The organism is Phascolarctobacterium succinatutens CAG:287 (assembly GCF_000434895.1).
GTDB classification, from domain to species: domain Bacteria; phylum Bacillota; class Negativicutes; order Acidaminococcales; family Acidaminococcaceae; genus Phascolarctobacterium_A; species Phascolarctobacterium_A succinatutens_A.
On record NZ_FR892756.1, the window covers coordinates 1734 to 44794 of the forward strand.

Genomic DNA, 43061 nt, shown 5'->3' on the forward strand with positions numbered 1-43061 from the left:
TCGGCTGGCATTCTACCTTTGGTCCCAAGGTGTTGCGTACAACCGATTTTTGGCATAAGCGCGGAGTTAATACCTTTATCGCACGCTCGTCTATAGGTGACGGAAAACCGCGTACTCTGCAAAACGAATACAAGGATATTCTTGACTTAGGCAAAATTTTTGACAAAAACGAAAGGGCGCAGCAGCTTGTCGGTCAGATGCAGCAGGAGGTTAATTTTGCCATCAGTCAGACTGCAGGCTACCAAAAGCGTCCGCGTGCTCTGGTATTGGAGTTTATGGGCAAGGAGCCGACGGTGTATGGCGAAAAATCTTTGGCCGGCAATATTGTCAAAGAGCTGCACGGTGAACTGCTGGCAGAAAAGCAGCGTGCTATTGGCCTGGAGCAGGTCGTTGAGCTTGATCCGGATGTTATTTTTGTGGTTGTCATTGAATCACATTACGGATATGAGCAGGATATGATTGACCGCGTTACCCAGCACAAGGCGCTGAAAAATTTGCGCTGCGTGAAGGAAGGACGTGTTGTAGCCTTGCCGCTGTACGCTATTTACAGCTCAGGCGTGCGCACCTATGATGGCATAAAAATTATTGCGGCCGGAATGTACCCGGATTTGTATAAGGAGAAATAATGATGGTTGATTTTTTGAAGAAGCAGGGGTACCTGTTCATCTGCCTGGGATTGCTTGCTTTACTGATAATTGCCTTGTTTTGGGCACTGTCCATTGGTACAGTCAAGCTGCCGTTGGTAAATATTTACAATACTGTTATAGAGCAGCTGTTTAGCGGACAGCCTATTGAAGGTGTTGACCGCGGACCGGTGCATGATATTATCTGGCTGCTGCGCTTGCCGCGCCTGGTATTGGCTGCCTTAGTAGGCATGGGGCTTTCGGTCTGCGGCGTTATCATGCAGGCTGTAGTAAAGAACCCGTTGGCGGACCCGTATATCCTGGGCATTTCCTCCGGTGCTTCGCTGGGTGCAACGGCAGCAATTCTGCTAGGTATCGGTGTGGCGCTGGGTGAAAACTTTGTCGGCATTGCAGCCTTTATCGGTGCCTTCGCTATGTCGCTGGGTGTACTGTTTATCTCTAACCTGGGCGGACGCAGCAATTCCGTTAAGCTACTTTTGGCAGGCATGGCGCTGAGCGCAGTCTGCGGTGCGTTTTCCAGCTTTATCGTTTACTTTGCCAATAATAAGGAGGGCATGCAGACCATAGCTTACTGGATGATGGGCAGCTTTGCCGGTGCCAAGTGGGAAACACTGGCAGTTATCGGACCAATCGTAGTGTTGGCAGTAATGTTCTTCTGGACGCAGAGCCGTATGCTCAACCTGATGCTTTTAGGTGATGAATCTGCGTTGACTTTGGGAACTGATTTACATATTTACAGACAGATTTATTTGCTGGTAAGCTCTCTTATAGTCGGCTTTGTAGTTTATGCTGCAGGTATGGTTGGCTTTGTCGGCCTGGTAGTACCGCACGTTATCCGTATGCTGGTAGGCACCGACCATAAAAAACTGATACCTGTTTCCGCTTTAACCGGTGCAGTATTTTTGGTAATTGCGGACGGTCTGTGCCGTGTAATTATTCCGCGCACCGAGCTGCCAATCGGTATTTTGATTTCGCTTATCGGCGCGCCCTGCTTCGTTTACCTGATGATTAAGAAAACCTATGGCTTTGGAGGTAACTGATAATGGAGATTTTAGCAGAAGCAGTAAAAATGGCCTTCGGACCAAAGGAAATTCTTAAGGGAATAGATTTCAGCCTGCATAATAAGGAATTTGTGGGCATTATCGGGCCTAACGGCAGCGGTAAGAGTACCTTTCTGAAATGTGTTTACCGTGTGCAGAAGCCTACAGATGGCAAAATTACCTTTAACGGAACGCCGCTGGACGAGCTTTCCTACCGTGAATCGGCGCTGCAGCTGGCGGTAGTAGCACAGCATAATGTTTACAGCTTTGATTTTTCGGTGTTGGAGGTTGTGCTGATGGGACGTTCGCCGCACAAGAAAATGCTGGAGCGTGATAATCTCAACGATTATCGTATCGCGCGCAAAGCGTTGGCGACTGTAGGTCTGGCGGACTTCGAAGAACGCAGCTTTGCTACCTTGAGCGGCGGCGAGCAGCAGCGTGTAATTTTGGCGCGTGCGCTGACGCAGCAGACGGAATGCCTGGTGCTGGATGAGCCGACAAACCATCTGGATATCAAGTACCAGCTGCAGATTATGGATATTGTAAAATCACTTGATTTGACTGTTGTAGCAGCGGTACATGATTTAAATATTGCAGCGATGTATTGCGACCGTCTTGTAGCAATTAAGGACGGACAGATTGTTGGCATGGGAACTCCGCGTGAGCTGCTGACGGAAAAGTTTATTTATGATATGTATGAGGTGCGCTGCAGAGTGGATGAAGAAAAGTCTACGGGACGTATAAATATTGTGTATCTGCCTCAACATTGGCAGTAGGACGGCAGCGGATAAGGCACCATCTGCGGCTTCACCGCTCCTCGACGTACTAAAAGTACGCCGTCGTCGCGCTTCAACCACATCTGCCACCTTCTACGCCGCCTTGCGTGAAAATAAGGGTTGTAGTAGGACGACGGCGGATAAGGCACCATCTGCGGCTTCAATTATCCTAATATAAGTTTTCTTGACATACTATATTTTTTCAGTTCAAGGAGGGTTAAAATGAAAAAGCTTTTATTGATTCCGGCATTCATGGCCATGTTCTTCGCCGGCAGCGTAGCAGTTCCTGCTGCCTTCGCTGCTCAGCCTGCACCGCCGCAGGAAAACAAAATGATGCTGCCGCCGCCCAAGGATGGCAAGCGTCCGCCGATGCCGCCGCGCATGCGCCGGCCACAGCTTTCCAATGCAGAGGTTGCGGAAAAACTGCAGTCAGCATATGGTTACCGTTATTCTGATATGCTGCGACTGTTGAATATCGGTCATAGCTATGGCGATATGAACACAGCCTGCTTGTATGCTTATCTGTCCGGTGAGCCGGTAGAAAAGGTGCTGCAGCTGCGTCAGCCTGCAACCTGGGGCAGGGTGCGTGCGCAGTTAGGGTTGACGCCTAAGCTGTATGCCGAAAAATATATGGAATATCAGGCAAGCTATCTGCCTGCAGACAGCCTGATAGACAGAGAAACGGCGCTGAAATATCTGCGACAGGGTTATCCGCTGGGCGATATTCAGCAGGCTGCCAAGCTGGCCAAGGAGAGCGGCAAAACTTTGGCACAGGTATTGCCAATGCGCACAGTTACCTGTGATTGGCAGCAGGTTAAGGAAAAGCTGGGCTTGCAGCAGGAACAAAAACAGGGTCAGCCTTTCGCTTTCAGAGGACGCGGCCAGCGTAGCGGTGCAGGCTTTGCCGGCTTGCATACGCGCAACATGACGGCAGAAAGAGCTGTAAAGATTTTCCACGCTGATTATCTTTTTGATGAAGCAGAGCTGCTGCCGCTATATGAAAAATATGGCTTTGAAGGCTTGGAGGATATCTGCCTGCATGCCTACATGAGTAAAAAGACACTGCAGGAAATCATTGACCTGCGCGATAAATATTCTTGGGAGCGTATGAAATATGTGCTTGGCTTAACACCGCAGGTATATTTTGACCGCTGTGTGGATTTTCAGGCACGCCGTCTGGCAGAACGCATGGATATCCCGCAGAAGGTAACGAAAAAATATATGCATATGGGTTACGCAATGCATCATATCAACAGTGCTTATCTGCTGGCACAAAAGGCCGGTCTGGATATTAAGGATATTATTGATTTGAAGACGCCGAAGAATTCCTGGCAGGATGTGGCGCTGAAAATCGGTCTGACTGTTGAAGATTGCCGAGAGGTTAAGAACAAAATCAGTAAGGACTTTGGTAGGCACGAATGAAACGTATAGTAATTTTACGTTGCCTGCGTTCCAATAATGTATGTACCGGTGCAGCCTGCATGCGTGCTTTCAATACAAAAAGCGGTGCCTTTGCCAGATATGGCGAAGAACCGCTGGAGCTGGAGGCTTATTGGAGCTGCAACGGTTGTGGTGACTGCCACTTTAAATACCAAGAGGGTATCGAAGAAAAGCTGGAACGTATTATCGGCCTGAAGCCTGATGCTGTGCATGTTGGCGTTTGTGTTAAGCACCGCACACAGGATGGCCAGGTTGTTACTTGCAAAACTATTGCGGAAATTTGCGAGCGCTTGGAGGCTGCGGGACTAACGATAGTGGAAGGTACGCATTGATGAATATACTTAGATTTGCAGAATACAAGACCTACAATGAAGCCGAAATTATGGCGTTATATAGTAGTGTTGGCTGGAGTAATTATACAAATAACCCGGCAATGCTAAGAAAAGCTTATAAGAATTCACTTTATGTTTTAGCTGCTTATGCTGATGGAAAGCTTGTGGGGATACTCCGTGCTGTCGGTGATGGTGCTTCTGTGGTTTTTCTGCAGGATTTAATAGTGCTGCCGGAATTTCAGCGTCATGGCATTGGTTCACAGCTTATGCGGAAGGTTATGGAAAAGTATGCCGATGTCTATCAACTGCAGCTCCTTACAGAAGCAAGTGAAAAAAATATTGCTTTTTATGAATTCCTTGGGTTCAAAAGAGTCGAAAAGTATGGTTGCTGCGCTTTTATAAGATGAGGATGTTAACATCGCTTATAAGCTGTAATCAATGTAACACTATCGTGATAAATCTAAGAAAATCAGATATTTTTTGCAAACCTAAGCAGGAGTTTTTGTTCCTATAGCGAAATATAGAAGCAAAGGGATAAAGCCCGAGCCCTTGATAGAAAAATGGTAGCACCGAAGCAATTTGGCGACATACCAAAGGAGGCATTGATTATGAGTGTAAACGTAAAAGGCAGAAACATTGATGTGACCCCGGCTCTGAAAGAGTATGTGGAGAAAAAAATTACTAAGGTTACTAAGCAGTTTAAGACTGTTGGTGACATTTCTGCAGTACTGAAGGTTGAGAAAGGTAACCATATTGTAGAAATTACGGTTCCAGCAAGCGGCATCCTGCTGAGAGCTCAGGAAACCACGAAAGATATGTATTCCTCCATTGATTTGGTTGTAGAGAAAATTGAACGTCAGATTCACAAATATAAAACTCGTCTGATGAAGAGAAAATATAGCAACTTTGCTGATACCGCTGTTCCTGCTCCGGCATCGGCTGCAGAAGCTGCTGATGAAGGCGAATTCGAAATCATCAAGAATAAACGCTTCATCATGCATCCGATGACTCCGGAAGAAGCAATTCTGCAAATGAATCTGTTGAACCACGATTTCTTCGTATTCTACGATCCTGATCTGGGTGCTACCAATGTGGTTTATCGCCGCAAGGATGGTAAATATGGCTTGCTGAGCCCGGAACTGAAATAAAGCAAATATTTTAACCTAAACTTCACAAAAAAGCACAGGATTTGCTCCTGTGCTTTTTGCTTTTTAAGAGAGATTCTGTTATAATTTAAAATTAGGTGTATAGTCTTTTTAGACACCATAATTTTAAGGAGTGATCGTGTTGCTCGAAAGCATTTTAAAGAAAATTTTTGGTGACCCCAACGAAAAAGAAATCAAAAACATTCGTGTAATCGTAGATAAGATTAATAGTCTGGAAAAGGATATGGAAAGTCTTAGCTCTGCCAATCTGGCAGCCAAGACCGGTGAGTTTAAGGTACGTCTGCAAAAGGGCGAAACTCTGGACGATATCCTTCCGGAAGCATTTGCCGTTGTCCGTGAAGCGTCCAGACGTGTTACCGGCATGCGTCATTTTGATGTACAGTTAATCGGTGGTGTAGTGCTGCATCGCGGCAAAATTGCCGAGATGCGTACCGGCGAAGGTAAAACTCTGGTAGCTACTGCGCCTGTATATCTGAACGCACTGACCGGCAAGGGCGTGCATGTTGTAACTGTCAATGATTATCTGGCACGCCGCGACAGCGAGGATATGGGCCGTATTTACAAGTTCCTCGGTCTGTCTGTAGGTCTGATTGTGCATGATATGGACTTCCCCGACCGTAAGGCTGCTTATGCTGCAGATATTACTTACGGTACAAATAATGAATTCGGCTTTGACTATCTGCGTGATAACATGGTAGTTGATGAAAATCAGATGGTTCAGCGTGAGCTGAATTACTGTATTGTCGATGAGGTCGACAGTATCCTGATTGACGAAGCGCGTACCCCGCTGATTATCTCCGGCCCCGGTGAAAAATCCACCGAGCTGTATCAGGTTCTGGCCCGTGTTGTTGCCAACATGGAAGAAGGCGAGGACTATACTGTTGATGAAAAACAAAAACAGGTAGCACCCACCGAAAAGGGTATTGCCAAGGCAGAAAAAATGCTGGGCATCGGTAACTTGTATGACAATGAGCATGGCGTGGACTACTCCCACCAGATTATGTGCGCTCTGAAGGCTAAGGCTTTGATGCACCGCGACCGCGATTATGTGGTTAAGGATGGTCAGGTTATCATCGTCGATGAGTTTACCGGCCGTCTGATGTTCGGCCGTCGTTTCTCCGAAGGTCTGCATCAGGCTATCGAAGCTAAGGAAGGCGTAAAGGTAGAACGCGAAAGCCAGACACTGGCAACTATTACCTTCCAGAACTACTTCCGTATGTACAAAAAGCTCGCCGGCATGACCGGTACCGCTAAGACCGAGGAGCAGGAGTTCCAGAAGATTTATAATCTGCCGGTTGTTGTTGTACCTACCAATAAGCCGATGATCCGTATTGACTATCCTGATGTTATCTATAAAACACGTATTGCCAAATACAAGGCAGCAGTCAACGAGATTGAAGAATGCCATAAGTCCGGCCGTCCGGTACTGGTTGGTACTACTTCCATTGCTCAATCCGAAGAGCTGAGCGCAATGCTCAAACGCCGCAACATTCCGCATAACGTGCTGAATGCGAAGTACCATGAAAAAGAGGCTGAGATTATTTCTCATGCAGGCCAATACGGTGCTGTAACCATTGCTACCAACATGGCAGGCCGTGGTACCGATATTACCTTGGGTGAAGGCGTTCCTGAATTAGGCGGTCTGCATATCATCGGTACCGAGCGTCATGAAAGCCGTCGTATCGATAACCAGCTGCGTGGCCGTTGCGCCCGTCAGGGTGACCCCGGTTCTTCCAAGTTCTTCCTGAGCCTGGAGGATGATCTGATGCGTCTGTTCGGCAGCGATAATATTGCCGGCATTATGGATAAGCTGGGCATGGAGGACGATGAGCCGATTGAACACAGCCTGGTTACCAAGTCCATTGAAAATGCGCAGAAGAAGGTTGAAGCACGTAACTTCAGCATTCGTAAGCACGTTCTCGAATATGACGATGTTATGAACCAGCAGCGTGAGGTTATTTACTCTCAGCGTCATAAAATCCTGCATCAGGAAAATCTTAAGGATACCATCAAAGAGATGGTTGATGAAACCGTTGAACGTACTATGACAATGTACGCACCGCCTGAGGTTTACTCTGAGGACTGGGATCTGCAGGCTCTGATTAACTACGCTGAGGACTTCTATGCTCCGCGCGGTCTGCTGACTGTAGATTATCTGCAAAACCTCAGCCGTGAAGAGTTGGCTGAATATCTGCAGAAGGTTGCTGATGACAACTACCAGGCACGTGAGGACGCAATCGGTCCTGAGCTGATGCGCGAGCTGGAAAACCTGGTTATGCTGAAGGTTGTAGACAACCACTGGATGGAGCATCTGGATGCTATGGATATGCTGCGTGAAGGCGTTGGCCTGCGTGCATATGGTCAGAAGGATCCGCTGGTTGAGTACAAATTTGAAGCTTATGATATGTTTGAAGCTATGATGGAGGCTATCAAGGAAGACGTTGTCCGCTACATCTACCGCGTCAATGTTATTACCCAGCCGCAGGTTGAAGACCCGCTGGAAAATGCTTCCACCAATAACCCGACTCCTGAGGGTGACGAGGGTAATTTGAAAGCTGAACCCAAGAAATAATTTTAAGTCAGCAGCCTTGGCTGCTGACTTACTTTCGCCTTGTTTGCAAGAACTCGGCAAAACGGCTGAGGCCGTAAATAACTAATATTTGCTACACGAAAGGTTGTGAGGAATTTTGTTGATTGAAGAATATAAGCCTGAAATTACAAATCTGCAAGCAAAATTAGAGGAAATGAGGGGATCTCTTTGACATCGCTGTCAAAGAAGATCGTATTGCAGAATTAGAACATAAAATGGGTGATCCTACTTTTTGGGATGATCCGGAAAAGGCACAAAAAACTGCGCAGGACGTTAACAGCTTAAAGGAAGAGGTAGACGGTTTCCATAAATTAAGCGCAGGTGTTGACGATTTGGAAGCTTTGCAGGAAATGGCTGCCGAAGAAAATGATGAAAGCCTGCTTCCTGAAATGGATGAGCTGCTGGCAAAATGCCGCAGCGAGCTGGAGCACTTGGAGCTGGGTATGCTGCTCAGCGGTGAATATGATGCCAATAATGCTATCCTGACACTGCATGCAGGTGCCGGCGGTACCGAAGCGCAGGACTGGACCAGCATGTTGCTGCGTATGTTTACCCGTTTTGCTGAGCAAAACGGCTTTGCGTTGGAAATGCTCGACTATCAGCCGGGTGATGAGGCTGGTGTAAAAAGTGCTACCATTCAGGTTAACGGCCACAATGCTTATGGCTTCTTACGCTCTGAAAAGGGTGTACACCGTCTGGTGCGCATTTCTCCGTTTGATGCCAATGCCCGTCGTCACACCTCCTTTGCTGCGGTAGACGTAATGCCGGAGCTGGATGATACTGTTGATGTAAATATTAATATGGATGAGGTGCGCGTCGATGTTTACCGTTCCAGCGGTGCCGGCGGTCAGCACGTCAACAAAACCTCCTCTGCTGTACGTATGACACATGAACCGACGGGTATCGTCGTTCAATGTCAGAATGAGCGTTCCCAAATTCAGAACCGTGAGCGCTGCCTGCAGATGCTGCGTGCAAAATTATATGAATATGAAAAGGCTAAGCAGGATGCTCTTGTCAGCGATATTGCCGGTGATTACCAGAATATCGAATGGGGCAGCCAGATCCGTTCCTATGTGTTCCAGCCCTATACTATGGTTAAGGACCATCGTACCGGCTGCGAAACCGGTAACATTCAGGCTGTTATGGATGGCGATCTGATGCCGTTCGTAGAAGCATATCTGCGCAGTCAGCAGAAAAAGGTTTAATAAAGCGAGGTCTGGACAGGTGAATTTTATGAAAAGCCGATATAATCCTTTGCTTTTGGCAGTAATCGTAATCGGTCTTGTTTCTGCCTTATGGCTGAACGTTGTCCGTCACGATGTTGAACAAAAAAACAATACTGTAGAAATGGCTATGGAGTACGAGGGCTTACGTAAGCTGGCTGCTTTGCAGGGCCTGCCGGAGGAGGATGTACTGCGTCAGTTTAAGGATGCAGGCATAAACTCGCTGATGATTTTCGATACTACGCTGGAGCGCCTGACTAAAAACGGCGAAATCCAGACGGTAACAGGCGGTGAGCTGCGTCAGGCAGCTGCGCTTGGTTCCGGCATGGGTGTTTTCGCTAATGTAGGCGTCGGCGATGTTGAAGAAAATGCTGCTTACGTTGCTGCTACTGACAAGCAGTCTGTCTTAGATGATGTAGAGCAGGATTTGTGCCTGCGCTACGGTGCTGAACGTGTGAAGGTTGTAAGTGAAAATCCGCGTATTATCAAAATCAAGGGCAGCACTACACTTCTGCCTGATGGCAAATACGATGAGCCTCAGGGACTGCTGCAGGCTCCGTTAGGCTTGCCGGTGCAGGATATGCGTAAGGTTGCTGCGTTGGGCTTCAAAATTATCGTACGTCCGCAAAATTATGTAGATGTAACGGATGAGCAGATTGACAGCATTTTTGCCCGCATTAAAGAAGCAGGTGTACCGGTTGATGCTCTGATGCCCTGCGGCACCGAGGTTGTGGGTTATCCTAACAAAATGCAGCATTTGGGCGAGCGTATGCAGGAAAACAACATGACGCTGGTAATGCTGGAGCATTACACCCAGCTGCAGTTTGCCAAAATCGACGGTCTGTTGCCTTTGGCTGAGTTCAATGACTATAAGGCTGCCCGTTCCTATGTTATCGACCCGACCGAGCAGAAGAAAATCAGCGTGGGCGAGGCTTTGCGCCGTTGGGCGCTGACGGACGAGGAGCGCAATATCCGTGTGAACTATATCCGTCCCTTCCTGATGCCTGAGGGTGGTCAGGATATTATGAAGACTAACCTGAAATATGTGCGTGATATTAAGGCCAGCGTTGAAGCGCGTGGCTATACTATCGGCGAAGCAGGCGTTTTCAGCGCCGAAAACAAAGATGGCTTTGCACCGTATTTCCCCGCTAAGGTAAGCTTTATTCCTATTGTATTGGCGATTGCCGCCGGTGTAGTGCTGTATCTTGCGTTGCTCTTTAACTTGGGCGGTAAGCAGCAAATAGCACTGTGGGCAATTTTTTCTGCCGGTGCTCTGGCACTGCTGTTTATCGGCCGCGGCCTGTTTACACGTCAGCTGCTGGCTTTGGCGGCAGCAAGTGTTTTCCCGGTGCTTTCGATGAATGTTATCTTTAACATTTGGGATAAAAATACGAGTGATAAGCACAACCTGCTTGCTATTTGCTGGAACGGTATCTGGCAGCTGGCGTTGGCTATTGCTTTGTCTTTGGTGGGCGCAGCCTTCCTGTCTGCGATATTGACGGACAGCCGCTTCCTGCTGGAAATTGATATCTACCGTGGCGTAAAGCTGACCTTTATTCTGCCGGTTATGCTGACAGCAGTTCTCTTTATGAAACGCTATGATTTGCTGCAGGTTGTGGGCAAGGGATTGAAAACTCTGTGGGAGCGCCTGAACGGTCTGCTTGATACAGAGATTACCTTCCGCCATGTAGCAGTGCTTGCGGTACTGCTGTTTATTGCTTATTATTTTGTCGGCCGCAGCGGTCACACCGGCGGTGTGCCTGTGCCGGCAATTGAATTGAAGATGCGTGCTTTCTTAGAGCAACTGATGTATGCACGTCCGCGCGAAAAAGAATTTATGATCGGTCATCCGGCATTTTTCGTGGCAGTGCTTGCTGTTTACCGTTGCGCACCACGTTGGTGGCAGTTTGTACTTACCTGTGCTGCCGTTATCGGACAGGGGAGTTTGGTGCAGACCTTCTGTCATATGCGTACACCGGTTGTTATGAGCTTTGTACGTGCTCTCGACGGCTATGCTGTTGGCGTTGTATTCGGCGTAATCGCTGTACTGGTGCTTGGCATGCTGTTGCCTTTAGTTGTTAAGTTTAGAAGGAGATACCTTGAAGAATGAGTAAGATCGTGATTTCCGGATACTATGGATTTGCTAATGCCGGAGATGAAGCTATGCTGACCGCGATCATTAAGGCTTTGCGCAGTACGGAAAAGACCGTGGAACTGACGGTTATCTCAGGCAATCCGCCCGCTACTGCCGCAAGACACAAGGTGAATTCTCTTCATCGTTTCAGCTTTTGCAAAATTTTTGCTGCCCTCATGGACTGCGACCTGCTGCTCAGCGGCGGTGGCAGTCTGCTGCAGGATGTTACCAGCAAGCGCAGTCTGTTATATTATCTGTTTATCCTGGCTTTGGGCCTGTTGCTCAAAAAAAAGGTCATGCTTTTCGGTCAGGGTATAGGACCTATCCATAACAGACTTATGCGCAGGCTGACTAAATTTATCTGCAGCCGGGTGGATTTAATTACCGTGCGTGATCAAGATTCTTTGTATGAACTGCGTCGCATCGGTGTGCCGGCGGAAAAGGTGCAGCTGACAGCCGATTCTGTGCTGACTTTGCCGCAGGAAAGTAAGGAAAAAGGACTCGAGCTGTTGCAGCAGTTTGGGGTGCCGCAAGATAAAATGCTGATAGCTATAAGTGTACGTAAATGGCAGGAGGATGATAAGTACCTGCTGGAGCTGGCTAAGGCTGCGGATATTCTGGCTAGTGAATATAAGGCACATATTGTGCTGCTGCCGCTGCAATATCCTGTGGATGTGGCTGCCTGCAACAGATTACAGCACTTTATGAGGAGCAAGGCAGACAGTACTGTTTTGGAAACCGGATGTGATACCGAGCAGTTTTTGTCGCTGATGGGTAACTTTAATCTGCTTATCGGTATGCGTCTGCATGCACTGATTTTTGCTGCAGTTATGGAGCTGCCTTTTGTGGCTGTATCCTATGACCCTAAAATTGACGGCTTTGTTAAAGACATTAACGGCATCAGCGCAGGAGCTGTGGAAACACTGCAGGCTGCGCAGGTAGTTGCGTCTGCACGCAAGGCGCTGGCATCTGCCAATGCTGCTCATGGACTTTTGAATACATTGAGAGCGAAAGCTTTTTTAAATGCAAAGGAAGCCTTTGATTTATTAAATTGAGAGGAGATTGAAGGTAGTGCTGAAAATGACTGATGTAAGCAAGGTATATCCCGGTGGGTCTGTTGCCTTGCAGAACGTCGATATTCATATTGAACCAGGCGAATTCGTCTTTGTTGTAGGACCTAGCGGCGCTGGTAAGTCTACCTTTATCAAAATGCTGTTCCGTGAGGTTCTGCCGACCACGGGCAGCATTTTTGTTAATGGCGTGGATATTTTATCGCTGACACCCAATGAGATTCCGTATATGAGGCGTCAGCTGGGCATAATTTTCCAGGATTACCGTCTGCTTCCGGACCGTACTGTTTATGAAAACGTAGCTTTTGCTATGGAGGTAATAGAAACACCGCGCCGCAAGATTAAGCGCAGAGTGTTGAACGTATTGGATCTTGTCGGCCTGCGTCACCGTGCTGATGCTTATCCTAATGAGCTGAGCGGCGGCGAGCAGCAGCGTATCGCTATTGCCCGTGCTATTGTCAACGATCCTATTATGGTAATTGCTGACGAACCTACAGGTAACCTGGACCCGGAAACAAGCTGGGATATTATGGAAATCTTTAAGGAAATTAATGCTGAAGGAACTACGATTGTCATGGCAACTCACGATAAAGAAATAGTTGATGCCATGGGCAAGCGCGTTATAGCCATAGAGAACGGGCATATCGTACGTGATGAAGCAAGCGGGGTATATGGCTATGAGCTTTAGTACAAAAGAATATTTTGTTAAGGAAACCTATAAATCTATCAGACGTAACGGCTTTATGAGCTTTGCTTCTATTTCGACTGTAGCGGTTTCGCTGTTAGTGCTGGGAATGTTTCTGCTGATTTTTCTCAACACCAACAATTTGGCACAGTATCTGGAAAGTCAGGTACAGGTGTCGGTCTATATGCAGGATAATGCCTCTGCGGAGGAGCTGAAAGCAGTAGAGGCGAAGCTGAAGAAGATGCCCGGCGTAGTCAAGGTAACGCCGGTAAGCAAGCAGCAGGCTCTGGCACGCTTCAAGGAGCGTCTTGGCGATCAGGAGCAGCTGCTCAACAGCTTGGGCAAGGATAATCCGTTCCCAAATTCCTTTGAGGTGCAGGTGGATAGTCCAGAGCGCATCAAGGTTATCATGCCTTCTATCGGACAGCTGCCTAAGGTAGAAACAGCTAAATTCGGTCAGGAGGTTGTGGAGCACCTGTTTTCTCTGACAAAAATATTGCGCTTCGGCGGCATTGTGCTGGTTATATTTTTAGCTATGGCAACGCTGTTTATTATCTCCAATACTATCCGTCTGACGGTTTTTGCCCGCCGTAAGGAAGTTGTCATTATGAAATATGTAGGTGCAACCGACTGGTTTATCCGCTGGCCGTTTTTGCTGGAAGGAATGACCTTAGGCTTTTTCGGAGCTGTGATTGCATCTGTCTGCATTAACAGTCTTTACGCCGGCCTGTTGGAAAGAATCCATGCTACTCTGGCCTTTCTGCCGTTACTGCCCACATCTCCCTTATTGTTTTATGTAACAATATTTTTACTGGCGGCAGGTACCGGTATCGGCGCTTTGGGCAGTTATATCTCCTTGCGTAAGTTCTTGCGCGTTTAAGGGAGGCAGAAGTGATGGAGAAAAAGAAGCTGGGCGGTCTGCTGCTGGCATTATGGCTGGCGGTGCTACCGCTTTACGGAGCCATGTGCTTTGCCGATACTGCTGACGACAAGCGTGCGGAGCTTAACGATGTACGTCAGCGTATGGAGCGGATGCAGACCCGCAAGGAGCAGGCGCGCAGGAAGGCTGAAAGCGCCAGCGCGGAGCTTAGCGAGGTTATGAGCAGTCTTAACGAGCTGCAATCACAGGCTAATAATCTGCAGAAAAAAAGCGATACTCTGCAGGGAAAAATAAATGATAACCAGGCTAAGCTGGAGAAAAAGCAACAGGAAATGCAGGCGCGGATGTTGATTTACCGCAAGCGTCTGCGTGATATTTATATCAACGGCCAGATAAATTATCTGGATGTGCTTTTGGGTGCCAAGGATTTCAGTGATTTTTCCTCGCGCATGTATTTGCTGCAAAAAATCATCAGCCGCGACCTGGAGCTGTTGGAAAAGCTGAAGCAGGATGCTGCGGAAATCAACAGCCGCAAAGAGCAGCTGGCAGCTGAAATGAAGGAAATCAAGGCTACCCAGACAGAGCTGGAAGCAAAAAAGGCTAAAGTAAATAAGCTGCGTGAGCAGCGTGCCTATATGCTTTACAAGGCACAGGAGGAAGAGCAGTCCAGCCAGGAGGAATATGAGCGTCTGCTGGCTATTTCGGAAAATATCGCCTCTATGTTGCGTAATATGGAAAATGCAGGCGGCGGTGCTCCTGCAGGACAAGGCGGTACAGGTCAGTTTATGTGGCCTTGTAACGGTCCGATTACCTCCTACTATGGTTGGAGAACGCATCCGATTTTCGGTACAACCAAGTACCATAGCGGTATGGATATTGCTGTTGATTCAGGAACGCCGATTCATGCTGCTGACAGCGGCACTGTAGTTTACAGCGGCTGGCTCGGAGGCTACGGCAACTGCATAATGATTGACCATGGCGGCGGTCTTGTAACTCTGTATGCACATAATTCGGCGTTAAATGTTGGTGAGGGGCAATATGTAAGCAAGGGCACAGTTGTTGCTTATGCAGGCAGTACCGGTTATTCTACCGGTCCGCACTGTCATTTTGAGGTGCGTCTGCATGGAGAGCTTACAGAGCCGTTAAATTATTTGCCATGATAGACAGAAAACGGAGGCAATAGAATTGTTTGGAAAAAGAAGATGGCAGCTTACAGCCTGCTGCCTGCTGACAGCGGTGTTGACTACTGCAGCAATCGTAGGGACTGAAGCTGTGCTGTTAAACAGGTTGACTGGCAGTGTTTCGGAATCAGTGCGCTTTTTACGCACTATGAAGCTTTTGAAGCGCAATTATAACGGCGAGGTTGACAATCACCAACTGTTCGATGGTGCACTTAAAGGCATGGTAGAGTCTGTTGGTGATCCTTATACAGTTTATCTGAACAAGAAGGATTTTCAGCAGCTGAGCGAAATGACAGTTGGCAGTTTTGGCGGCATTGGTATTGTTTTTGGTAAGCGCGGTAATGACTATGTGGTTATTTCTGCTTTGGAGGATAACCCTGGTGCGAAGGCAGGCATTAAGAGCGGTGATATTATTACTGCTATTGATGACAAGTCTACGCGTGAGATGAATATGGAGCAGGTAGCCAATAAAATCCGCGGAAAATACGGAACAACAGTTACGCTGGAGCTCAAGGATAAAGAGGGAAAGCTGCGTAAGGTAAATGTAGTACGAGCTGAAATCAAAAATCCTTCTGTTGCAGGACAAATGCTGGCGAATACCAAAATCGGTTATATAAGAATTGCTATATTTAATGAAAACACTGGTGATGACTTTGCCAAAAAATATGCTGAGCTGGAAAAGCAGGGTATGCAGGCCTTAGTGCTTGATTTGCGCGAAAATCCTGGCGGTATTTTGGATGCAGGTGTTGATGTTGCCAAAATGCTAGTTCCTAAAGGGCCTATTGTTTCTGTTATAGATAAAAACGGCAACAAATTTGAAGAAACATCAAGTCTGGAAAAGGTGAAATATCCTTTGGCTGTGCTTGTCGACCATGGCAGTGCCAGCGCGTCCGAAATTGTTGCCGGTGCTATTAAGGATACCAAGAGTGGGAAACTGTTTGGTGTAAAAACCTTTGGCAAGGGCAGTGTACAGTCTGTATATCGCCTGGACAATAATACTGCAGTAAAAATTACGGTGGCTAAATATTATACTCCGTCCGGCGTTTCTATTCATAATGTAGGCATTGAGCCTGATGTGAAGGTGGAGTTGCCAGATGACGCTACCGTTGATGTTCAGCTGAAGGCGGCAGAGGATTACCTGCTGCAGCAGCTACAGTAAGGAGGTATAAAGATGTTATTTGTTTGCTATCCTAAGTGCTCTACCTGCAAAAAGGCAGAGCAGTATCTGCAGGCTAAAGGCCTGAGCTTTACTGTGCGTGATATCAAGACTGATAATCCGACGGTTGACGAGCTGCGTACCTGGCACGAAGCCAGCGGCCTGCCGCTGAAACGCTTCTTCAATACCAGCGGCATTTTGTATAAGCAGCTGGGACTTAAGGACAAGCTGCCGACAATGAGCGAGGACGAGCAGCTGGAGCTGCTTGCAAGCGATGGTATGCTTGTAAAACGTCCGCTGGTAATTTATGACGGCGGCGTGTTGGTTGGCTTTAAACAGGCTGAATATGACGAGAAGCTTTGATATATTAATTTAAAATAACTTTGGAAAAACAGGCAGAACTTATGTGACAGGTCTGTCTGTTTTTTCTGTTTCGGAAGTACAGCTTACTTTACCTTCACGGAAACGGCAAATGTGCTAAAATATATTTAGAATTATTTTTGGGAGGGATTTAATGAAGAAGTCATTTTGCATATGGATATTATGCAGTTTATTGATAGTGCTGTTTGCAGCAACAAGCTTTGCGGCAGCCGGGGAAAAAAGAGTTGTATTAGGTATTGAACGCATTGATGAGCCTTTTGCTAAGCAGCTGCTTGCCGGAAAAAGACTGGGACTGTTTACCAATCAGTCCGGCGTGGACAGTAAGCTTCGCAGCAGCACAGAGCTGCTGCAGAAGAGCTACAATCTGACGGCACTGTTTGTGCCTGAGCATGGTCTGTTTGGCGCTGTGGCGGCAGGCGAAACCTTTGAGAGTAACACCTATAAGGATATACCTGTACACAGCCTGTATGGAGAAAATCGCAGGCCTACGGCAAAAATGCTGGATGAGATTGACACTATGGTGGTTGATATTCAGGATGTCGGCATTCGTCACTATACATATTTTTCTTCGCTTGCGTATATAATGGAAGAATGCGCCAAAGACAAGAAACGGGTTATCGTTTTGGACCGCCCCAATCCTTTAGGTGGAACAATTCAGGGACCGGTTCTCAAGCCGGAATATAAAAGCTTTATAGGTCTTTATGAGCTACCGCTGCGCCATGGCTTGACGATTGGTGAATTTGCCCGCTTTATCAATAGTACGCAGCATATTGAATGCGATTTGAAAGTTATACCTATGAAGGGCTGGCATCGCAGCCAGCTGTGGCAGGATACAGGCCTGCCGTGGGTGCAGACATCACCATTGATTCCTACGGCGGCGACCGCTTTCCTGTATGGCACTACCGGTGTAAGCGGTGACAGTAATCTTTCCGTGGGTGTCGGGACAGCTAAACCGTTTTATTTTCTGGGAGCACCCTTTGCTGATGCAGATGCCGTAAAGGCAGCCTTCGATGAAAAGCAGCTTGCAGGCGTGGCTTTTAGAGCAGCGCGCTTTACACCGCGCTATGGTGCTTATCAGGGTGAGCTGGTACAAGGTGTAGAAATTTATCTTACTGATGCGCGTAGGGTTAATCTGCCTGAGCTGGATTATATTTTGTTTTCTACATTTAAAAGCTTATATCCTGAGCAGATTAAAACACCGGAGCGTGGCTATGGTAGTAAGGGCTATAAGCTTGATATAGCTTTGGGTGAAAGCAGCCTGCGTGAAGGTGAAGCACCAAAAACAGCTTTTGCGCGCTGGCATCAGGAGTGCTCAGCTTTCGCGCAGCAGGTAAAGCCTTATCTGCTGTACAAGTAAAGTTGCAGAGAAATTAACAGTTTTGTTGCATTCTCAAGCAGGATAATAATGCCGCAGGCAAGAATAAAAATAATATAGCGTAATATCAAAAAATAATTGATGATAAGGAGCTGACATATAATGAATGCAGAATTACAGGCTTTAAAGGAACGCAGAAGCGTCCGCAAATATAAGGCAGACATGGTGCCGCAGGAGTTGATTGACCAGGTTATTGAAGCCGGCCTTTATGCTGCCAGTGGTCATGGCGAGCAGGATTCGATTATTGTTGCGGTTACGAATAAAGAGGTGCGCGACAAGCTGTCGCAGATGAACCGTGCTATCATGGGTACGAAGAGTGATACGTTTTATGGTGCGCCTGTTGTTTTGATTGTGCTGGCGCCGAAGAGCAACAAGAATGCTATTTATGACGCAAGCCTTATCATGGGCAACCTGATGCAGGCAGCTCATGCTGTAGGCCTTGGCAGCTGTTGGATTAACCGTGCTAAGGAAGAGTTTGCTTCCGAAGAAGGCAAACAGCTGCTGAAGGAATGGGGCGTTGAGGGAGAGTATGAAGGCGTAGGCCACTGCATCCTCGGTTATACTGACGGATCTGTGCCTCAGGCTGCTCCGCGTAAAGCAAACCGTGTATTTTACGTAAAATAAAAGCGTCCTTAACGAAAGGGGGAAGAGGAATGCTGAAAAAAACTGCTCTTTGCTTAAGTCTGCTGCTGGTTGCTGCATTCCCCTGTATTGCAGGAGCTGCCACTCCTATCAACAGCGCAGGCTACTACAAAAATATCAAGCTGTGCGGCAAAGTGAAAATTGTTGACAGCTTTCCCGATATTAAGGTAAAGGTTGTCGACAGTTTCCCGGATCTTAAGGTAAAGGTTGTCCAAAGTTTTCCCAATAATATAGGCGAGTGGGAATTTGTTGAGTACGGTGAAGATTTCAGAGTTCAGTTTGTTGATAGTTTTCCGGATATAAAAATCAAATACGTTTCTTCCTTCCCGGGCGTGGCAAAATAATATACATATGAGCTGTCAGAAGTGTTGACAGCTCTTTTTTTATGCGATATTTAAGGTGAATGCTCTGTTGAAAAAGTACTCCTTGGGTGTACTTTATGTATGAAGAAACAGTCAACGAAACACTTGGCCACGTGTAAAGAAAGAAGCGCATTAACACGGCAGAAAGCGCTACTAATTTTTTAAAAAAAGTTGCTAAAAAGTGTTGACAGGCTGTGCATGAGATGTTACAATATACAAGTATCGCGGGAGAGCTATGCGCTCGATGAAGGAGGTAACATGATGGCACTTGAAGCTTTAAAGCAAGCTGAAAAGCATACTGTAGGCGTTAAGCAGACAGAAAAAGCTGTAGCAAGACAAGTTGCCGCTGTCGTCTATATCGCAAGTGATGCGGACGAGAGAGTTACCGGCAGGCTGATGCAACTGTGTCGGGAAAATTCAGTACCGGTTGAAAACACAGAAACGATGCTGGAAATCGGCAGAGCCTGCGGCATAAACGTCAAAGCAGCAGCGGCTGCGATACTTAAAGCCGATAAGGGCTTGGCGTGAGCCGAGTTTTTATAATCATTAAAATCTAATTGTTTGGAAAGGAGGTGCCGATATGCCTACAATTAACCAATTGGTTCGCAAAGGTAGAGAGGTTCTGAAAAGCAAATCTACTGCACCGGCATTGAAAGAATGCCCGCAAAAACGTGGCGTCTGCACTCGTGTTTACACCACTACCCCGAAGAAACCTAACTCTGCACTTCGTAAAGTAGCTCGTGTACGTTTGACCAACGGCATCGAAGTTACTGCTTATATCCCGGGTATCGGCCATAATCTTCAGGAACACAGTGTTGTTCTGATCAGAGGCGGAAGAGTCAAGGACCTTCCTGGTGTGCGTTACCATATCATTCGTGGTGCTCTTGATACTGCAGGCGTTGCTAACCGCAACCAATCTCGCTCCAAGTACGGTGCAAAACGTGCTAAAGCAAAGAAATAATTTCAAGAAAACATTAAGAATGATTTAATCCTAAGGAGGGAAACACATGCCGAGAAAAGGCCCTGTAACTAAAAGAGACGTACTGCCGGATCCGGTGTACGGTTCTAAGCTTTTAACTAGATTTATCAATAAAATTATGCTCGACGGCAAAAAAGGCGTTGCAGAACGTATTGTATACGATGCATTCGACCTGGTTCGTGCAAAGACTGGCAAAGATCCTTTGGAAGTGTTCGATGCTGCTATGCAGAACGTAATGCCGCTGCTGGAAGTTCGTGCCCGTCGTGTTGGTGGTGCAAACTACCAAGTACCTGTTGAAGTACGTGCTGACCGCAAAACCACCCTGGGTATCCGTTGGCTGGTAAACTACTCTCGTCTGCGTGGTGAGCGCACCATGTACGAGCGTGTAGCTGGTGAGATCATGGACGCTTCCAATGGCACTGGCGCAGCTGTTAAGAAACGCGAAGATACCCACAAGATGGCAGAAGCAAACAAAGCATTTGCTCATTACCGCTGGTAATGACCTGTCTCAGTTAATTTGAGGAGGATAAAGAAGTGGGCAGATTAATTCCGCTTGAGAGAACTAGAAATATCGGCATCATGGCTCACATCGATGCTGGTAAAACCACCACCACCGAACGTATTCTGTTCTATACCGGCAGAGTACATAAGATTGGTGAAACCCATGAAGGTGCTGCTACCATGGACTGGATGGTTCAGGAACAAGAGCGTGGTATTACCATCACCTCTGCTGCAACCACCTGCTACTGGGAAGGTTCCGAGCACCAATTCGATAAACATCGTATCAACATCATTGATACCCCGGGCCACGTTGACTTCACTGTAGAAGTTGAACGTTCCCTGCGCGTACTTGATGGTTCCGTTGCAGTTTTCTGTGCTAAGGGCGGTGTTGAGCCTCAGTCTGAAACCGTATGGCGTCAGGCTGACAAATACCATGTACCCCGTATGGCATATGTAAATAAAATGGATATTACCGGTGCAGACTTCTATCGTGTAATTGACATGATGAAGACTCGTCTGAATGCCAATGCAGTACCTATTCAACTGCCTATCGGCTTTGAAGATACTTTCCAAGGCATGATCGACCTGATCAAAATGAGAGCAATCGTTTATGATGATGCACTCGGTAAAGAAGAAGAGTTCGTAGAAATCCCGGCTGACATGAAAGAGAAAGCTGACGAATACCGTGCAGCATTGGTTGAAGCTGTTGCTGAATCCGATGACGAGCTGATGATGAAATATCTGGAAGGCGAAGAGCTGACCGAAGAAGAAATCCTGGCTGGTATCCGTAAAGCAACTATCGCTTGCAAAATGACTCCGGTTTGCTGCGGTTCTTCATACAAAAACAAAGGCGTTCAACCGATGCTGGACGCTGTAATCCAATTCATGCCTGCACCGACCGATGTTCCTAACATCAAAGGTGTAAACCCTGAAACCGGCGAAGAAGACGAGCGTCCGTCCAGCGACGAAGCTCCGTTCTCCGCACTGGCATTCAAGATTGCTACCGACCCGTTTGTTGGTAAGCTGGCATTCTTCCGTGTATACTCCGGTACCTTGACTGCTGGTTCTTATGTATATAACTCCACTAAAGGTAAACGCGAGCGTATCGGTCGTATCCTGCAAATGCATGCTAACCACCGCGAAGAAATTGAACAAGTTTACTCCGGTGATATCGCAGCTGCTGTAGGTCTGAAAGACACCACTACCGGTGATACTCTCTGCGATGAGAAAAACGAGATCATCCTCGAATCTATGGTATTCCCTGATCCTGTAATCTCCGTTGCAGTTGAACCTAAAACTAAAGCTGACCAGGAAAAAATGGGCATCGCCCTGCAAAAACTGGCAGAAGAAGATCCGACCTTCCGTGTTCACACTGATCCTGAAACCTCCCAAACCATTATTTCCGGTATGGGCGAGCTTCACCTGGACATCATTGTTGACCGTCTGCTGCGCGAATTCAAAGTAGGCTGCACTGTTGGTAACCCGCAGGTTGCTTACCGCGAAACCATTCGCAAAGCTGTTAAATCCGAAGGTAAATTTGTTCGTCAGTCCGGTGGTAAAGGCCAATATGGTCATTGCTGGCTGGAAATCGCTCCGCGTGAACCTGGCGAAGGCTTCCTGTTTGAAAACAAAGTTGTTGGCGGCGCTATTCCTAAAGAATACATCGCTCCTATAGAAGCAGGCGTTAAAGAAGCTATGGAGAACGGCGTAGTTGCCGGTTATCCGATGGTTGATATCGCAGTTACTGTTTATGATGGTTCTTACCATGAAGTCGACTCTTCTGAAATGGCATTTAAGATTGCCGGTTCTATGGGCTTCAAGTCTGGTGCTGAAAAAGCTAACCCGGTTATCCTTGAGCCTTACATGAAAGTAGAAATTACTGTTCCTGAAGAATACATGGGCGACGTAATCGGCGACGTTAACTCCCGCCGTGGCCGCATCGAAGGCATGGAAGCTCGTAACGGTGCACAAGTAATCAATGCATTCGTTCCGCTGGCTGAGATGTTCGGTTATGCTACCGACCTGCGCAGCAAAACCCAAGGCCGTGGTAACTACTCCATGGAAGTAGACCACTACGAAGACGTTCCCAAAAACATTGCTGAGGCAATTATTGCTAAAAACAAAGGCACCAACTAAGCCTAGTTTTAACAAACAACCTTAAGGAGGAAATTCACAATGGCAAAAGCTAAATATGAAAGAACTAAACCGCATCTGAATATCGGCACCATCGGTCACGTTGACCATGGCAAGACTACTCTGACTGCTGCTATCACCAAAGTACTGGCTGAAAAAGGCGGCGCTGAATTCATGGACTACTCCATGATCGATAAAGCTCCGGAAGAACGTGAACGTGGTATTACCATCAACACCTCTCACGTTGAATATGAAACCGCAACCCGTCACTATGCACACGTTGACTGCCCGGGCCATGCTGACTATGTAAAGAACATGATCACCGGCGCTGCTCAGATGGACGGCGCAATCCTGGTAGTATCCGCTGCTGACGGCCCGATGCCTCAGACTCGTGAGCACATTCTGCTGGCTCGCCAAGTAGGCGTACCTGCAATGGTTGTATTCCTGAACAAAGTAGATATGGTTGACGACGAAGAGTTGCTGGAACTGGTAGAAATGGAAGTTCGCGAACTCTTAAGCTCCTATGACTTCCCCGGCGATGACATCCCTGTTGTTGCAGGCTCCGCTCTGAAAGCTCTGGAAGGCGACCCGAAATACGAAGCAAAAATCATGGAACTGATGGACGCTGTTGACAGCTACATTCCGCTGCCGGAACGTGCAACCGACAAACCGTTCCTGATGCCTGTCGAGGACGTATTCACCATCACCGGTCGTGGTACCGTTGCTACCGGCCGGGTAGAGCGTGGTACTGTTAAAGTTGGCGACACCGTAGAAATCGTTGGTATGAAAGACGAGAAAAAATCTACCGTTGTAACCGGCGTAGAAATGTTCCGCAAACTGCTGGACGAAGCAGTAGCTGGCGATAACATCGGCTGCCTGCTGCGTGGTGTTGACCGTAAAGAAATCGAGCGTGGCCAAGTACTGTCCAAACCGGGCAGCATTCATCCGCACACCAAATTCAAAGGTGAAGTTTATGTACTGACCAAAGAAGAAGGCGGCCGTCATACTCCGTTCTTCAACGGCTACCGTCCGCAATTCTATTTCCGTACTACCGACGTAACCGGTGTAACCGAACTGCCGGAAGGTGTAGAAATGGTAATGCCTGGCGATAACGTAACCATGGAAGTAGAACTGATCACCCCGATCGCTATCGAAAAAGGTCTGCGTTTCGCTATCCGTGAAGGCGGCCGTACCGTTGGCGCTGGCGTTGTTTCCGAAGTAGAAGAGAAATAATTTTAGTTAGATCCCTGGAAGAATATGAGGGGGGTTAACCTCCCCTCTATTCTTATGTTTGTTGGTATGGCCCTGCGATGATGTGAAAGGTTGCTTGCCTGTTAGACAGGGAGATTTTCACGGAGTATGTCCGTTCATAGAAACTGGGCGAATTTAGGAGGATATTTTTTAATGGCTAAGTCTCAAAAGATTAGAATACGCCTGAAAGCGTATGATCATAAAGCACTTGACCAAAGTGCTTCTAAGATTGTAGAAACTGCAAAACGTACCGGTGCACAAGTTTCCGGTCCGATTCCCCTTCCTACAGAAAAAAACATTTACACTATTCTGCGTTCTCCGCATGTTAACAAAGATTCCCGTGAGCAATTCGAAATGCGTACTCACAAACGTCTTGTAGACATTCTGGAACCCACCGGTAAGACTGTTGACGCTCTGATGCGTCTTGACCTGCCCGCTGGCGTAGATATTGAAATTAAACTGTAAGGAGGAGGTGCAATAATGGCTAAAGGTATCTTAGGCAAAAAACTGGGCATGACCCAAATTTTTGAAGCTGATGGCAGACTGATTCCTGTTACTGTTGTAGAAGCAGGCCCCTGCGTTGTACTTCAAAACAAAACCGAAGAAACAGACGGTTATAATGCTGTTCAACTTGGTTTTGGTGAAATTAAAGAAAAACATACCACCAAACCGATGAAAGGCCATTTTGACAAAGCTGGTGTAGCACCGGTTAAATTTGTCAGAGAGCTGCGTCTGGCTGCTCCTTCCGAATATGCGGTAGGCGATAAAATCGCTGCTGATATTTTTGCTGCAGGCGAACTGATTGACGCAAGCGGCGTTTCCCGCGGCAAAGGTTTTGCAGGCACTATTAAGCGCCACAATTTCTCTCGCGGACCTATGAAACATGGTTCTAAGTCTCATCGTGAGCCTGGTTCTATGGGCCCCATGCATTCCGGTCCTGGCGGCCGTGTAATCAAAGGCAAAAAACTGCCTGGCCGTATGGGTAATGCAAATGTAACTGTTCAACGTCTGACCGTTGTTAAGGTTGACGCAGAACGTAATCTTATTCTGGTTAAGGGTGCTATTCCGGGTGCTACTGGTTCTTACGTAGTATTAAAGGAAACCGTAAAACCTAACAAATAATAAGATAAGCGAAAGAAAGGAGGATGCTTCTAATGCCGAAGTTATCAGTATATGATCTTTCCGGTGCACAAACCGGTGAAATAGAATTAAATGATTCCGTATTTGGCGCTGAGTTCAATGAAGCTGTAGTACATCAAGCAGTTGTAATGCAGCTGGCAAACCAACGTCAAGGAACTTCCGCTACTAAAACCCGTGCTATGGTACGCGGTGGCGGTCGTAAACCCTGGAAACAAAAAGGTACTGGCCGCGCTCGTTGCGGTTCCAACCGTTCTCCCGTATGGGTTGGCGGTGGTACCACTTTTGGTCCCCAACCCCGCAGCTATGCAAAGAAAATGCCTCGTAAAGCACGTCGCTTAGCTCTGTGCTGCGCACTGTCTGCTAAAGTAGCAGCTGGTGAACTGGTAGTTGTTGAAGGCCTGGCTTTTGACGCTCCGAAAACTAAACAAGTAGCTTCTCTGCTGAAAGCTTTTGAAGCTGTTGACACTAAAGCTCTGTTGATTACCGATGGTTCCAACGAAAACGTTGCCCTTTCCGCACGTAACATGCCGAAAGTAACCACCATCACCAACATGGGTCTGAACTGCTTTGATATCCTGAACAGCAAAAAGGTATTCCTTGCTAAAGATGCTGTAGAAAAAATTGAGGAGGTGCTCGCATAATGGCTGCTAATCCTCGCGATATACTGATTCGTCCCATCATCACCGAAAAGACTTCTCAGATGATGCAGGAGAACAAATACACTTTCCAGGTTCCTCTGGATGCTAACAAAGTAGAAATCCGCCAAGCTGTAGAGGCGATTTTCAACGTAAAAGTATTGAATGTAAATACCATCCGCGTACTGGGCAAAACCAAACGCATGGGTAAATATGTTGGCAAACGTTCCGATTATAAGAAAGCTATCGTGAAGCTTGCTGAAGGCAATACGATTCCCCTTTTCGAAGGAATGTAATTAACGTATAGGAGGTAAATTAAATGGCTATTAAAAGCTTTAATCCGTATTCTCCTTCCAGACGCTTTATTACTGTGTCTGCCTTCGAAGAGATTACGACTGACAAGCCTTACCGCCCGCTTGTTGAAAAACTTGGTAAACATGCAGGCCGTAATAATACCGGTAAAATGACTGTTCGTCATCAAGGCGGCGGGCATAAAAAACAATATCGTATCATTGATTTCAAGCGTACCAAAGACGGCATTCCGGCTAAGGTTGCTACCATTGAATACGATCCTAACCGTAACGCTCGTATCGCTCTGATCAACTATGTTGACGGCGAAAAACGTTACATCATCGCTCCGCTTGATTTGAAAGTTGGCGATATCGTAGTAAGCGGTCCTGACGCAGATATCAAAACCGGTAACTGCCTGCCGCTGAAAAACATTCCGCTTGGTACTACCGTACACAACGTGGAAATGAAAATTGGTAAAGGCGGCCAAATGGCTCGTAGTGCTGGTACTAGCGCTCAGCTGATGGCTAAAGAGGGCGACTACGCTCTGCTCCGTCTTCCTTCTGGCGAAATCCGTAAAGTACATATCAACTGCCGTGCAACCATCGGTCAAGTTGGTAACATTGATGCTGAAAACATCTGCATCGGTAAAGCTGGCCGCAGCCGTTGGCTGGGTATCCGTCCTGCTAACCGCGGCGTTGTTATGAATCCTAACGACCATCCGCATGGTGGTGGTGAAGGTCACTCCCCCGTTGGTCGTAAACGTCCTGTTACTCCTTGGGGTAAATGTGCATTCGGTACTCGTACTCGCAGAGAGAAGAAAGCTTCTACTAAGTTAATTCTGAAACGTAGAACTAAATAATAAAACAGGATAAGGAAAGGAGGCTAACCTAGTGTCCAGATCAGTTAAAAAAGGACCTTTTGTCCATGCAAGTCTTTTGAAAAAGATTGACGTGCTTAATGCCGCTAATGATAAAAAAGTTGTTAAGACCTGGTCTCGCAGCTCTACTATTATTCCGTCTTTCGTTGGTCACACCATTGCGGTTCATGACGGACGCAAACATGTTCCGGTATTCATTACCGAGGATATGGTAGGCCACAAATTAGGAGAATTCGCTCCTACTCGTACTTACAAAGGTCACGCAGATAAGAGCACCGGCTTAAAATAAGGGGAAAGGGGGACCAAACAATGGAAGCAAAGGCAATTGCAAAATATATCCGTATTGCGCCGCGCAAACTGCGCATCGTAATCAATCTCATCCGCGGCAAATCCGTTGGTGAAGCATTCGCGATCCTCAAATATACCCCGAAGGTTGGTTCTGAGGTAATCGAGAAAGTTCTGCGTAGTGCAGTAGCAAACGCAGAGCACAATTTTGACATGAACGTGGATAACCTGATCGTATCCTACTGTGCAGTAGATCAAGGTCCGACCATGAAACGTATTCATCCTCGTTCCCGTGGACAGGCTTTCAAAATTCTGAAACGTTCTAGCCACGTAACTGTAGCAGTTAAAGAAAAATAATATCCCGTCAGAAGGAGGGAAAAGATAGTGGGTCAAAAAGTTAATCCGCATGGTCTCCGTGTTGGCGTTATCAAAGGCTGGGATTCCAAATGGTACGCTGGCAAAGACTATGAGAAATTCTTGTTAGAAGACATTAAAATCCGTGAGTTCATCAAAGAAAAACTGTTCCTGTCCGGTATCTCTAAAGTAGAAATCGAACGCGCATCTAATAAAGCCCGCATTTCCATCCATACTGCAAAACCTGGTATGGTAATCGGTCGTCAAGGCAGCAACATCGAACTGCTGAAATCCGACCTGAAGAAAATGACTGAGAGCGCTATCGAAATCAACATCGTAGAAGTTAAAACCCCGGATATGGACGCAACCTTGGTTGCAGAGAACATTGCAGCACAGCTGGAACGCCGTATCGCTTTCCGTCGTGCTATGAAGCAATGCGTTGGCCGTACCATGCGTATGGGTGCTAAAGGTATCAAAATTACCTGTGGCGGTCGTCTTGGCGGTGCTGAAATTGCACGCAGCGAATCCTATCGTGAAGGCAGCATTCCTCTGCACACCCTGCGTGCTGACATCGATTATGGCACTGCAGAAGCACATACTACTTATGGCCGTATCGGCATTAAGGTATGGATTTACAAAGGTGAAGTTCTTCCTGAAAGCAAAGAAGCAGCTAAAGTTGCTCCGGCAAAGGAGGCATAATCAGACATGTTATTACCGAAGAGAGTTAAACATCGTAAACAACATAGAGGTCGTATGACTGGCCGTGCTATGCGCGGTAATAGAATCGCTCATGGCGATTTCGGTCTGGTAGCATTGGAGCCCGCTTGGATTACCAACCGCCAGATTGAGGCAGCCCGTATCGCAATGACACGTTATATCAAACGTGGCGGTCAAGTTTGGATTCAAATTTTCCCGGATAAACCGATTACTGCAAAACCTGCTGAAACTCGTATGGGTTCTGGTAAAGGTTCTCCGGAGTACTGGGTAGCAGTAGTTAAACCTGGTCGCGTTCTGTTCGAAATGAACGGTGTTAGCGAAGAAGTTGCTAAAGAAGCAATGCGTCTTGCTAGCCACAAATTGCCTATTAAATGCAAATTTGTAACTCGCGCTCAACAGGAAGCTGAAGCTGCCGCACAAGAAAAGGGTGGTGAAGCTTAATGAAAACAACAGAAATTCGTGAATTGTCTGCTGCTGAGTTAGACACCAAGTTGGCAGATTTGAAAGAGGAACTCTTCAATCTGCGTTTTCAAATGGCAACCGGTCAATGTGAAAATCCGATGAAAATTCGTGACGTTAAGAAATCCATTGCCCGTATCAAAACAATCCAGCGTGAACGTGAGCTCAAGGCTTAACTGTTTTGAAGTATAACAAGGAGGAAACAGTCGTGACCGAAGAAAGAAACGCACGTGTTACCCGTATTGGTAAAGTTGTCAGCGATAAAATGCAGAAAACTGTCGTAGTTGCAGTAGAACGTTTCGTTCAGCATCCGCTGTACAAAAAAGGCGTACAACATACTATTAAATTCAAAGCTCATGATGAAAATAACGAAGCACATGTTGGCGACGTAGTTGAAATTATGCAAACTCGTCCGCTGTCTAAAGATAAATGCTGGCGCGTTATTGAAATCTTAGAGCGTGCTAAATAATTTTGCCGAAGAGTTAGTCCGGCAAGGGAGGGAAATCCATGATACAACAACAAACTATCCTTAATGTTGGTGACAACACTGGCGCTAAGAAGGTTATGTGTATCCGTGTATTAGGCGGTTCTTACCGTAAATATGCTAATATCGGTGACGTTATCGTATGTGCTGTTAAAGATGCATCACCCGGTGGCGTTGTAAAAAAAGGCGACGTAGTTAAAGCAGTTGTTGTTCGTTCCGTTAAAGGTGTTCGCCGTGCAGACGGTTCCTACATCCGTTTCGATGAGAACGCAGCAGTTGTAATCAAAGACGACAAGAGCCCGCGCGGCACTCGTATTTTTGGGCCTGTTGCCCGCGAACTTCGCGAAAAAGACTTCATGAAAATCATTTCTCTGGCACCGGAAGTGCTGTAAGAAATTAGATAACGCACTGTAAGGAGGTGTTCTTGACATGGCAAATGCTGTAAAGCTGCATGTTAAAAAAGGCGATACCGTTCTTGTACTGTCCGGCAAGGATAAAGGCAAGCAAGGTAAGATCGTTGAAGCTCTGCCTAAGAAAGCCAAAGTGGTTGTTGAAGGCGTGAATAAAGTAAAACGTCATACCAAACCGTCTCAGGCAAATCCTCAAGGCGGCATCATTACTAAAGAAGCTCCGCTCGCTTCTTCCAAAGTAATGCTGGTATGCCCGGTTTGCAAACAAGCTACCCGTATTAAAAAGACCGAAGTTGCTGGTGCTTTCGTAAGAACCTGCAAAAAATGCGGTGAAGTAATCGATAAATAATTTTCCGGGAAAGGAGGAAATAACTGAATGGCAAAGACCAGATTGCAAGAAAAATATTTGTCTGAAGTAGCTAAGGCTATGCATGACAAATTCCAATATAAAAACGTAATGGAAATCCCTAAAATTGAGAAAGTTGTAATCAACATGGGTGTTGGCGAGGCTGTAGGCAACAGCAAAGCTCTGGAAAGCGCAGTTGCTGACATGACTCAGATCGCAGGTCAAAAACCTGTTATCACCAAAGCTAAGAAATCCATCGCAGCTTTCAAAGTACGTCAAGGCATGCCTCTGGGTGCTAAAGTAACCCTGCGTGGCGACCGTATGTACTATTTCCTTGATAAACTGATGAATCTCGCTCTTCCGCGCGTACGTGACTTCCGTGGCGTAAATGCTTCCGCATTTGACGGCCGTGGCAACTACGCACTGGGTCTGAAAGAACAATTGATTTTCCCGGAAATCGAATATGATAAGATCGATAAAGTTCGTGGCATGGATATCATCATTGTGACTACCGCTAAGACAGACGAGGAAGCTAGAGAGCTGCTCAAACTCCTCGGAATGCCGTTCGGCGCATAAGTGAGGAGGGAACACATTGGCTAAAAAAGCCCTGATCGAAAAATGGAAAGGCGAACCGAAATTCGAAGTTCGTCATTATAACCGCTGCAAAGTTTGCGGCAGACCTCATGGCTATATGCGTAAATTTGGCCTCTGCCGTATCTGCTTCCGTGAATATGCTTACAAAGGAGCTATTCCGGGCGTAACCAAAGCAAGCTGGTAAGACAGACAACAAGGAAGGAGGGTATTTAAGTATGGTAATGACTGACCCGATTGCTGATATGCTTACCCGTATTCGTAACGCAAATTCAGTTCATCATGATAAAGTTGAGATCCCCGGCAGCAAGATTAAGCTGGCTATTGCTGAAATCCTGAAAGCCGAAGGTTTCATTAAAGATTTCGAAGTTATTGCTGACAGCAAACAAAATGTTATCCGCGTCAGCCTGAAATACGGTGCTAATAAAGAGAAGGTTATCTCCGGTATTAAACGTATTTCCAAACCTGGTCTGAGAGTTTATTCTCAAAAAGACCAACTGCCTAGAGTCCTCGGAGGTCTGGGTATTGCATTAATTTCTACTTCCCAAGGCTTGATGACCGACAAAGCTGCTCGTAAAGCAGGCTTGGGCGGCGAAGTTCTTGCATACGTATGGTAATACTAAAAAGATAGGAGGTGCTCGTACGTGTCTAGAATTGGTAAAATGCCAATTACTGTTCCCACTGGTGTAACAGTTACTATTGAAGATAATCACGTGACCGTTAAAGGTCCTAAAGGCGAATTAGCTCGCCAAATCAATAAAAACATGAAGCTGACCATGGACAATGGTGTAATCACCGTTGAACGTCCGGACGATGAAAAAGAAAACCGTTCTCTGCATGGTCTGTCCCGCACCCTGATCAACAACATGATCATCGGTGTAACCCAAGGCTTCAGCAAGACTCTGGAAATTAATGGTGTTGGTTACCGTGCTGCTAAGCAAGGCCAAAACATTAACTTCACTCTGGGTTTCTCTCACCCGGTTGTAAAAGAGCCGCCTGCAGGTATTACTTTTGAAGTTCCCGCTCCGAACAAAATCGTTGTTAGCGGTGCTGATAAAGAAGTTGTAGGTGCAGTTGCTGCAGATATCCGTACTTTGCGTCCGCCTGAACCTTACAAAGGTAAAGGTATCCGTTATGAAGGCGAACATGTTCGTCGTAAGATTGGTAAAGCCGGCGCTAAAGGCAAGAAATAATTTCTAAAAGAAGGGAGTGAAACTCTTGCTTAACAGAGTTGATAAAAACGAGAAACGTCAAAAACGTCATCTCCGTTCTCGTAGATATATTATCGGTACTGCTGAAAAACCTCGTCTGAACGTATACCGTTCCCTGTCCAACATTTATGCACAGGTTATTAACGATGAGACCGGCGAAACTATCGCTGCTGCCAGCACCGTTGAAAAAGATCTGAAAGAAAACTACGGCGGCAACATTGAGGCTGCTAAAGCTGTAGGCAAAGCAATCGCTGAAAAAGCGCTGGCTAAGGGTGTAAAAGAAGTTGTATTCGATCGTGGTGGCTATCTGTACCACGGCCGTGTAGCTGCCCTGGCTGAAGCTGCTCGCGAAGCTGGCCTGGTATTCTAAGAGAAGGAGGAAATAAAGTGGCGAACTTCGAAAATAAAGAAAGCGAATTACAAGAAAAAGTCGTTTTCATCAACCGTGTTGCTAAGGTTGTTAAAGGCGGACGTCGTTTCTCCTTCGCTGCACTTGTTGTTGTAGGTGATGAAAATGGTCATGTAGGCATGGGCCTGGGTAAAGCTGCAGAGGTTCCTGAAGCTATTCGCAAAGGCGTTGAAGACGCTAAGAAAAACCTGGTTACTGTACCGCTGGTTGGTACTACCATTCCTCATGAAAACATCGGTGTATTCGGCGCAGGCCGCGTATTCCTGAAACCGGCTGCAGAAGGTACCGGCGTTATCGCTGGCGGCCCTGTACGTGCCGTACTGGAACTGGCTGGCGTTCGTGATATTCTTACTAAATCTCAAGGCTCTTCCAACCCGAACAACATGGTTCGTGCAACCATTGAAGGTCTGAAATCCTTGAAGAGTGCTGAAGCTGTTGCAGCTCTGCGTGGTAAAACCGTAGAAGAATTGTTGGGCTAAGGAGGACTTTGTCATGGCACAAATTAAAATCACCCTGACCCGCAGCCTGATCGGTTACCCCAAAGATCAGCGTGCAACCGTTAAAGCTCTGGGCTTAGGTAAAATCAATACTAGCGTTGTTAAAGAAGATACTCCGACTATTCGCGGCATGGTTCACAAGGTTGAACATCTCGTGAAGGTTGAAGAAGCGTAAGACAAGGAGGTGTACTGAAGATGAATTTACATGAATTGTCTCCCGCTCCGGGATCTAAACGTGTAGCAGTTCGCGTAGGTCGCGGCCTGGGCAGTGGCTTAGGCAAGACTTCCGGCAAAGGCCAGAAAGGTCAGAAATCCCGTTCCGGCGGTGTTAAGCGCCCTGGATTTGAAGGTGGTCAAAGACCTCTGTACCTGCGTCTTCCGAAACGCGGTTTCTACAATAAATTTGCTAAAGATTATGTTGAAATCAACGTTTCCGTACTCAATCGTTTTGAGGACGGCACCGTTGTTGAACCTGTAATGCTTATTGAAGAAGGTGTTGTTAAGAACATTCGTGACGGCATCCGTATTCTTGGCAATGGCGAATTAACCAAAAAGCTTACTGTACAAGCTATGGGCTTCAGCAAATCCGCTGAAGAGAAAATCGTTGCAGCTGGCGGTAAGATTGAGGTGATCTAAAGTGTTAGCAGCCCTTGCAAACATATTTAGAATAACAGAACTCAGGCAAAAAGTTTTATTTACTCTCGCCATGTTCATCGTATTCAGGGCTGGAACACATATACCTGTTCCTGGCGTAAACGCTTCTGTCATTGAACAGCTTTTCCGCAGCGGTAATCTCTTCGGACTGCTTGATATGTTCAGTGGCGGCGCCTTGAGCAAATTCTCCATTTTTGCTATGAGTATTACCCCATATATCAATGCTTCAATTATTTTACAGTTATTGAAGGTAGTTGTACCGACCTTGGAACAATGGTCCAAGGAAGGTGAGGAAGGCTTCAAGAAAACGACAAAGCTTACACGTATGCTGACGGTGGCTTTGGCGTTTATCCAAGCCTGCGGTATGGCCTACGGCCTGAAGATGGCGATTAATAACCCCGGGATTTTCTCAATCCTGCTTATTGCTCTCACACTTACTGCAGGAACCGTTTTCCTTATGTGGATAGGCGAGCAGATTACAGCTCGCGGTGTCGGCAATGGTATTTCCCTGATAATCTTTGCCGGTATCGTATCCAGACTGCCGGATGGACTTAAAGTAATTTTCCAATATCTGCAGGCTGGCACGGTAAGCTTATTGAACGTTATTTTGTTCGCGGCTATAGCCCTGGCGATGGTAGTTTTCGTAATTATCATTTCTGAGGGTATTCGCAAAATCCCCGTTCAGTATGCTAAGCGTGTAGTAGGAAAAAAGGCTTATGGCGGTCATACAAGCTATATCCCTCTGAAGGTCAACCAGGCAGGCGTTATTCCGATCATCTTCGCTTCTTCGGTGTTGATGTTCCCTGTAACAATTGCTCAGTTCGTTGATGTTCCTTGGGTTAAAGCAATGGGTAAGCTCTTTCAGTGGGGCAGCCCGCTGCAGACCACATTATATGTTCTGATGATTTTGTTCTTCACTTACTTCTATACAGCAGTAAGCCTGAACATCGGAGATCTTTCCGATAATATCAAAAAGAACGGTGGCTTTATTCCCGGTTTAAGACCCGGTAATCCTACTACAGAATATCTTGACAAGGTAATGTCCAGAATAACTTTGGCCGGTGCGATTTTCCTCTCATTAATTGCGCTGATGCCTCATGTTATCGGATGGGTAACCCGCATTGAAGGTGTGTACTTCGGCGGTACCGCTTTGTTGATTGTTGTTGGTGTTGCATTACAAACTATGAAGCAAATAGAGTCCATGGTGCTGATGCGTCATTATCATGGCTTTATGAAATAGGAGGAGTTCAGAATGTACATTCTTTTAATGGGACCTCCGGGTGCTGGTAAAGGCACTCAAGCAGAAAAACTCATTGATGAATTTAAAATCCCTCATATCTCCACAGGAGACATGTTCCGTGCAGCAGTAAGCGCAGGCACCGAACTTGGTAAAGAGGCAAAAAAATACATGGACGCTGGCGGACTTGTCCCCGACGTCGTAACCATCGGCATTGTTCGTGAAGGCTTGTCCAAACCCGAATGTGCAAATGGTTTCATCTTAGATGGCTTCCCGAGAACTGAGGAGCAAGCAGTTGCTCTCGACGGAATCCTCAAAGACCTGGGCATTAAATTGACCGGTGTTGTTAATATCTCTGTTCCTGACTCCGAGCTGGTTGCGCGTGTAGTTGGCCGCCGTATCTGCAAGGCTTGCGGTGCTACCTATCATGTAAGCTTTAACCCCAGCAAGGTAGAAAATGTTTGCGACAAATGCGGCGGTAACCTTTATCAACGTAACGACGATAAAGAAGAAACCGTTGTAAATCGTCTGCATGCATATCATGAACAAACAGAACCGTTAATTGAGTACTACAAAAAACAAGGCCTGTACAAAGAAATCGATGGCTTGCAGCCTATCGATAAAGTGTATGCCGACGTTAAAGTTAGTCTCGGATGTAGCAAATAAGGAGGTACAACAGTGTCCAAACAGGATGTTATTGAGGTTGAAGGTACAATCTTAGAAGCACTTCCCAATGCTATGTTCCAAGTTCAACTGGTTAACGGCCATACAATTTTAGCACATATATCCGGTAAGATTCGTATGAACTTCATCAAGATTTTGCCTGGTGATAAGGTTACCGTGGAGCTTACTCCGTACGACCTCAATCGTGGAAGAATTACTTATCGGTATAAATAATCCAACAGGCAAAGAGGAGGTTTAAATTATGAAAGTAAGACCGTCTGTTAAGCCAATATGTGAAAAATGCAAAGTCATTAAACGTAAAGGCCATGTAATGGTAATTTGCGAAAACCCGAAACATAAACAAAAACAAGGATAAGAAGGAGGTGCACATTAATGGCACGTATTTCTGGTGTCGATTTACCGAGAGATAAACGTATTGAGTATGCTCTGCCGTACATCTACGGCATCGGCCTGACTCTCTCTCGTGAAATTTTAGCTAAAACCGGTATTAACCCGGACACTCGCGTTCGCGACCTGACTGAAGAAGAAGTTGCTAAGATCCGTGAAACTCTGGATCAGGACTATAAAGTTGAAGGTGACCTCCGCCGTGAGGAATCCCTGAACATTAAACGTCTGATTGAAATTGGCAGCTATCGTGGCAGAAGACATCGTATGGGTCTGCCTGTTCGTGGTCAAAACACTAAAAACAATGCCCGCACCCGTAAAGGTCCGAAACGTACTATTGCAGGCAAGAAGAAATAATTAGCGAGGGAGGGATAAACCAGTGGCTGGCAAGAAAGTTGTTCGCAACAAGAAAAAAGTTAGCAAAAACGTAATCAACGGTGTAGCACATATCCGCTCCACCTTCAATAATACTATCGTTACCATCGCTGATACCGAAGGTAATGTTCTGAGCTGGGCCTCCGCAGGCGGCCTCGGTTTCCGTGGCAGCCGTAAGAGCACTCCGTTTGCTGCACAAATGGCTGCTGAAGAAGCAACCAAAGCTGCTATGGAGCATGGCTTGAAACAAGTAGAAGTATATGTAAAAGGTCCTGGCGCTGGCCGTGAAGCAGCAATTCGTGCACTTCAGGCTGCAGGTCTGGAAGTTAACTCTATTAAAGACGTTACTCCAATCCCGCATAACGGCTGCCGTCCGCCGAAACGTAGAAGAGTATAATTGGGGGTGTAAATAGATGGCAATTGATAGAACTCCTGTCCTGAAAAGATGCAGATCTTTGGGCTTAGCTCCCGCATTCATGGGCATTAGCAAGGAATCTAAACGCCAAGTTCGCCGCCAAAACAGAAAAAAGAGCGAATATGGCATTCAGTTAACTGAAAAACAAAAAGCTAAATTTATCTATGGCGTACTGGAAAAACAATTCCGTGGCTACTATGATAAAGCTAAAAAGATGGAAGGCATCACCGGTGAAAACCTGCTGATCCTCCTCGAAAGAAGAATCGACAACGTAGTTTTCCGCCTCGGCTTGGCTAACACCCGCCGTCAGGCTCGCCAAATCGTAAGACATGGCCACATTGCTGTTAACGGCAAACGTCTGGACATTCCTTCCGCATTGGTAAGAGTTGGCGATGTTGTAACCGTTATGGAAAACAGCCGTGCTAAAGAATACTTCAAAGGCATGGACGAAACTCTGGCTACCAAAGCAGTTCCGGCTTGGCTGGTACTGGACGCTGCTAACCTTAGCGGCAAGGTAGACCGTTTCCCGACTCGTGAGGAAATTGATGTTCCTATTGAAGAGCACTTCATCGTAGAGTTGTACTCCAAATAATTAGTGAATATCTTGTGCCACCCACTTATGAGACGTATTGTGGTAATACGCGATAGAAGGAGGCTTTCCGAATGATTGAAATTGAAAAACCTAAGATGGTTACATCTGATGTCAGCGAAGATGGTCGTTATGGCAAATTCGTTTGGGAGCCGCTCGAGAGAGGCTACGGCATTACACTGGGCAACAGCCTGCGTCGTGTGCTGCTGTCCTCCCTGCCGGGTGCTGCAGTAACCTACGTCAAGATTGACGGTGTTCTGCATGAGTTTGCTACTATTCCAGGTGTTCGCGAAGATGTTGCTGATATCATCCTGAACATCAAGGCATTATGCCTTAAAATGGAAGGTGAAGGGGAAAAAATTCTGCGTATTGAATGTTCCGGTGAACAGGAAGTTACTGCGGCTAACATCATTGCTGATAGCGATGTTGAAATTTTGAACCCTGAACTGCACATTGCGACTTTGGATAAAGACGCAGTTTTCAATATGGAAATCCATATTGATAAAGGTCGTGGCTATGTACCCGCGGACAAAAATAAACAGCCTGATCAGCCTATCGGCGTAATTCCGGTAGACTCCATTTACTCTCCTATTACCAGAGTGAAATTTGCTGTTAACGATACCCGCGTAGGTAATGTTACCAACTATGACAAGCTTACTTTGGAAGTTTGGACTGATGGCAGCATGAAGCCTGATGAAGCTGTTGACATGGCTTCCACCATCCTGATTGACTATCTCAAGCTCTTCCAGACCAGTGATGGCAAAGGTTCTGTAATCACTGTTACTGGCGGTTCTGAGCCTGAAGCTCCGGAGCCGAGCAAGCAAGAAGGTCAAAACACAATGTCTATCGACGATTTGGATTTGTCCGTTCGCAGCAATAACTGCCTGAGACGTGCAGGAATCAATACTGTCGAAGAATTAATCCAGAAAACCGAAGCTGATATGATTAAAGTCCGTAACTTAGGCAGCAAATCTCTTGAAGAGATTAAAAAGAAACTTGAGGATATGGGCTTGCATTTTCGCAAAAACGATGAAGAATAATTAAGGGGGTCAGAAGTACATGGCATACAGAAAACTGGGTCGTAACTCCAGCAACCGTAAGGCTCTGTTTCGCAGCATTTTAACTTCCTTCTTCAAATATGGTAAGATCGAAACCACCGTTACCAAAGCTAAAGAAGTTGCTAAGCATTCCGCTCAACTGATTACTTTGGCAAAACGCAATGACCTGCATGCTCGTCGTCAGGTTATGGCAGTTCTGGTTGACGAAACCATTACCAAAAAACTGTTTGAAGAAATTGCTCCGAAATATGAAGGCAGACAAGGCGGCTTTACTCGCATTTACAGAGTAGGTCCTCGCCGTGGCGATGCAGCTGAAATGGCTATCATCGAACTTATCTAATTTAGAGCTGGAAAAGCAGGAACTTAGGTTCCTGCTTTTTTTGCGTTCTGAAAAAAGTCTGTGTATAATAGTGTTATGTAATATCCACTAATCAGCAAGTATGCTGAAGGATATTTATAGTATTAGTCAGATATAAACCATAACATTAGGAGGAAAAGGTAATGCGCTTTTATACAGTGGATATTAAAGGAAAACAGGAAATACTCGTCGGCTTTCAGCAAGAGGCTGCGGTCTATAGATTGAGCTTATTGGCAAGACTGGTGCCTGAACTGGCAACTGATGATATGAATGAACTTATTTGCCGCTATACATCGGCAGTAAAGGAAAAGCTGGAGCGTTTGGCAGAAAATGAGGATGTGCTGCAGGGCGCTGCAGTAAACCTGGCAGAAGTGAGGCTTTTGGCACCTATTGTTCATCCGCGTCAGGATGTCGTCTGCCTTGGTATCAATTATGATGCACATGCTCAGGAAGCAGGCCGTTTTTCCAGTGAAGCCTTTGGTGGTGAGCGTCCCTATACGATTTATTTTTCCAAGCGTGTGAACAGAGCTACAGCAAGTGGTGAAAGTGTTCCACGTTATGAAGGCTTAGTAGACAGCCTTGACTATGAAGCAGAGCTGGGAGTGATTTTAGCTAAAGATGCTAAAGGTGTAAGCAAAGAAAACGCCAGAGATTACATTTTTGGTTATACAATTATTAATGATATCAGTGCACGTAACCTGCAGACGCGTCACAAGCAATGGTATTTGGGAAAAAGCCTTGATGGTTTTACGCCAATGGGACCATGTATTGTTACTGCCGATGAGATTGGGGATGAGCAGGCACTTGATATTAGCTGTACCGTTAACGGAGAGCTGCGCCAGAGCAGTAATACCCGTTACATGATTCAGACTGTCTGTGGGGCCATTGCAGAGCTGTCAGAGGGTATGACGCTAGCTGCAGGAACAATTATTGCTACCGGTACTCCGGCAGGTGTCGGCATGGGTATGAAACCGCCGACATTCTTGCAGCATGGCGATAAAATCGTTTGCTCTATCGAAAAAATTGGCTCATTAGAGAATACGATTGATTAAAAGCTGCAAACGCATATGTTTACAATAAAAATACTTGTCTTTTTATGACTGATGGCATAAAATAAACTTAGAGACCAGAATAAATTTAAAGGAGGCTACAAAATAGGTAAATTCGTAATTTCTCAGGCAAAAAATGGCATTAAGTTTAATCTGAAGGCTGCAAATGGTGAAGTTATTGCCAGCTCCCAAGTTTATAAGGACGAAAAATATTGCCGTAAAGGTATTGCCAGCGTTATCAATAATGCTCCAATCGCTCCGATTGAGGATCAGACGGTAGAAGGCTTTACCCCCTGTAAGCATCCAAAATTTGAGGTTTATAAGGATAAGGCAGGCGAATTCCGCTTCCGTCTGAAAGCAACCAACGGACAGATTATTGCTACTGGTGAAGGCTATAAGGCAATGGCAGGATGCAAACGCGGCATTGAGTCCATTAAGAAAAATGTTGTTGATGCCAAAATAATTGTTGAAGCACCTAAAGAAGAAAAAGCTGAATAATGTCAATCAAAAGGACCACTACGTGTTTATAGTGCAGTGGTCCTTTTTTTGTGCGACAGCTGAGTCTGCCGTATTTTTTTGCTTTGGAAAAACTAGACTAGAAAAAACTATTTTCCCCGCAGCTCCAATACAACCATTTCCGGAGCAACCTCTGTACGAACCGGAGGTCCCCAAAAGCCGTAGCCGTTATTGGTGATTGCGGTCAGATTACCAAAGTTTGTACGTCCATAATCCAACTTGTACATTTCTTTCGTTACCAGACGGTTGGGAAAAAGCTGGCCTGTATGCGTATGACCAGCCAGATAAAGATCATACTCCGCATCAGCTGCAGCGTCCATACGGCGAGGCTGATGATCGAGCAGAATACTGTAGTAGTCGTTATTTTGGGAGGAAAGATTTATAAGCTGATCATTGGTACGGTTCTTGCTGTAATCATCAATACCTGTTATTTTGATTTTGTTGTCGATAATGGTATCGGTATTGCGCAGGATGTAGAAGCCCTTGTCTGTGAGCATTTGTTGCCAGCGCAATGGTTCATCAAGATAATCATGGTTGCCGAAGGCCATGTAGACAGGCACTTTGATTTGCGCCAGAGCAGAAAGCGTATCTTCTTCTTCTACATAAAAAATGCGCTCGTCAAGCATGTCGCCGCTGACTACAACAAAGTCTGGCTTTTGCTCGTTGATGCGTGCTGCCAGACGTTCTGCGTAGTCATGGCCGAGTATTCTTCCCATATGCAGGTCGGTGAGAAAGACAATTTTATAATGAGCATTCTGCGGCAGCTTTTCCGTTACCAGCGCTTCTGTGCGTACTGTCGGGTGAAAGGCGCGCCAGCTGCCCCAGGTAATGAAGCAGCAGATAAAGGCAAGGCCGATGATACTGATTTTTGCTGAAGGCAGCTGCCAACCGCCCAGCTTACTGAAAAGCAGGCAGAGAAGATGAATGATGGCCAGCAGAAGTGTGTAGTAGCAAAAAGCAATCCAAAGTCCTTCTATCCACGCAGTGAGCTTGAGCAGAAAATGAGGCGTTCCTTGCGGCAGAATGACACTGATAGCTGCGCCGAGTGCCATCAGCAGATATATAAGCCCGAAGGTCAGTGTGCGGCCGAAGGGCAGATAATGGCGATAATACATATAACCGATGATACTCATGAGAGCATCAATCGTACCGACGAAAAGAAAAATACGCATATTATTCAGTAAAGCTCCTTTATATAATTCTTGCTTACATTATACATGTTAGAGTGGACTTAAAGTCAAGTGCTGCGCTAAAAAAAAGACTGCCTGATGCGGCAGCCCTTGAAATATAATTTTATTTGCTCGGAATATCACCGACGCCGTTTAAGATGATAGACGGACGGTAGGAGAACTCCTTAATATTTTCCAACGTACTTACACCGCTCAGAACAAGAGCTGTCATCAAGCCGCTTTCCATACCGGCAACGATATCTGTATCCATACGGTCGCCAATCATAGCTGCATCCTCTGAATGAACATCCAGCAGACGCAGGCCTGTACGCATCATCAAGGGGTTAGGCTTGCCGACGAAGTAAGCTTTTTTGCCGGTAGCAAGCTCAATAGGTGCGACAAGTGCACGGCAGGCGGGGATGATACCGAAATCAGACGGACCTGTGAGGTCGCTGTTTGTTGCAATAAGGCGTGCTCCTTGGTTAATCAGGCTTACTGCCTTGAGAATCATATTATAATTATAAGAATTTGTTTCGCCGACTACAACGTAATCGGGATTAACATCATTCATTGTGATGCCGGCATCATAAAGCGCATTGACAAGACCGGGGCCGCCGATAACGTAGGCACTGCAGCCGGGGGCCTGCGAATGGATAAATTTGGCAGTGGCGAGAGCACTGGTATAGAAATGACTTTCGTCAACCTCCAGTCCAAGACGTAAAAGCTTTTGCTGGAGCTCTTTGGGACTGCGTTCGCTGGCGTTAGTCAAAAATAAAAAGCTCTTTTTTTCCTCGTACAGCCAGTTGACAAATTCTTTTACTCCTGGCAACAGGTTATTTCCGTGATAGATAACACCATCCATATCGCAGATAAAACCTTTTTTGGTACGCAGCTGCGTTAATAGTAATTCATGTTTTTCGTTGTTATCCATAATTTTATACTTCCTTTTTTGTTTTAGACACTTATATTATGCAAGAAAAAAACGTCTTTTGCAAGAGCTGCAATGACAGCAGAAACAAGAATTAGTTAATAGTTTGTAAAATATTATTTTTTTGAGTGCTTTTTTATCGCTAAATGTTAAAAGAATTCTGAAGTTAGTGCTATATCATAGTTAGAGGTTGACATATTAGTGATATAGTGATAAAATAAAATATTTTTGACAATAAAGAAGGGGCGTGCTACAATATATTCATAAGGATTAATTTTTAGGAGGGTTGAAGATGTTTGCAACAGGTGACAGAGTTGTGTATCCTATCCATGGCGGTGCTATTGTTAAGGATATAGAAGCACATATGCAGGATGGCGAGAAGGTAGAATACTATATTTTACAAATGCTTTTTGAAAATATGACAGTAGCAGTACCGGTCGAGAATGCCGAAAAATTAGGACTCCGTTACATCGGTGACGAAGAAACCTTGACTACAATTGCCAATGTACTGCAAGAAGTGCCTGATGTGCAGTCGGTAAAAGCAATTTCCTGGAATCGGCGCTTTCAGCTGTATATGCAGAAAATAAAAAGCGGCAGTGTTGCTGAGGTTGCAAGAATCTTTAAAATCCTGACTATTTTGGAGCGCAGCAAAAAAATATCAGTAGGTGAGCGCCGCTTGCTGCATAGCACGAAGCGGATTCTGCAAAGTGAGGTTATGCTGATCAGGAATCTGGATGCAGAAAGAGCAGGCAAATGGTTAGATAGCTACTGTATTTGAATATGATATATGGACCGTTTTAAGGCTGTTGCTTTGCCAACCGCTTTAAAACGGTTTTTTTGCAAATTTTTTAGGTGTTTTTTTCATTAATGTCATATTTAAAAAAGTTATTTACTTGTATTTTGACGACTATAGCTGTATTATATAATTGATATAGTAGTAACAAGAACTACTATGAAGCAAATTTTAAAGAAAGACTAACTATAAAAAGTCAAGAGGT

At 46.1% G+C, this 43061-nt stretch carries 59 protein-coding genes; 57 read left to right on the forward strand and 2 right to left on the reverse strand.

What is annotated here, in order from left to right; genetic code table 11:
- From BN587_RS11275 to BN587_RS01460, 56 genes are all read left to right on the forward strand, one after another.
- On the forward strand, positions 1-626 hold a 626-nt coding region (locus BN587_RS11275; RefSeq protein ID WP_303684773.1), incomplete at its 5' end, for an ABC transporter substrate-binding protein.
- A gap of 2 nt (positions 627-628) precedes the next feature.
- On the forward strand, positions 629-1684 hold the full coding sequence (locus BN587_RS01190; protein ID WP_044483905.1) for a FecCD family ABC transporter permease: 1056 nt from the start codon (positions 629-631) through the stop codon (positions 1682-1684).
- A 2-nt stretch (positions 1685-1686) separates the two neighbouring features.
- Positions 1687-2460: an ABC transporter ATP-binding protein gene (locus tag BN587_RS01195; RefSeq protein ID WP_021719341.1), complete on the forward strand. Its 774-nt coding sequence runs from the start codon at positions 1687-1689 to the stop codon at positions 2458-2460.
- A 222-nt stretch (positions 2461-2682) separates the two neighbouring features.
- Positions 2683-3882 carry a hypothetical protein gene (locus tag BN587_RS01200; RefSeq protein WP_021719342.1) on the forward strand — a complete coding sequence of 400 codons (1200 nt, stop codon included), beginning with the start codon at positions 2683-2685 and terminating at the stop codon, positions 3880-3882.
- Complete coding sequence (locus BN587_RS01205) at positions 3879-4232, forward strand: CGGC domain-containing protein (protein WP_021719343.1); 354 nt, start codon at positions 3879-3881, stop codon at positions 4230-4232. Before BN587_RS01200 ends, BN587_RS01205 begins: the two co-directional genes overlap by 4 nt.
- On the forward strand, positions 4232-4639 hold the full coding sequence (locus BN587_RS01210; protein ID WP_021719344.1) for a GNAT family N-acetyltransferase: 408 nt from the start codon (positions 4232-4234) through the stop codon (positions 4637-4639). The genes BN587_RS01205 and BN587_RS01210 overlap by 1 nt, the downstream gene beginning before the upstream one ends.
- Before the next feature lie 201 nt (positions 4640-4840).
- Positions 4841-5380: a ribosome hibernation-promoting factor, HPF/YfiA family gene (gene hpf / locus BN587_RS01215; protein ID WP_021719345.1), complete on the forward strand. Its 540-nt coding sequence runs from the start codon at positions 4841-4843 to the stop codon at positions 5378-5380.
- Positions 5381-5510: 130 nt separating this feature from the next.
- Complete coding sequence (gene secA / locus BN587_RS01220) at positions 5511-7970, forward strand: preprotein translocase subunit SecA (protein WP_438356933.1); 2460 nt, start codon at positions 5511-5513, stop codon at positions 7968-7970.
- Between the two features lie 118 nt (positions 7971-8088).
- A protein-coding gene (prfB, locus tag BN587_RS01225) for a peptide chain release factor 2 (RefSeq protein WP_187363676.1) occupies positions 8089-9193 on the forward strand; the annotation gives its coding sequence in 2 pieces (ribosomal slippage) (positions 8089-8157 and positions 8159-9193; 1104 coding nt in all).
- A 28-nt stretch (positions 9194-9221) separates the two neighbouring features.
- The gene (locus BN587_RS01230) at positions 9222-11321 is read left to right on the forward strand and encodes a DUF5693 family protein (protein WP_044483907.1); all 2100 of its coding nucleotides are present in this window, start codon (positions 9222-9224) and stop codon (positions 11319-11321) included.
- Positions 11318-12400, forward strand: a complete 1083-nt coding sequence (gene csaB / locus BN587_RS01235) for a polysaccharide pyruvyl transferase CsaB (protein ID WP_021719348.1) — start codon at positions 11318-11320, stop codon at positions 12398-12400. The genes BN587_RS01230 and csaB overlap by 4 nt, the downstream gene beginning before the upstream one ends.
- A 25-nt stretch (positions 12401-12425) precedes the next feature.
- On the forward strand, positions 12426-13103 hold the full coding sequence (ftsE, locus tag BN587_RS01240; RefSeq protein ID WP_303684774.1) for a cell division ATP-binding protein FtsE: 678 nt from the start codon (positions 12426-12428) through the stop codon (positions 13101-13103).
- A complete protein-coding gene (gene ftsX, locus BN587_RS01245; RefSeq protein ID WP_044483908.1) occupies positions 13093-13980 on the forward strand; it encodes a permease-like cell division protein FtsX in 888 nt (295 codons plus the stop codon). The genes ftsE and ftsX overlap by 11 nt, the downstream gene beginning before the upstream one ends.
- Before the next feature lie 14 nt (positions 13981-13994).
- Entirely contained in the window at positions 13995-15140 is a 1146-nt protein-coding gene (locus BN587_RS01250) for a murein hydrolase activator EnvC family protein (RefSeq protein ID WP_021719351.1), read from the forward strand.
- A 25-nt stretch (positions 15141-15165) separates the two neighbouring features.
- On the forward strand, positions 15166-16320 hold the full coding sequence (locus tag BN587_RS01255) for a S41 family peptidase (RefSeq protein WP_021719352.1): 1155 nt from the start codon (positions 15166-15168) through the stop codon (positions 16318-16320).
- A gap of 12 nt (positions 16321-16332) precedes the next feature.
- Positions 16333-16680 carry an arsenate reductase family protein gene (locus BN587_RS01260; protein ID WP_021719353.1) on the forward strand — a complete coding sequence of 116 codons (348 nt, stop codon included), beginning with the start codon at positions 16333-16335 and terminating at the stop codon, positions 16678-16680.
- Positions 16681-16831: 151 nt separating this feature from the next.
- Positions 16832-18055 (forward strand): exo-beta-N-acetylmuramidase NamZ family protein, encoded by a 1224-nt coding sequence (locus BN587_RS01265; protein ID WP_021719354.1) that lies wholly within the window; start codon positions 16832-16834, stop codon positions 18053-18055.
- 120 nt (positions 18056-18175) lie between these two features.
- A complete protein-coding gene (locus BN587_RS01270; RefSeq protein ID WP_021719355.1) occupies positions 18176-18697 on the forward strand; it encodes a nitroreductase in 522 nt (173 codons plus the stop codon).
- Positions 18698-18726: 29 nt separating this feature from the next.
- A complete protein-coding gene (locus BN587_RS01275) occupies positions 18727-19059 on the forward strand; it encodes a hypothetical protein (protein ID WP_021719356.1) in 333 nt (110 codons plus the stop codon).
- 276 nt (positions 19060-19335) lie between these two features.
- Positions 19336-19605: a ribosomal L7Ae/L30e/S12e/Gadd45 family protein gene (locus BN587_RS01280; RefSeq protein WP_244944637.1), complete on the forward strand. Its 270-nt coding sequence runs from the start codon at positions 19336-19338 to the stop codon at positions 19603-19605.
- 52 nt (positions 19606-19657) lie between these two features.
- Positions 19658-20038, forward strand: a complete 381-nt coding sequence (gene rpsL / locus BN587_RS01285; protein WP_009144758.1) for a 30S ribosomal protein S12 — start codon at positions 19658-19660, stop codon at positions 20036-20038.
- Between the two features lie 46 nt (positions 20039-20084).
- Entirely contained in the window at positions 20085-20555 is a 471-nt protein-coding gene (gene rpsG, locus BN587_RS01290; protein WP_009144757.1) for a 30S ribosomal protein S7, read from the forward strand.
- 35 nt (positions 20556-20590) lie between these two features.
- Positions 20591-22693: an elongation factor G gene (gene fusA / locus BN587_RS01295; protein WP_021719358.1), complete on the forward strand. Its 2103-nt coding sequence runs from the start codon at positions 20591-20593 to the stop codon at positions 22691-22693.
- Positions 22694-22732: 39 nt separating this feature from the next.
- Complete coding sequence (tuf, locus tag BN587_RS01300) at positions 22733-23923, forward strand: elongation factor Tu (protein WP_009145072.1); 1191 nt, start codon at positions 22733-22735, stop codon at positions 23921-23923.
- A gap of 171 nt (positions 23924-24094) precedes the next feature.
- Positions 24095-24406, forward strand: coding sequence for a 30S ribosomal protein S10 (rpsJ, locus tag BN587_RS01305; RefSeq protein ID WP_021719359.1), 312 nt, complete (start codon positions 24095-24097; stop codon positions 24404-24406).
- Positions 24407-24421: 15 nt separating this feature from the next.
- Positions 24422-25063 (forward strand): 50S ribosomal protein L3, encoded by a 642-nt coding sequence (gene rplC / locus BN587_RS01310; RefSeq protein ID WP_021719360.1) that lies wholly within the window; start codon positions 24422-24424, stop codon positions 25061-25063.
- Between the two features lie 32 nt (positions 25064-25095).
- Positions 25096-25722 (forward strand): 50S ribosomal protein L4, encoded by a 627-nt coding sequence (rplD, locus tag BN587_RS01315; protein WP_021719361.1) that lies wholly within the window; start codon positions 25096-25098, stop codon positions 25720-25722.
- Positions 25722-26012 (forward strand): 50S ribosomal protein L23, encoded by a 291-nt coding sequence (rplW, locus tag BN587_RS01320; protein WP_021719362.1) that lies wholly within the window; start codon positions 25722-25724, stop codon positions 26010-26012. Before rplD ends, rplW begins: the two co-directional genes overlap by 1 nt.
- A gap of 23 nt (positions 26013-26035) precedes the next feature.
- A complete protein-coding gene (gene rplB / locus BN587_RS01325; protein ID WP_009145388.1) occupies positions 26036-26866 on the forward strand; it encodes a 50S ribosomal protein L2 in 831 nt (276 codons plus the stop codon).
- A gap of 31 nt (positions 26867-26897) precedes the next feature.
- Positions 26898-27173, forward strand: a complete 276-nt coding sequence (rpsS, locus tag BN587_RS01330) for a 30S ribosomal protein S19 (protein WP_021719363.1) — start codon at positions 26898-26900, stop codon at positions 27171-27173.
- 20 nt (positions 27174-27193) lie between these two features.
- The gene (gene rplV / locus BN587_RS01335; protein WP_009145390.1) at positions 27194-27526 is read left to right on the forward strand and encodes a 50S ribosomal protein L22; all 333 of its coding nucleotides are present in this window, start codon (positions 27194-27196) and stop codon (positions 27524-27526) included.
- Between the two features lie 27 nt (positions 27527-27553).
- Positions 27554-28222 (forward strand): 30S ribosomal protein S3, encoded by a 669-nt coding sequence (rpsC, locus tag BN587_RS01340; protein WP_009145391.1) that lies wholly within the window; start codon positions 27554-27556, stop codon positions 28220-28222.
- A 6-nt stretch (positions 28223-28228) separates the two neighbouring features.
- On the forward strand, positions 28229-28681 hold the full coding sequence (rplP, locus tag BN587_RS01345) for a 50S ribosomal protein L16 (RefSeq protein ID WP_021719364.1): 453 nt from the start codon (positions 28229-28231) through the stop codon (positions 28679-28681).
- Positions 28681-28875 (forward strand): 50S ribosomal protein L29, encoded by a 195-nt coding sequence (gene rpmC / locus BN587_RS01350; RefSeq protein WP_009145393.1) that lies wholly within the window; start codon positions 28681-28683, stop codon positions 28873-28875. The genes rplP and rpmC overlap by 1 nt, the downstream gene beginning before the upstream one ends.
- A 32-nt stretch (positions 28876-28907) precedes the next feature.
- Positions 28908-29168: a 30S ribosomal protein S17 gene (gene rpsQ / locus BN587_RS01355; protein ID WP_021719365.1), complete on the forward strand. Its 261-nt coding sequence runs from the start codon at positions 28908-28910 to the stop codon at positions 29166-29168.
- A 38-nt stretch (positions 29169-29206) separates the two neighbouring features.
- Positions 29207-29575, forward strand: coding sequence for a 50S ribosomal protein L14 (rplN, locus tag BN587_RS01360; RefSeq protein WP_009145395.1), 369 nt, complete (start codon positions 29207-29209; stop codon positions 29573-29575).
- Positions 29576-29612: 37 nt separating this feature from the next.
- Positions 29613-29942 carry a 50S ribosomal protein L24 gene (gene rplX, locus BN587_RS01365; protein WP_009145396.1) on the forward strand — a complete coding sequence of 110 codons (330 nt, stop codon included), beginning with the start codon at positions 29613-29615 and terminating at the stop codon, positions 29940-29942.
- A gap of 27 nt (positions 29943-29969) precedes the next feature.
- Entirely contained in the window at positions 29970-30515 is a 546-nt protein-coding gene (gene rplE / locus BN587_RS01370) for a 50S ribosomal protein L5 (protein ID WP_009145397.1), read from the forward strand.
- A gap of 16 nt (positions 30516-30531) precedes the next feature.
- A complete protein-coding gene (locus BN587_RS01375) occupies positions 30532-30717 on the forward strand; it encodes a type Z 30S ribosomal protein S14 (protein ID WP_009145398.1) in 186 nt (61 codons plus the stop codon).
- 31 nt (positions 30718-30748) lie between these two features.
- Complete coding sequence (rpsH, locus tag BN587_RS01380) at positions 30749-31147, forward strand: 30S ribosomal protein S8 (protein ID WP_009145399.1); 399 nt, start codon at positions 30749-30751, stop codon at positions 31145-31147.
- A 27-nt stretch (positions 31148-31174) separates the two neighbouring features.
- Complete coding sequence (rplF, locus tag BN587_RS01385) at positions 31175-31723, forward strand: 50S ribosomal protein L6 (protein WP_021719366.1); 549 nt, start codon at positions 31175-31177, stop codon at positions 31721-31723.
- A gap of 25 nt (positions 31724-31748) precedes the next feature.
- Complete coding sequence (gene rplR / locus BN587_RS01390) at positions 31749-32111, forward strand: 50S ribosomal protein L18 (RefSeq protein WP_021719367.1); 363 nt, start codon at positions 31749-31751, stop codon at positions 32109-32111.
- Between the two features lie 17 nt (positions 32112-32128).
- Positions 32129-32629: a 30S ribosomal protein S5 gene (gene rpsE, locus BN587_RS01395; protein WP_021719368.1), complete on the forward strand. Its 501-nt coding sequence runs from the start codon at positions 32129-32131 to the stop codon at positions 32627-32629.
- Between the two features lie 13 nt (positions 32630-32642).
- A complete protein-coding gene (gene rpmD / locus BN587_RS01400; RefSeq protein WP_021719369.1) occupies positions 32643-32822 on the forward strand; it encodes a 50S ribosomal protein L30 in 180 nt (59 codons plus the stop codon).
- Positions 32823-32842: 20 nt separating this feature from the next.
- Positions 32843-33283 carry a 50S ribosomal protein L15 gene (gene rplO, locus BN587_RS01405; protein ID WP_021719370.1) on the forward strand — a complete coding sequence of 147 codons (441 nt, stop codon included), beginning with the start codon at positions 32843-32845 and terminating at the stop codon, positions 33281-33283.
- 1 nt (position 33284) lies between these two features.
- Positions 33285-34541 carry a preprotein translocase subunit SecY gene (gene secY / locus BN587_RS01410; protein WP_021719371.1) on the forward strand — a complete coding sequence of 419 codons (1257 nt, stop codon included), beginning with the start codon at positions 33285-33287 and terminating at the stop codon, positions 34539-34541.
- Positions 34542-34553: 12 nt separating this feature from the next.
- Positions 34554-35204: an adenylate kinase gene (locus tag BN587_RS01415; RefSeq protein WP_009145406.1), complete on the forward strand. Its 651-nt coding sequence runs from the start codon at positions 34554-34556 to the stop codon at positions 35202-35204.
- A gap of 12 nt (positions 35205-35216) precedes the next feature.
- Positions 35217-35435, forward strand: a complete 219-nt coding sequence (gene infA / locus BN587_RS01420) for a translation initiation factor IF-1 (protein WP_009145407.1) — start codon at positions 35217-35219, stop codon at positions 35433-35435.
- 28 nt (positions 35436-35463) lie between these two features.
- Positions 35464-35577, forward strand: coding sequence for a 50S ribosomal protein L36 (rpmJ, locus tag BN587_RS01425; protein WP_004092858.1), 114 nt, complete (start codon positions 35464-35466; stop codon positions 35575-35577).
- Positions 35578-35594: 17 nt separating this feature from the next.
- The gene (gene rpsM / locus BN587_RS01430; protein ID WP_009145408.1) at positions 35595-35963 is read left to right on the forward strand and encodes a 30S ribosomal protein S13; all 369 of its coding nucleotides are present in this window, start codon (positions 35595-35597) and stop codon (positions 35961-35963) included.
- 22 nt (positions 35964-35985) lie between these two features.
- Positions 35986-36378, forward strand: coding sequence for a 30S ribosomal protein S11 (gene rpsK, locus BN587_RS01435; protein WP_009145409.1), 393 nt, complete (start codon positions 35986-35988; stop codon positions 36376-36378).
- Between the two features lie 16 nt (positions 36379-36394).
- Positions 36395-36988: a 30S ribosomal protein S4 gene (gene rpsD, locus BN587_RS01440; protein ID WP_021719372.1), complete on the forward strand. Its 594-nt coding sequence runs from the start codon at positions 36395-36397 to the stop codon at positions 36986-36988.
- 71 nt (positions 36989-37059) lie between these two features.
- Positions 37060-38025 carry a DNA-directed RNA polymerase subunit alpha gene (locus tag BN587_RS01445; protein ID WP_021719373.1) on the forward strand — a complete coding sequence of 322 codons (966 nt, stop codon included), beginning with the start codon at positions 37060-37062 and terminating at the stop codon, positions 38023-38025.
- 19 nt (positions 38026-38044) lie between these two features.
- A complete protein-coding gene (gene rplQ / locus BN587_RS01450; RefSeq protein ID WP_009145412.1) occupies positions 38045-38383 on the forward strand; it encodes a 50S ribosomal protein L17 in 339 nt (112 codons plus the stop codon).
- A 161-nt stretch (positions 38384-38544) separates the two neighbouring features.
- Complete coding sequence (locus BN587_RS01455) at positions 38545-39453, forward strand: fumarylacetoacetate hydrolase family protein (RefSeq protein WP_021719374.1); 909 nt, start codon at positions 38545-38547, stop codon at positions 39451-39453.
- A 150-nt stretch (positions 39454-39603) separates the two neighbouring features.
- The gene (locus tag BN587_RS01460; protein ID WP_303684775.1) at positions 39604-39948 is read left to right on the forward strand and encodes a YegP family protein; all 345 of its coding nucleotides are present in this window, start codon (positions 39604-39606) and stop codon (positions 39946-39948) included.
- A gap of 107 nt (positions 39949-40055) precedes the next feature.
- Here the strand turns inward: BN587_RS01460 and BN587_RS01465 are convergent, their stop codons facing one another.
- Both BN587_RS01465 and BN587_RS01470 read right to left on the reverse strand, forming a co-directional pair.
- Complete coding sequence (locus tag BN587_RS01465; protein ID WP_021719375.1) at positions 40056-41138, reverse strand: metallophosphoesterase; 1083 nt, start codon at positions 41136-41138, stop codon at positions 40056-40058.
- Between the two features lie 121 nt (positions 41139-41259).
- Positions 41260-42066: an HAD-IIA family hydrolase gene (locus tag BN587_RS01470; protein ID WP_021719376.1), complete on the reverse strand. Its 807-nt coding sequence runs from the start codon at positions 42064-42066 to the stop codon at positions 41260-41262.
- Between the two features lie 289 nt (positions 42067-42355).
- Between BN587_RS01470 and BN587_RS01475 the strand changes: the two genes are divergently transcribed.
- On the forward strand, positions 42356-42841 hold the full coding sequence (locus BN587_RS01475; protein WP_021719377.1) for a CarD family transcriptional regulator: 486 nt from the start codon (positions 42356-42358) through the stop codon (positions 42839-42841).
- Positions 42842-43061: the final 220 nt, after the last annotated feature.

Bases quoted from the DNA above. Each gene is read 5' to 3' on its own strand.
- BN587_RS01190 (WP_044483905.1), top strand. From the start codon at position 629: ATGGTTGATTTTTTGAAGAAGCAGGGGTACCTGTTCATCTGCCTGGGA.
- BN587_RS01195 (WP_021719341.1), top strand. From the start codon at position 1,687: ATGGAGATTTTAGCAGAAGCAGTAAAAATGGCCTTCGGACCAAAGGAA.
- BN587_RS01200 (WP_021719342.1), top strand. From the start codon at position 2,683: ATGAAAAAGCTTTTATTGATTCCGGCATTCATGGCCATGTTCTTCGCC.
- BN587_RS01205 (WP_021719343.1), top strand. From the start codon at position 3,879: ATGAAACGTATAGTAATTTTACGTTGCCTGCGTTCCAATAATGTATGT.
- BN587_RS01210 (WP_021719344.1), top strand. From the start codon at position 4,232: ATGAATATACTTAGATTTGCAGAATACAAGACCTACAATGAAGCCGAA.
- hpf (WP_021719345.1), top strand. From the start codon at position 4,841: ATGAGTGTAAACGTAAAAGGCAGAAACATTGATGTGACCCCGGCTCTG.
- BN587_RS01230 (WP_044483907.1), top strand. From the start codon at position 9,222: ATGAAAAGCCGATATAATCCTTTGCTTTTGGCAGTAATCGTAATCGGT.
- csaB (WP_021719348.1), top strand. From the start codon at position 11,318: ATGAGTAAGATCGTGATTTCCGGATACTATGGATTTGCTAATGCCGGA.
- ftsE (WP_303684774.1), top strand. From the start codon at position 12,426: ATGACTGATGTAAGCAAGGTATATCCCGGTGGGTCTGTTGCCTTGCAG.
- ftsX (WP_044483908.1), top strand. From the start codon at position 13,093: ATGAGCTTTAGTACAAAAGAATATTTTGTTAAGGAAACCTATAAATCT.
- BN587_RS01250 (WP_021719351.1), top strand. From the start codon at position 13,995: ATGGAGAAAAAGAAGCTGGGCGGTCTGCTGCTGGCATTATGGCTGGCG.
- BN587_RS01260 (WP_021719353.1), top strand. From the start codon at position 16,333: ATGTTATTTGTTTGCTATCCTAAGTGCTCTACCTGCAAAAAGGCAGAG.
- BN587_RS01265 (WP_021719354.1), top strand. From the start codon at position 16,832: ATGAAGAAGTCATTTTGCATATGGATATTATGCAGTTTATTGATAGTG.
- BN587_RS01270 (WP_021719355.1), top strand. From the start codon at position 18,176: ATGAATGCAGAATTACAGGCTTTAAAGGAACGCAGAAGCGTCCGCAAA.
- BN587_RS01275 (WP_021719356.1), top strand. From the start codon at position 18,727: ATGCTGAAAAAAACTGCTCTTTGCTTAAGTCTGCTGCTGGTTGCTGCA.
- BN587_RS01280 (WP_244944637.1), top strand. From the start codon at position 19,336: ATGATGGCACTTGAAGCTTTAAAGCAAGCTGAAAAGCATACTGTAGGC.
- rpsL (WP_009144758.1), top strand. From the start codon at position 19,658: ATGCCTACAATTAACCAATTGGTTCGCAAAGGTAGAGAGGTTCTGAAA.
- rpsG (WP_009144757.1), top strand. From the start codon at position 20,085: ATGCCGAGAAAAGGCCCTGTAACTAAAAGAGACGTACTGCCGGATCCG.
- tuf (WP_009145072.1), top strand. From the start codon at position 22,733: ATGGCAAAAGCTAAATATGAAAGAACTAAACCGCATCTGAATATCGGC.
- rpsJ (WP_021719359.1), top strand. From the start codon at position 24,095: ATGGCTAAGTCTCAAAAGATTAGAATACGCCTGAAAGCGTATGATCAT.
- rplC (WP_021719360.1), top strand. From the start codon at position 24,422: ATGGCTAAAGGTATCTTAGGCAAAAAACTGGGCATGACCCAAATTTTT.
- rplD (WP_021719361.1), top strand. From the start codon at position 25,096: ATGCCGAAGTTATCAGTATATGATCTTTCCGGTGCACAAACCGGTGAA.
- rplW (WP_021719362.1), top strand. From the start codon at position 25,722: ATGGCTGCTAATCCTCGCGATATACTGATTCGTCCCATCATCACCGAA.
- rplB (WP_009145388.1), top strand. From the start codon at position 26,036: ATGGCTATTAAAAGCTTTAATCCGTATTCTCCTTCCAGACGCTTTATT.
- rplV (WP_009145390.1), top strand. From the start codon at position 27,194: ATGGAAGCAAAGGCAATTGCAAAATATATCCGTATTGCGCCGCGCAAA.
- rplP (WP_021719364.1), top strand. From the start codon at position 28,229: ATGTTATTACCGAAGAGAGTTAAACATCGTAAACAACATAGAGGTCGT.
- rpmC (WP_009145393.1), top strand. From the start codon at position 28,681: ATGAAAACAACAGAAATTCGTGAATTGTCTGCTGCTGAGTTAGACACC.
- rplN (WP_009145395.1), top strand. From the start codon at position 29,207: ATGATACAACAACAAACTATCCTTAATGTTGGTGACAACACTGGCGCT.
- rplX (WP_009145396.1), top strand. From the start codon at position 29,613: ATGGCAAATGCTGTAAAGCTGCATGTTAAAAAAGGCGATACCGTTCTT.
- rplE (WP_009145397.1), top strand. From the start codon at position 29,970: ATGGCAAAGACCAGATTGCAAGAAAAATATTTGTCTGAAGTAGCTAAG.
- rpsH (WP_009145399.1), top strand. From the start codon at position 30,749: ATGGTAATGACTGACCCGATTGCTGATATGCTTACCCGTATTCGTAAC.
- rpmD (WP_021719369.1), top strand. From the start codon at position 32,643: ATGGCACAAATTAAAATCACCCTGACCCGCAGCCTGATCGGTTACCCC.
- rplO (WP_021719370.1), top strand. From the start codon at position 32,843: ATGAATTTACATGAATTGTCTCCCGCTCCGGGATCTAAACGTGTAGCA.
- BN587_RS01415 (WP_009145406.1), top strand. From the start codon at position 34,554: ATGTACATTCTTTTAATGGGACCTCCGGGTGCTGGTAAAGGCACTCAA.
- rpmJ (WP_004092858.1), top strand. From the start codon at position 35,464: ATGAAAGTAAGACCGTCTGTTAAGCCAATATGTGAAAAATGCAAAGTC.
- rpsM (WP_009145408.1), top strand. From the start codon at position 35,595: ATGGCACGTATTTCTGGTGTCGATTTACCGAGAGATAAACGTATTGAG.
- rpsD (WP_021719372.1), top strand. From the start codon at position 36,395: ATGGCAATTGATAGAACTCCTGTCCTGAAAAGATGCAGATCTTTGGGC.
- BN587_RS01445 (WP_021719373.1), top strand. From the start codon at position 37,060: ATGATTGAAATTGAAAAACCTAAGATGGTTACATCTGATGTCAGCGAA.
- rplQ (WP_009145412.1), top strand. From the start codon at position 38,045: ATGGCATACAGAAAACTGGGTCGTAACTCCAGCAACCGTAAGGCTCTG.
- BN587_RS01455 (WP_021719374.1), top strand. From the start codon at position 38,545: ATGCGCTTTTATACAGTGGATATTAAAGGAAAACAGGAAATACTCGTC.
- BN587_RS01465 (WP_021719375.1), bottom strand. From the start codon at position 41,138: ATGCGTATTTTTCTTTTCGTCGGTACGATTGATGCTCTCATGAGTATC.
- BN587_RS01470 (WP_021719376.1), bottom strand. From the start codon at position 42,066: ATGGATAACAACGAAAAACATGAATTACTATTAACGCAGCTGCGTACC.
- BN587_RS01475 (WP_021719377.1), top strand. From the start codon at position 42,356: ATGTTTGCAACAGGTGACAGAGTTGTGTATCCTATCCATGGCGGTGCT.